This is a genomic window from Holophagales bacterium (genome assembly GCA_016719485.1).
Classification (GTDB): domain Bacteria; phylum Acidobacteriota; class Thermoanaerobaculia; order UBA5066; family UBA5066; genus UBA5066.
In genome coordinates this window covers 1-43,486 of record JADJZB010000027.1, presented here as the reverse complement: position 1 = coordinate 43,486, position 43,486 = coordinate 1, and the positions used below count along the sequence as shown (strand labels likewise).

Genomic DNA, 43,486 nt, shown 5'->3' with positions numbered 1-43,486 from the left:
GTCTGGCCGGAGGGTCGAAGCTGAATGGGCTGGCCGTCGCCGGCGCCGGGGCGGTCCTGGCCTGCCTCCTCGCTTTCCGCGGACGTGGTCTCGGACGCGTTGGCGCGTCGACCGGCTTTGCGTCGCGGGAGCCTCGGTGCTCGTTCTGGGCTCGTGCAGCGACGTTCGTCGCCTTCAACCCGTCGCTGCACCACCGTCCATCGGCGCACCTGACAGCGATGCTGAGGCTGCGGGCGAAACAGCTGGCCGAGCAGCAGAGTGACCCGCGGTGCGGGGGCTCTCGACGCCGGGCCGCCAATCCTCTGCGTCCGTCGCGGGCCGCACGCTGAAGCAGTACACGGTCACGCGGGTCGCGACCTCAACGCCTCCTCGCGGGCCTCGGCCTCCTCTTCCTGGCCCCGGAACCCCGCGGTGGACGCAGGACGGAGCGGCACCGGCCGCCGCGGTCGTCCTGCTCGCGGTCGGGCTCTTCACCGCGGGGCCGGGGTCGCCTGATGACACCGGTGGACTGGGACCGGTACTACCTCTTCCCGGTCGTGTTCCTCACGCTCCTCATCGCGGTCGGCGCAGCCCGCGGACCCGGCGAGATCCGCCTCCTGGCGGCGAGGCCCAGCCCCGCCGTGAACCGCCTCTCCGCCCTCCTCGCGCTCTTCGCCACGTGATCCTGTTCAAGCTCGCGCTGATGTCGTCCTCTACGGCCGACTCCTACCCGGACGTGATCGGCGCCGTGAACCTCGGAAGGACGTGCTCGGAGGCGTCGAAGGCTACCGGATCACGAGCAAGACGTTCGTGGGGCCCGTCCTCTGGTACGGCGTCTACCACCTGGCGGGGCCTGGGGCTGAAGCTCGTCAATCTCGCGCTCTTCGCGGGGCTCGTCGTGCACGCACGCGTCGGCCGGACGCTCTTCGGTGCGGAGACGGTCGTCCTCGCCTCGGTCCTCTTCGCTTCGCTCTACCCTGACGAACCTCAACGTGGCGGTCGGCGAGCAGGACGATCTCGCGACCCCTCCTCTTTCGCCCCCTCGGCATCTGGCGCTTCGTGTCGCGGCGCGACGCGTTCGTCCCGGGCCTCCTCGTCGGTATCGCGTTTCTCTTCAAGTTCTCTGCGGCCGTTTCGCCTCGGGTTCGTCATCTACCTTCTCGTCCGGCGGCAGCCCTCGCGCTGCGGCCGTGACGGTCCTCGGGATGGCCCCTCCCCCTTCGTCCTCCTCAACGCCCCTCGACGGCCTCTCGAGCGCGAGGAACCTCGTCTACGCCGCCGGGATCCAGCAGGGGTTCTCCAGCTGGCGGGGCGTCGGGTTCAAGCTCCTGAGCACCGGCCTCCTCCCGGCGGTGGCGCTCTCGTGGTGGGTGTGGTGGAAGAGGAGGAACGACGCGCACCTCCTCTTCACGCTGATCCCGACGGCCTACCTCGCGTATGTCATCCTGAACCGGGATGCGTGGGCGGCAGGGTTCGTGATGATGCAGGGGCTCTTCTTCGCGTCGTTCCCGCTCGCCCGGCTCCTCGCGGACCGCGAGCTCGACACGCCGTGGACCGGGCGAAAGGCGCTCGTCGGGGGCGCGCTCGCGGCCTACCTCCTGGTCGCGACCTCGATCACGCTCGTCAACGCGATCCAGGACACCGAGCTCGCGTCGGAGCGGAAGGGCCCGTGGGTCCTCTGCGAATGAAGGCGGTCTGGCGTGGCACCGCGTCGCAGCGCGGAGGGGGGTTCTTCGCCGACGTCCTGCCCCTGCTCTACCGCGCGCTCCCGCTCTGGCGGCTGGGGGAGCGGATGCGGGGCGGCGACTGCCTCGCCCTCTCGGCCGACCCGCTGATCCTCTACGTTCCCGACTGGGTGCTCGACGACGTGCCCGGCGCTCTCCTGCCGGTCTTCCGGCAGTACCGTCACGACCCGGTCACCCTGCTCGTGGAGCTCTCGTGGGCCCACGACGACGCCTCGCAGCTCGACAGGCTCGCGCGGTGGAAGGCGCAGCACGGGCTGCGCCACCCGCGCCACCGGATGCTCTTTCTCGCCAACACCGAGGCCGAGCACCGCATGATGACGGCCCGCGGGCTCGGCTCGGCCTGGGTGAGCCGCAACGTCTTCGCGGACCCCGGGACCTACCGGCCCCTGCCCGTGTCCGGGAAGCCCTTCGACGCCGTCTACGACGCACGGGTCTGCCCGTTCAAGCGGCACGCTCTCGCCGCCGGGATCGAGCGTCTCGCGCTCGTCGCGGTCCGGGTCGAGGATCACCACGACGAGTCCTACGTCCGCTCGGTGAAGGAGGCTCTCCCGCAGGCGCACTGGTTCAACGACCCGCTCGCACCGGACTACCGCAGCCTCGACGGGGCGGAGATTGCCGGAGCGATCAACCAGGCGCGGGTCGGCCTCTGCCTCTCCGCCGTCGAGGGCGCCATGCTCGCGAGCATCCAGTACCTGCTGGCGGGCCTCCCCGTGGTCTCGACCGAGAGCCGCGGTGGACGGGACGCGTTCTTCGACCCCGACTACGTCCGGATCGTCGCCGACGACCCCGCGTCCGTCGCGGCGGGCGTGAGGGAGATGGCCTCGTGCCCGGTGCCCGCCGAGGAGATCCGGCGCCGGACGCTCGAGAGGATCGAGCCGCACAAGACCCGGCTGTTCGAGCTCCTCGACGTGATCTGCGCCACCGAGGGGAGGCCCGCGATTCCACGGTCCCGGTGGTCCTCCTGGATGTCGCCCCAGCTCACCCGGATGGTCGCGCCGGCCGGGATCCGGACGCGTATCGAGGACGCCCGGAGGTCCTCCGGCGATGCCTGAGGGGCGCCTCCGCACGCTCGTCTCCAGCTCGGCCTGGGCCCTTCGCAGGACCTGGCGCGTCCACAGGGGGCTGACGTCGACGCTCGTCGCGGCCGCGTTCGTCAGGAGCCTCGTCCCGGCCGGAGTCGTCCTCGCCGCGCGCGGACTGATCAACGCCGTCTCCGCTGGCCTCGGCGGCGGGACGGGCGGACTGCCGGCCCTCGTCCCGTGGCTCCTCCTCGGCGTCGGCTGCACGGTGCTCGAGGCCCTGGCCCGGGCGGTCCACGATTTCGCGAGCCAGCGCCTCCAGGGCGAGCTCACGGTGTCGCTGACCGACGAGATCCTCGGCCACGCGGCCCGCCTCGAGCCGGCGCACTTCGAGGACCCCCGCTTCCAGGACCTCCTCGAGCAGGCGCGGCGGGACACGGCGGGGAGCTTCGGGAAGTTCCTCCAGGGCGCCCTCGGGGCCTGTGCGGAGGGCGTCCGGATCGTGTCGCTGACGGCCGTCCTCGTCTACATCGAGCCGCTCGTCGCCTTCGCGCTGCTCCTGGTCGGCGTCCCGTTCCTCCTCGCCAAGTGGCGCTTCGCCCGGATGCGATACGAGGAGGAGCAGCAGAGGACGACGAGCCGCCGCTGGATCTCCTACTTCGTCTCCCTCCTCGTCGACGCGCGCACCGTTCCGGAGGTCCGCATCCTCGGCATCGGACCTCACCTCGTCGGGCGGTTCCGCACGATCGCGGAGGGCTTCCGCTCGCGCGACGCCCGGCTGCACCGTCTCGTCCTCGCGGGAGACTCGGTCTTCATCGCCGTGTCGGTCACCGCCTTCTGGGCCGCGTTCGTCTGGGTCGCGGTCGGCGCCCTCCGCGGGACGGAGACGATCGGCGACGTCGCCGTCTTCGGGGGCGTGACCGCGAGGATGAGCTTCGCCATCGAGGCAGGCCGTGGCCGCCTTCACCGGCGCCCTCGAGAGCACCCTCTTCATCTCCAACCTCCTGGCGTTCCTGAGGCTCGAGCCGCCGCGCGGCGCCGGAAGTGACCGCAAAGATCGCGGCCCCGCCGTCCTCGAGGCGACGGGGCTCGCCTTCGCCTACCCGGGGGCGCCGCGCGAGGTCCTGTCGGGCCTCTCGCTGTCGGTCGCCGCCGGGGAGATCGTCGCCCTCGCCGGCGGGAACGGCGCCGGGAAGACGACGCTCGCCAAGCTCCTCGCGCGCCTCTACGAGCCCGCGAAGGGAACGATCCTGCTGGGAGGTGTCGACCTGACCGCCGCGCCGCCCGGGCGGGCCCACGCGAGCGTCGCCTTCCTCTTCCAGGAAGCCGCCCGGTTCGAAGCGACGCTCTCCGAGAACGTGGCCTACGGCGACTGGGAGAGCCTGAGCCGCACGCCGGAGCGCATCGAGGGCGTCGGCCGGCGGGCCGGCCTCGACGCGCTGGTCACGGGGATGCCGCAGGGCTACGCCACGCTCCTCGGGAGGATGTTCGGCGACTACACGCCGTCCGGCGGCGAGTGGCAGCGGATCGCCCTGGCCCGGACGCTCGCCCGTGACGCGGCGCTCCTCGTCCTCGACGAGCCGACGCTCCACCTCGACCAGCAGGCGGAGCGGTTCTTCATCGAGAACCTGAGGGCCCTCTCCGCGGGCCGGACGGTCGTCCTCATCACCCACCATCCGCCTCTCCTCTCGGCCGCCGATCGCGTCGTCTTCCTCTCGGGAGGGCACGTCGCCGAAGAGGGGCGCCACGAAGAGCTCCTCGCGCGCCGCGGGGCCTACGCGGCGCTCTTCGGAAAGGCCCCTGAAACGCTCCCGTCCCCGGAAAGGGGTGCCGCCTGAACCCTCTGCAGAAGCTCGTCATCCTCCTCGACGTCCCGCCGTTCTCGGCGCTCTTCGCCGCCCTCTACCGGCTGGGGCTCGGGCAGCTCCTCGCACGGCTCGGACGGCTCGAGTGCGTCCACGCCGTCTACGGCAGCGGCTCGTACTTCGAGGGGCGTCCGGTCCACGGCCTTTCCGACGTCGACCTCGTCATCGTCGTCGCCGAGCGGTTCTCGCGCCTCGACCTGGAGCCGCAGGAGGTGATCCGGGCGTACGGGCGCGTGCGGCGCTTCTTCCCGTTCCTCGGAAAGTGGGACGAAAAGGCGGAGAACCTCGTCTTCCTCTCGGAGGTGGCGCTCGGGTTTCCCCTTCCCGAGTCGCTGTGCCTGCGCGCGAAGCTCGGCCGCCTTCGCCGGCTGATCGGTCCCGAGGACGCGGACTGGTTGCCCCGGGGCCCGGTGACCGCCTGCGAGGCGAGCGCCGAGATCGCGACGCTCCTCCGCCTGCCGCTGACGAAGGGTCCGGTCCACGCGAGCAACCTGCGCTTCTGGCAGAAGCTGTTCCTCAAGATGCTCGACCTCGCCGAGATCTCGGGCTGCGGCGACGAGGCCCGAAACCTGCGCGCGCGGCCCGGGCTGGAGTTCCTGGGCCGGGGCGAGCGGCGTCTCTTCTTCACGCGGAGCCGTCCCGAGGAGCTGTACGCCCTGCTGCTCGCGTCGGCCGCTGCGATCCTGGCGAAAATAGGAAGCGCGCTCCCGGCCGTGACGCTCGATCCGCCGCCCGTAGCCGCAGCCCGGGAGCCGGCAGACACGCCGGCGCTGGAGCGCCTGCGGCCCAGCGCCGCCGCCTCGGTCCGGCGACATCCTTCCTTCCTCCTCGGCTGGACACCGCGCCTCAACTACTTTCCCGCGAGCGACGGGGTGCCCGTCGTCACGGTCGAGGGCTCCGCGTGGCGGGGCCTTCGCACCGTCCTCGAGGCGCTGCACGCCGCGGGGCGGCCCGGCGAGAGCTGGCTCGTCCGGGCCGGGGGGATCCTGTTCGTCGTGACCCACCAGGTAGGGTTCACCGACGTCGTCACCCTCGACCCCCTCGCGAACGCACCGGCCTACGTGGCCACCGATCCTGCGCGTGCCCCGCGGAGCGTACCGGCCGCGGTCGTCGAGGAGCAGCACGCGGCGGCGGAGGGGATCTTCCGGGCGTTCTCGACGCTCTACCGGCGCAACGCGGGGCACGTCCCGCGGCTCCCGTTCCCCTGCGTCTACCTCGAGGACGACCTCGTCGTGATGCGCGACGCGTTCCACCGGATGCGCGTCCGGCTCTTCCTCGACGAGGGGAGGGACTACGCCGATCGGGATGAGCTGATCGGACGGCTCGCCACGCTCCATCCGGAGGCGCGCCCGTTCCTAGCAGCGCTGAAGGCGCAGACGGAAGCGCTCGAGGGCGGCTCGGAGCTCCCGGAGGACGGGGGCAACGTCTTCCGGGTCCTGCACGAGTTCCTGGCGCAGCTCCTCGCCGGGGTCGCGCCGATGGTCCTCGACGACCCCCACGCCCGCCTCGGGATCACCGTCGGGATCATCACGAGGAACCGCGCCTCCGACCTGACGGAGTGCCTCGAGTCGCTCACGCGGCAGGTGCGGCGGCCCGACGAGGTCCTCGTCGTCGACAACGGCTCGACGGACCGCACGTCGGCGGTGATCGACACCTTCCGGGAGCGTCTCCCGCTGACGGTGGAGTTCCTCGCGCAGGCCGGGATCCCGTCGGCGCGCAACAAGGTGCTCGAGCGCGCCCGACACGAGGTCATCGCCTTCACCGACGACGACTGCGTCCTGGAGCCGGGGTGGCTCCAGGCGGTGGAGCGCGGGTTCCTCCGCGCCGACAACATCGGCATGGTCGGGGGATGGGTCTGCCACGAGCACACCCCGAGCCCGTCGGCCATCGACACCTACTATGCGACCTTCCACCACAACACCACCTAGGACGGGACGATGATCGTCGAGCTGCCGAGCACGACCTCGGACTACAGGGGCGGCCGCGTGCGCCGCTACCGGATGGGGTTCTTCCACTTCTCGAACAACAACCTGGCGCTCCGCGCCGCCTGCGCCCGCGACCTCGGCGGCTACGACCTCGCGGCGACCCGCTCCGAGGACGTGGAGCTCTGCCTGCGCCTCGCGCGCAATCCCGACTGGGTCGCCCTCAGGGAGCACGGCGCCGTCGTGCGGCACAAGGCGCGACGCACGTTCCGCGGTTTCGTGAAGCAGCTCTGGGGATGGGGGACGCACCTCGGCTACGCGTACCGCAAGACCGGCCTCAAGGGGTTCCACCTCTACCGGGTACGGACGGACGACCACCAGATCGGCTTCGCGTACGAGGCGCCGCGGCTTCCCTTCCTCGCCTGCGTCTTCGTCACCGACTTCCATCTCTTCCACGTCTGGCTTCTCCTCCTCGCCCTCGCGGCGGCCGCCGGCCTCTGGCCCGCCGCGGGCGCTGCGGCGGCGGTCGCGATCTGGTACTTCTGGCGCGCGCTCGCGGACGAGCGCCGGGCGGGGCTTCCCCCGGGTGAGACGGCCGCGCTCGCCTTCCACCACTGGATCGCCAACGTCACCTTCGTCACGTCCGGCGTGCTGAGCGGCCTGCGGCACGGGTTGCTCCTCGTCCCGGCCTCGATCTTCCGCCCCTCGACGCCCTCGGCGGCGGCGGAGCGGGCGCTGCGGCTCGCGCGCCTGCCGGCCGGGGGGAGCGGGAGAGAGCCCGCCCCCCGATCGAGCGGCGTCCCCGGATTCGGGAGACCGGCCCGTTGAGCTTCCTGCGGGGGCGCGCGCGCGGCATCCTTCGCCGGGAAAGGAGCCACGGGGTCGACGACCTTCTCGGCCCCTACCGTGGGAGCCACGTCCGCCTCGAGGCCTCCAGCCGATGCCAGCTGAAGTGCCCGCTCTGTCCGACCGCGGCGGGGACCGCCCGGAATGGTTCCGTGGGTTGGGGCGTCCTCGCTCTCGAGGACTTCGTCCGGTTTCTGGCCCGGAACCCGGCGGTCCGCCACGTCGAGCTGTCGAACTACGGAGAGATCTTCCTCAATCCCCAGCTGGTCGCGATCCTCGCCCACGCGCAGGCCATAGGTGTCGCCGTGGAGGCGTACAACGGCGCAAACCTGAACGACGCGAGGGAGGAACAGCTGGAGGCCCTGGTCCGCTACGGTCTCCGCCGTCTCGTCGTCTCGATCGATGGGGCCTCGCAGGAAACCTACGGCGTCTACCGTTCCGGCGGCACGCTCGCCGGCGTCCTCGAGAACGTGCGGCGTCTCAACGAGTGGAAGGTGCGTCTCGGCTCGACCCGCCCGCAGCTGTTCTGGCAGTTCGTCATCTTCGGGCACAACGAGCACGAGCTCCCGGCGGCGCGGCGCCTGGCCGCGGAGCTCGGAATGGGCTTTCGCGCGAAGCTCAGCTGGGACGGACGGTACTCTCCGGTACGCGATCCCGAGTTCGTCCGGCGAGAGACGGGGCTCGAGGCCTTCACGCACGCGGAGTTCGCGAAGAAGACGGGCGGGCGTTATTTCCTCGGTTGTCGCGACCTGTGGGCCGGGCCACAGGTGAACTGGGACGGGCGCCTGCTGGGCTGCTGCGTGAACTTCTGGGGGGACTTCGGAAACGCGTTCGCCCAGGACCTGGAGACCTGCACGGGCGGCGCGGCGTACCAGAACGCGAAGCGCGTCCTCCTCGGCCTGGAGGAGCCCCGTCCGGGCCTGCCATGCCTGGATTGCGGTACCTACCTCGACGACGTCCGCAACCGGCCGCTGACCAGGGCCGACATTCTGGAGCCGGACCACCTGGCTCGCGTGAAGGACGAGGGGGAAGTGAACCGGTGAGTACGATGGAATTCTCCTTCTACGGCGCGACGGTCTCCGTGGAGACCGGAGACGAGGAGCTCCTGCGCCGGGTGTCCGACGACTTCAGCGTCTTCGCCGCCGAGGCACCGACGCGCGGGCGAGAGCACCTGTCGATCCGGGCGAGCCTCCGGCGTCCCGACTACGACGCGCTGCCGCCTCTCACGGCCACCGTCTACACCCCCCGGAACATCTGCTATTCCGAGGGAGACGTCACCTACATCGACTACTTCGGGCGGGCGCTCGCCCTCTACGACCGCAGGCTCCGATCGCTCGACGTCTCGTGCGAAGACCTCGACCTCCTCCACGAGATCGTCTACCTGACGATCCTCTCCCGCGTCTCCGAGACGCTCGAACGCGACGGGCTCCACCGGATTCACGCCTTCGGCCTCCAGTCCGGGGGCGAGGCGGCGCTCTTCCTGATGCCCTCGGGCGGCGGGAAGACGACCCTCACGCTCGGCTTCCTGGGGCTCGGAGCCCCCTGGCGTCTGATCTCGGAGGACAGCCCGTTCGTCGACCGGAAGGGGCGCGTCCACCCGTTTCCGCTCCGGATCGGCGTTCTCGGCACCCAGCCGCCTCCTTTCCCGGCAGAGCACGTCACCTTCATCCGGCGGATGGAGTTCGAGCCGAAGCACCTCGTCTCCCTCGCCGCCTTCGGGGACTGCCTGGCCACCGGGGCCTCCGCGCCGCGCTTCCTCTTCGTCGGAAAGCGAAGCCTCGGTCGGGGCTGCACCATCCGCGCCGTCGGGAAGCGGACGGGCTGGAAGGCCCTCGTCGAGGCGATGATCGTCGGGGTGGGCCTCTACCAGGGAGTCGAGTTTCTCCTCAGGACGTCGGTCCTGGATCTCTTCGCCCTGGCCGGCATAGGCCTCTCCCGTGTCCGCGCCGCATGGGCGCTCCTGCGTCGCTCCGAGGTCCACGTCGTGGAGCTCGGGAGGGACGGAGCGGTCAACGTCGAAACCGTCCGGGCGTTCCTCGCCGCGAAGGGCTTCGGCGCGCAGGAACCGGGAACCGTCGCACGGAAGTGATGCCGGGCGCCCCCGCCACCGCCCCCGACGAACGCGCGGCGCGCTGGGCGCTGGCCGGCCTGCTCGCGTTCGCGGCGCTGCTGCGGCTCGCCTCCCTCGGGGTCACCCAGGTCGAGTGGTGGGATTCCACGATCTACCTGACGGAGGCCCGGAGGATCGCTTCGGGCATCGCGTGGGCCCCTCCCTACGAGAGGCACCGCGCGCCCCTCCTCCCGTGGATCGGCGCGCTCTCCTACGGCGCCGGCCTCGACGAGGCCGGGATCTACCTCGCGAACGTCATCTTCTCGGTCGGCACGGTCTGGCTCGTGTTCAGGGCCGGGGAGCTCCTCTTCGGGAGGCGTGCCGGCCTCGTCTCGGGCTTCCTGATGGCGGTCTCCTGGGAATCGCTCTTCTTCACGCAGCGGGTGCTCACGGAGACGCCGGCCCTCTTCTTCTGGACGCTGTCGATCGTCGTCTATGCCGAGGCCGTCGTGCGCCGCCGGACGGCCTGGCTCCCGCTCCTCGGGCCGTCCGTCGCGCTCGCCTTCCTCGCGCACTTCCGCGCCGCCGCGATCGTTCTCGCCCTCGCGCCCCACTTCGTCGTCGCAGGGGCGTGGAGGCGGCTGAGGCAGCGGGAGGTCCTCGCCTCGATCGCCCTCGGGCTCCTGGGCCTCGCGTCGTACGTCGCCTTCTCGGCGCGAAGGTGGGGGGCGCCGCTCGAGCTCCTCCGGTCGTACCAGGTGGAGCGCCTCGGCTCGATCGGGACGGCGCAGCTCGGCGTCTTCGCGCGATACCTCGACTACATCCCCTCCTACCTCGGCGGCTTCCTCTTCGCGCTTCTCCTCGGCGCCCTCGCGTTCGCTCTCGGCGGCGCGCTCGTGTCCCTCGCACGGCGGCGCGGCCCGCGATCGGCGCCGCTCCACCGGGGAGTCCTCCTGGCAGGGCTCGTTCTCGTGCCGCTCGCCGTGCCGGGTTTCTTCGAGAAGTTCCACCACCGTCTCGGGGTCCTCTGCCTCCCCGGGCTCTTCCTCGTGCTCGGCGCTGCGGCAGCCCGGATCGAGGCCTGGATGCGCGTGCGGAGCGTCGCGGTCTCGCGCGCGTTCGTCGCCGCCGTCCTCGCCATCGGCGCCACGCAGCAGCTCGCGACGGCGGACGAGTGGCTCCGCGCGGAGGGGACGTCGTACCTCTCGGTGAAGGACGCCGGGCTCTGGGTCGGCGAGCGGGCGGCCGCGGGGGCCGTCATCGTGACGACGTCCTGGCCCCAGGTGAACTTCTACGCCGAGCGCCCGGCCGCCGACGTGCCGGGCACGGCCGAGGAGTTCGAGACGCTGGTGCAGAGCAGGCGTGCGCCCTTCCTCGTCCTCTCCGACTACGAGCGGATGCCCGCCTGGGTGGACCCCTACCTCGGGGCGAACGCCGTCCGGCTGCCCCTCGTCTTCGCCTCCGGAGACCTCAAGGGGCTCCGGACACGCGTCTACGACCTCTCACGGCTCACCAGCGATTCGGGCGGGCGCGAGCTCGGGCGTCTCGTCGCGCGCGTCGCCGAAGGGCGCCGGCCCCGCGCTCGCGGCGACGTGGCGGGCCTCCCGTAACACGGACGAGCGCCCCGCGGTCAGCGCGTGCCGGGCGAGCCCGGCGCCGAACCCCAGCGCGCCGCAGAGGTAGTGCAGACCGTGCAGGGGAATCGCGGCGACGAGGAAGGCCGGCCCGCGGAGCGTGACGAGGCGCCGGTAGAACGGGATGTTCGCCGCGAGAAGCGCCAGTAGACCGGGGACGGCCAGGAGCAGCCCGGGAAGCGGCCAGAACGGGATGGCGGCGAGCCCGGCGACGAGTGTCAGGGCGGCGGCGGTACTGACCCGGTGGCCGGGCCGCAGGTTCAGGTCGCGGGGAAGACGGCGCTCGCGAAGGATCAGCTCCGTCCACGGGAGAGCGCGGTCGCGCACGTCCGTCACGACCATGCCCCCGAGGCTCCAGCGCTTGTGGTGCTTCACCTGGAGGGACCGGTCGAGGCGGATGCGACGGCCGGCGCGGACGAGCCGGGAGCCGAGCTCGATGTCCTCGACCGAGGGACGGCCATAGCGCTCGTCGAAACCTCCGCTCGCCCCGAGCACGCTCGTCCTGAGGGCGCCGCAACCCGACCAGAACGACGATGCCTCCGGCCGGCTCGTCTGGTGGACGTGGTGATGCAGCAGGTTCCGGAAGACCGAGACGACGCCGGGGGCCGCGGGAGCGGCGTCGTACGAACCGAAGATGCCGTCGAGCCGCGGGTCCTGGTCGAAAGCCGCGGCCACGCGGCCCACCAGGTCCGCAGGTACGACGACGTCGGCGTCGAGGAAGAGGACCACCCCGCCGGCCGCCTCCCGGGCGCCCCGGTTCCGCGCGACCGCGGGTCCCTCGCCGCCGTTCGTTGCGAGCACCCTCGCTCCCGCCGCGGCGGCGAGGGCCGTGCACCCCGGCACCTCGCCGTCGACGACGACGATCACCTCGCCCGCCGGAGGCCGGCAGGCGGCCACGGAGGCGAGGCAGGCGCGGAAGCCCTCGTCGGCACGGTGGGCGGGGATGACGACGCTGACGGCAGCGGCACTCACGCACGGGTCCTGCAGAACACCCTCCGTCACGGCCTCAATGGTAGCCCGTCCCGCCGAAACCCGGGGTCTGCGGCGAGGAGCCGGGGAGCCCCTCAGCCGCCCCCGGCGGCCCGCTCCTCGTGGTGGTCGCTCTCCGTGTTGATGTCCCAGACGTTCGACGTGTCCGTCCGGCCCGCAAGGATGTTGTCGACGGCGGTCATCGCCGTGAGCATCGAGTGGTCCTGGTTGTTGTAGCGATGCATACCGTTCCGGCCCAGGACCCAGAGGTTCGGAATGCCGTCGAGGAACGCGCGCAGGCGCGGAAGGCGATCGTAGCTGCCGAGGTAGGTCGGGTAGGCTTTCGGCACACGGATGACGACCCCGTCCCTCACCTTCAGCGGGTCGACGATGCCGATCCGCTCCATCTCGGACACCGCGAGCGCGATCATCGCCTCGTCGTCGAGACGCCAGACCTCGTCCCCGGCGTTGCAGAAGTACTCCAGCCCGATCCAGGCCTTGCTCCGGTCGGCGACCATGCCGGGGCTCCAGTTGTTGAAGACCTGCATCCGGCCGACGAGGACGTCCGGCTCCTGGATGTAGATCCAGTTGTCCTGGATCAGGCCGCCCCCCTCCTGTTCGACCTCGAGCCGGTCGACGAGGAGCCCCACGGTGATGAAGTCCCGGTAGACGAGGCCGGCGGCGACCTCTGCGGCCTCGGGAGGCGCCGGCGGGTCGAGCGACCGGACGAGGTGCCGTAGCGGCATCGTCGAGAGGACGACGTCGGCGGGCACCGTGTGGCGGCGCCCCTCCCCGTCGGTGTACGAGACGGAGGCGAGGCGCTCGCCTTCGCGGGTCAGCCCGTCGACCCGGCAGCCGAGCCGGACCTCGCCGCCCCGCGCCTCGACGCGCCGCGCGACCTCCTCCCACAGCTGTCCCGGGCCGAGCCTGGGGTAGAGGAACCTCTCGATGAGCGAGGTTTCGACCGCTTTCTGTGAGAGGTCTCCGGCTTCGCCGCGCACCAGTCCCTGCAGACGATGGCGGATCGCCTTCGCGACCGAGAGGCCCCTGATCCTCTGTGCTCCCCACTCGGCGCTGATGCTCCCGCACGGGACCCCCCAGACCTTCTCGGTGTAGTCGCGAAAGAAAGTCCGGTAGAGCTCGCGCCCGAAACGGTTGACGAGGAAGTCCTCGAGGTTTCTCTCGGGCGCGACGGGCCGCACGACGGCCCGGAGGTAGCTGGCGCCGATCCGGACGGACCGGACGAGGCCGAGGTTGCGGAAGGTCGAGAGGCTCAGGCGGATCGGGTAGTCGAAGAAGCGCCGGCGGTGGTAGATCCGGGAGCGCCTCTCCCTGAGGAGCATGACGAGATCGGCGTCGTCCGTCGCCGTTCGGACGTGATCCTCCCCGATCGACCGTGCCTTTCCCTGGTAGGCGATCGCCGCTCCGGCTCCACCTCGCTCGAGGGGCAGGATCGAGAGCCACCAGTCCATCACCCGGTCGGACTTGGAGAAGAAACGGTGTCCGCCGAGGTCGATCCGGTTGCCGTTGTGGGTGACGGTGCGGGCGATGCCGCCGACGAGCCCGCTCCTCTCGAGGACGACGGGCTTGACGTCGGAACGCGTCGCGAGCTCATACGCCGCAGTGAGCCCGGCGGGCCCGGCACCCACGATGACGGCGGTACGTTGCTGGCTCATGGAGGTACGGGCTCGATGGGCCGCGGAGGTGGGCGGCGCGAGTGGCCGCCCGCCGTCGCGGGACACCGAGCGCGGATGCTACCGCGACGCTCCGTCGCCGAGCAGATCGAGCATCGACTGTATGTCGGCGATCTTGTCGCGCGGGGCCCCGCGAAGGGCGCCGCGCGCGACCTCCACCTCGTCGAGACGCTTCCAGTCCGAGAAGGCGACGACCGGCACCCCGCGCCCGGAGAGTCGCGCGTTCATCTCCTCGCGCGGCGGCAGGTCGCGCGGGGCGGCCGTCCCGGCTCGCCAGTCGTCGAGCATCCGGGCGACCACCTCCGCCGATCCCGTCCGGTGCGAGCCGATGAGGCCCTTCGCGCCGGTGCGCGCCCAGCCGACGACGTACTCGTTCGGGACGATCCGGCCCGTCGAAGGGTCGAAGACCCGCCCATCCCGGTTCGAGACGGTCCGCGCGGCATCGTCGAAGGGAACGCCGGGGATCTGGTCGGCGGCGAAGCCGACCGCGGTGAGGGCGAGGCCCGCCTCGAGGGATTCGGTCTCGCCGGTCGGCCGGGCGACGACCGTGCCGTCCGGGCCCGCCTCGAGACGGTTGCGTTCGAGCGTCAGCCCGGAGAGGCGGCCGGAGGCTTCGGCCACGAAGGCCGAGGGGGAGACGCAGAACCGCAGGTGCAGGATGCGCGCCTTGCCCGTCGGCCCGCGGACGGCGGCGTCCCGAAGGATGGCGAGGTTCTTCTGCCGCTGCGGCGAGCCGGCGACCTCCGCCTCGCTGGCGGGGTCGAGCACGAGCTCGGCCGGATCGACGCAGAGGTCCGTGTCGGCCAGCTCCGCCAGCTCCCCGAGCTCTTGCGGCGTGAAGGCGGCCTGTGCGGGCCCCCGCCGCCCGAGCAGCCAGATCTCGCGTACGCGGCTCGCCGCGAGCGCCTCCCGCACGGTGACGGGCATGTCCGTCGACGCCAGCTCCCCGGAGGTCCGGAGGAGGATCCGCGCCGCGTCGACGGCGACGTTGCCGTTGCCGATGATGGCGGCCCGCCCGGCATCCAGGCGGATCTGCGCCAGGCGGTAGTCGGGGTGCCCGTTGTACCAGCCGACGAAGACGGTCGCCGGCGTCGAGCCGGGAACGCCCTCGCCGGGAATTCCGAGCCGCCGGTCGGCCTCGTTTCCCGTCGCGTAGACGATCTGGTGGTAGTGGTCGCGCAGGTCCTCGACCTGGACATCGCGGCCGAGCCTCACGTTCCCGAGGAAACGGAAGGCCGGCCGTTCCGCCGTCCGCTCCAGGACCCGGGCGACGCTCTTGATCTTCGGGTGGTCGGGGGCCACGCCCCCCCGTACGAGGCCGTAGGGCGTCGGAAGGCGATCGAAGACGTCGACCTCGACGGCCACCTCCGTGCCGCGCAGCAGCGCCTCGGCGGCATAGAAGCCGGCCGGGCCGGAGCCGACGACGGCGACGCGCAGGGGGGAGGGTCGGCCTGCGGTGAGGCTCATGGCGACGGGGGGCAGGCTATCCCACGCCGGGACCTTCGGTGCGTCAGGCCTTCCTGCGGAACAGGCGGGCTCCCGCCTTCACGAGGGCGACCGTCAGGCCTCCGGCGACGACACCGGCGAGGGCCCCGACGAGCGCCGGACCCAGGGTCGCCACGAATCCGCCCCTGGCCGCAAGGCCCTCGGCGAGGTGGTGCAGGGGCGGGATACCGTGCACCAGGATCCCGCCGCCGACGAGGAACATCGCCGCCGTGCCGGCGATCGACAGGACCCGCATCAGGACGGGCGCGGCCTTGAGGATCCCGCTGCCGAAGGACCGCCGGAGCCGCGCGAGGGCGGACGCGCCCTCGCTCCGCCCCAGGTAGAGGCCGAGGTCGTCGAGCTTGACGATGGCCGCGACGAGACCGTAGACGCCGACGGTCATCACGAGCGCGATGGCGGAGAGGACGGAGAGCCGCGTCACGAAGGGGGCCGCGGCCACGGTGCCGAGCGAGATCGTGACGATCTCGGCCGAGAGGACGAAGTCGGTCCTCACCGCTCCCTTGATCTTCTCTTTCTCGACCTTTGCGAGGTCGACGTCCGGGCGGAGGAGCGCGGCGGTCAGCTTCGCGCGGTGGGCCTCGTCCTCGTCCTTCCCGTGCAGCAGCTTGTGGGCGACCTTCTCGAAGCCCTCGAAGCAGAGGAACAGCCCGCCGATCATCAGCAGTGGTGTGACCGCCCACGGCGCGACCGCGCTGATGACGAGCGCGGCCGGCACGAGGATCACCTTGTTGACCATCGAGCCCTTGAAGACGGCCCAGACGACCGGCAGCTCGCGGTCCGCGCGCACGCCCGTCACCTGCTCGGCGTTGAGCGCGAGGTCGTCCCCGAGAACGCCGGCCGTCTTCTTCGCGGCGGCCTGCGAGAGGACGGCCACGTCGTCCGCGACCATCGAAGCCTTCTTCGCGGCGACCTTCGTCAGGATCGCGACGTCGTCGAGGATGGTGGCGATGTCGTCCAGGAGGGCGAGGAAGCCGGAAGCGGGCATGGACGCGGGATGCTAGCAGGCCGCCCGTCGCGAGGGCATGCCCTCGCGACGGGATTGACGGCCCTGCGCCTCGTCAGTCCGACAGGACCTTCAGCTTCCCGGTCTCCCCCTCGACGGCGACGTGGAAGACCTCCTTGTAGTCGTCCCCGGAGTAGGAGACGTGCCAGAGGGTCGTCCCTGGCTTCACCGCGCTCGCGACGATCCCGAGCGTCACCTTCGCCCCCTTGGCGCGGTGGGCCGCGCCCCCCGCCTCGTCGGCCATCTGCACGAGCTTCTTCGAGTCGAAGAGCGTCTCCGGCTTCACGGGGATGCCGCGCCCTCCGGTTCCGTCCATCTCGAAGGTCGTCAGCACGCCGTCGTTGACGCTCATCATGTTCATCTTCCCGGCGGACTTCGACGACCACTTGAGGTTCCAGGCCGTCGAGCGTCCCTCGGCGTCCACGGGGCCCGTGGAGAGGTTGCCGAAGCCGAAGAGCTCGGCGTCGGCCTGCCACTTCACTGCGGCGGCCTTCGCCTTGTCGTACGCCGTCTTCGCGTCGACCGCGACGGACTTGCCGGCGCCTTTCGGCTGGGCTGCGGCCGGGATCGCAGCAGCAAGGAGGAGTGCGGCGAGCGCGGGGAGGACGAGAGGTCGTCGATGCGTCATCTTGGTGGCCTCCGTCAGAACAGCTTGAAGTTCAGGCCGATCGTGCCCGCCCAGAAGTCGCCGTTGTAGTCGGCCACGGCGCTCTCGAAGGCCTCGTCGACGCTGTCCGCGTTGAGGAAGACGTAACGGACGTCGCCGTTCAGCGAGATGGTCTTGCTGAGGTGGATGTCGAGTCCGGCGCCGGCGTGCGCGGACCACTTCGAGTCCGTCACCTCGCCCATCCCCACCACGTCCGACCCGTTCACCTTCAGGCTGCTGTAGGTGCCTCCGCCGAGGATGTAGAGACCGACCTTCGGGAGCTTGATCAGGTAGAGCATCCCGGAGATCTGGACCGGGACGTTCTCGATGTCGACCGAGCCGAGCTGGCCGAGGTCGTAGCTGTCGCTGTAGTACGACGCCCGGGCTTCGGCCCCGATGATCCAGAAGAGGTGGAAGCGCGCCTGCGCGCCGCCGACGAAGCTGCTCCCGTTGCCCCCGTCCGTCCCGACGACACCGCCGTGAATGCCGAGATCCATGCCGAAACCGTCGGCCGACACGGGCGGGGCGACGAGAATGAGCGCGAGCAGGGCGAGAACCGACAGAGTCATGGACTTCTTCATTCGCGAAGCCCTCCTTCGATTGGCAGTGACGGGAGGTTACACGGGGCAGTGAGTGCCCGCCACCGCAGCCGGGCGCTCTGCGTGGGAATCGGCCTCGCGGTCGGCGTGATGTGAAAACCGTGCCGCCGCCGGACGACGGGACTAAAATCGCGCATCGTAGAACCGTAGAAGGAACAGATGTTTCCCCGTCTCGTGATCGTCGCGGGACCGTCCCGGGGCGCCCAGGTCGCCCTCGATGCGGAAGAAGTCGTGCTGGGCCGCGACTCGGCGTGCGGGGTCTGCCTTCCGGATGCCACTCTGTCCCGGCGTCACGCGGCCCTCGCGCAGACACCGGACGGGTGGCGGCTCCGTGACCTCGGAAGCCTCAACGGCCTGAGGGTCAACGGCCTGTCCACGGCAGAGCACCTCCTCGCAGAGGGAGACCGGATAGAGCTGGGTTCGAGCGTCCTCGTCTTTCGGACCGAGCCCCCTGCGATCGGGGAGGACGGCGCACGGGGACACCCGGAGGCGGAAGTCCTTTCCACGATCCGCCTTCCCGTCTCGCAGGCGATCTTCGCGGGAGGGGCCGCGGCCTCGGCCCCCCGGAAGATCGAGAGGAGCCTCGGGCTCCTCCTTTCCGCGGGTCGCCGATTCGCCGTCGCGAGGACGGAAGAAGGGCTCGCCAGGGCGCTCCTGGAGTCGGCCCTCGACGCGGCCGGAGGGCTGGCTGGAGCGGTCCTCCTCTGCAACGAGGGGAACGGGCTGAGCGAGGCCGCCGTATTCGTCGGGAGCCCTTCTTCCTCCCGCCTTCCCCCGGGGGCTGCCGCAGAGGCCCTCGAGCGCCGGGAGGCGGTTGCGTTCCGCGTCGACGGACACAATGCCGCGGCCGTCCCGATCCTGAGGGGGGAGGAGGGCCTCGGCGTTCTCTGGCTCCTCGGAAGCGACGCCCCGCTCCCCGAGGACGATCTCCAGCTCCTCTTCGGCCTTTGCGCCTCCGCCGGGACCTCGCTCGCTCTCGTGAGACACCTCGTCTGGCTGGAAGGAGAACGCCGCCGCCTGGAGGCCTCGACCGAAGGCGAGGAGCTCCGAGGGAGCTCGCCCGCGATCGCCCGCGTGCGAGCCCTCCTCGCCCGCGCCGCCGGGAGCGAGGCGAGCGTCCTGCTCGCGGGCGAGAGCGGTACGGGCAAGGAGCTCGCAGCCCGGGCCCTCCACGCCCGGAGCGCCCGGCGCGACGGCCCGTTCGTGGCGGTCAACGCGGCCGCGCTCGTCGACTCGCTCGTCGAGAGCGAGCTCTTCGGCCACGAAAGGGGCGCGTTCACGGGGGCGGTGGCACGCCGGCGCGGCCGGCTCGAGCGCGCACCGCGGGACGCTCTTCCTCGACGAGGTGGGCGAGATGGCGCCCGCGACCCAGGCGAAGCTCCTCCGCGTCCTCGAGACACGCTCCTTCGAGCGGGTCGGCGGGACGGAGAGCGTCAAGGTCGACGTCCGCGTGATCGCGGCGACGAACCGCGATCTCCCGACGGAGGTTCGCGAGAAGCGTTTCCGTGAGGATCTCTACTACCGCCTCGCGGTCGTGACGATCACCCTGCCGCCGCTCCGGGAGAGGCGCGAGGACATCCCCGGCCTCGCCTCCTTCTTCCTCGCGCGCCACGGTCAGAGGCTCGGCCGGCGGCTCGACGGGTTCTCGCCCGCCGCGCTCGGCAGGCTCGTGGCGTACGACTGGCCGGGAAACGTCCGCGAGCTCTCCAACGCCGTCGAGCGGGCGGCGGTCCTTTCCGCCGGACCTCTCGTGAGGCCCGAAGACCTGCCCGAGGCCCTCGTCGAAGGGCCGGTGTCCCACGACGGCGAGGCCCTGCCGCCCTACCACGAAGCGGTGAACCGGGCGAAGCAGCAGGCGGTCTCCGCCGCGCTCGCCCAGAGCCGCGGAAACGTCACCGAGGCGGCCGGGCTCCTCGGGCTCCACCCGAACTACCTGCACCGGCTCCTCAACCAGCTCGGGCTCCGGGAGGGCTGCAGGGCGTGACCGCCGAGCCGAGCGGCGTCCACCCTGGACGGCACCTCGGGCCATACGAGGTGTCGAGCTGATCGGGCGGGGAGCGCGGGGCGAGGTCTGGCGCGCCCACGATCCGAGGCTCGGACGGAACGTCGCGGTCAAGCTTCTCCTCGACGCGCGCTCCTCCCCGGACGCGCTGCGGGAGCTCGCGAAGGAAGCTCGGACGGCCTCGGCGCTCTCGCACCCGAACATCGTCGCCGTCCACGACGTCGCGCTCGACTCCGACCCGCCCTTCCTCGTCCTCGAGCTCGTCCCGGGGCGGACACTCGCCGCGCTCGTCTCTGCCGGGCCGCTCCCCGTCCCGCGCGCCCTCGACCTCGCGGCGCAGATCGCGGGGGGCCTCGCGGCCGCGCACGAGGCGGGACTCGTCCACCGGGACGTCAAGCCCGCGAACGTCCTCGTCACTCGCGAGGGGCTCGCGAAGATCCTCGACTTCGGCCTCGCGCTTCTCTCGGCCCCGGCCGTCTCGTCCCCGAGCGACGCGACGATCCCGGGCTCCGCCGGGACCTCTCCGGGTGTCGCCGTCGGCACGCCCGCCTACATGGCTCCGGAGCAGGCCGAAGGGCACCACGTCGACTTCCGGGCCGACCAGTTCGCTCTCGGGGCGGTCCTCCACGAGCTCCTGACGGGACGGCGGACCTTCGCGCGCGCATCGGTCGTCGAGACGCTCGCCGCCATCGTCCGCGACGAGCCCGAACCGATCCCGGCCCTGCCGGAGCCCCTCGACGGGCCGGTGAGACGCATCCTGGCGCGCTGCCTGGCGAAAGACCCCGAGGAGCGCTACGCCGCCACGCGCGACCTGGCCCGGGACCTCCGCGATCTCGCCACGCTCGCGAGCAGCCGGGGTCCCGCGCCCGCCGCAGCGTCGGGCCCCCCGGGGGCGCCCAGCCGGCGGACCGTGGTGGCGGGACTGGTCCTGGCCGCGGCCGCCGTCGCGCTCGTCCTCGCGGGAACCGGGGCCGGGCTCCTCTCCCGCCCCGCCGCGCTTCCCTCGTTCCGGCAGCTCACCTTCCGCCGCGGAACCGTCTGGACCGCGCGGTTCACGCCGGGTGGCGAGGAGGTCGTCTACGGCGCCTCGTGGGACGGCGACCCACCCCACCTCTTTTCCACGCGGATCGAGGGTGGCCCATCGGTCCCGCTCGGCCAGGGCGACGCAAGCCTCCTCGCCGTCTCTGCACCCGGCGAGCTTCTCGTCTCCCTCGACGCGCGAGGTTGGCTGCCTTTCCTTTCGATCGGCACGGCCTCCCGAATGCCGCTCGTCGCCGGCGCGCCCCGCCCGCTCCTCGAGGGCGTGGCCTCCGCCGACTACGTCGCCGGCTCCTCGGACATCGTCGTCGTTCGCCGACAGGATGGATTCACGCGGCTCGAGGTTCGAGGCCGGAGCACGCTTTTCGAGACTTCGGGCTGGATCAGCCACGCCCGATGCTCCCGGGACGGCCGGTTCGTCGCTTTCCTCCACCACCTGGTGATCCCGGACGACAGAGGGGACGTCATGCTCGTCGGGCTGGCCGGGGAAGCGCCGCGGATCCTTTCCGCTGGGTGGATCAGCCTCACCGGGCTCGCGTGGGGTGCGTCCGGCGAGGAGGTCTGGTTCACGGCGACCGGAGAGTCCGGATCGAGAACGCTGCGCGCCGTGTCCCGGGAGGGCAGGGCCCGCGAGGTCTACCGGATGCCGGGGAACCTCACGCTTCACGACGTCTCGAGGACGGGCCTCATCCTCCTGGCGCACGACACGATGCGGATCGGCGCGAGCGTGTTGCCTCAGGAAGGCGGGGAGCGCGACGTCTCCTGGCTCGAACAGACGCTCCTGACGGACCTCTCTCCCGACGGAAGAACGCTCCTCTTCACCGAGTTCGGCGAAGGGGGCGGCCCCCGCTACTCGGCTTCCCTGAGGCCTGCCGACGGGGGGCCTGCGGTCACACTCGGGAGCGGGTTCGCGACGGCGCTCGCCGTCGACGGAAAGCACGTCCTCTCGTTCGGGCCGAGCGCTTCGGTCGGCCTCGGCCTCGTCCCGACGGGGACGGGGCCGACGACGCCGGTGGAGATAGGTCCCGTCGTCGCGCCTTCCTGGGCCGGCTTCGTGCCAGGCGGGAAGTCCTTCCTCGTCGCCGGCGCGGATGAGGGCCAGGGCGTCCGCCTCTGGCACGTGCCCACGGCGAACGGTCCGGCGCACGCCATCTCCCCTCCAGGGGTGGACGCCCGATTCTCCGCCGGCGTGCCGTCACCCGACGGGCGAACGGTCGCGGTTGCGATGGACGACGGAGACCTCCTCTTCTGCTCCGTCGACGGCGGCGAGCCGCGGCGCCTCGCGACGTCTCCTCGCGCCCTGGTCCCGATCGCCTGGATCGACGAGGGCCGGCATCTCCTCGCCTATGCGCGCAGCGGCCCGGCCGCGGACGTCGTGCGCCTCGATCCCGGCACGGGGATCTCCGTCCCGGTCCGAAAGCTCCAGCCGTCCGATCCGGCGGGCGTCATCGGGATCCCCACCGTCCGCGTCACGCCCGACGGCCGGACGTGGGCCTGGTCGTACGCGCGCATCCTCTCCGAGCTCTACGTCGCCGAGGGGCTGAGATGACCGGCCCGGCGCCTTCACCTCCCTCACCGATCGGATAGAGCCCCTCGCCTCGAAGCGGGATCGGAGCATCGTCCGCCCGCCTTCCGGAAGAGCCGGCGATCGCTCAAGTCCGCTCGTTCCAGCGAGATCTCGAAATCACTGTGCTCTGCCATCCCCCCCGGCTCGCGCCTTGCTCACTACCAGGCGAGGCCCGGCAGAACGAGCCCCGGACCGGGAGGACGAGATGAGCGCCACAGCACCGAGCCCCGCACCCGTTCCGGCATCCATCGCCGGGTTCCGCAAGGACCGGTCGGTCGACCTCCTCGAGCGCTGCCGCGAGTTCTCGTCGATGCTCGACTCCCTGCGCGCCGAGGGCGACTACCCGACGCAGTACCGTCTCGAGCTCCTCTCCCCGCTCGACCACGAGATCGTCGTCCGCGACCCTCTCACGTCGCACCCAAGCGGCTCGTCTGTTTCGACTCGAACAGCTATCTCGGCCTCCACCTCCACCCGCGCGTCACGGCCGCCGCCCGCAAGGCCCTCGACGAAGCGGGCGCGGGAACGCCGAGCGCCCCGCTCCTCTCGGGGACGAGCCGGTGGCTCCGCGAGCTCGAGGAGGTCGTGGCCGCCTTCCACGGCCGGGAAGCGGCGCTCGTCTTTCCCTCGGGCTATGCCGCGAACATCGGCATCCTGACCGGGCTCCTGCGGCCCGGCGACTTCGCCGTCCGCGACCGGTACTCCCACGCGAGCCTCCACGACGGCTGCCGCTATTCGGGTGCCCGCGGCAGCGTCTACGCCCATGGCGATCCGGCCTCCGCCGCGCGCTCCTTCGCGCGCGACGACGGCCGGGGCGGAAAGCTCCTCGTCACCGACGGCGTCTTCAGCATGCACGGAAGCGTCGCTCCGCTCCCGGGCTCGCCGCGGTGGCCAAGGGCGCCGGGGCCCTCCTGATGGTCGACGAGGCGCACGCGACGGGCGTCGTCGGCGGGACCGGGCGAGGCAGCGAGGAGCTCTTCGGCCTCCCGGGCCGGATCGACGTCCTGATGGGGACCTTCTCGAAAGCTGCGGGCGCCGCCGGCGGCTACGTCGTCGGGCCGCGCGACCTCGTCGACTACCTCCGCTTCTTCGCGCGGTCCGCCGTCTTCACCGCCTCGCTTCCCGCCTCGGTCTTCGCGGCGGTCGCCGAGGCGTTCCGGCTGATGGACGAGGACCCCGCCCCCCGCGAGCGCCTCCACGAGAACGCCCGCCGCTTCACCGACGCGCTCGAGGCGCTGGGCGTTGCGCCCCTCGCCTCCGGGACCCCGATCGTCGCCGTCCGCGTCGGACCGCAGTCGACGCTCCTCCGCGCCGGGCGCGCGCTCTACGACGCCGGCGTCCGCTGCGGGAGCGTCTCCTACCCAGCTGTCCCCGCCGATGGGTGCCTCCTGCGCTTCACCGTCAACGCCCGTCACACGAACGAAGAGCTCGACAGGACGGCGGAGACGCTCGCGCGCGTCGCCGCGCGCCACGGATTCCTCGGGGCGAGCGGTCCCGCGGACGATCGCGACCCGGTGGATGGAGCGCCGTCGTGATCGCCGCGGCTTCCGCCGCTCCCGTGGCTCATTCCGGTCCCGCTCCCACCGGGCCGGCCGCTCGTCCTTCCGACCTCCGGTTCTGGGCCGCGTTCCTCGTGACGACGCGCCCGTATCTCATGCCGGTCTCGGGGGCCGCGGGCCTCGTCGGCCTCGCGATCGCCCCGCCGGAGAGCCTCGCGGCGGGCGCCCTCGCCTTCGCCGCGCTCTTCCTTTCGTACGGCCTCGGGCAGGCGCTGACCGACGTCTTCCAGACCGACACCGACGCCCGCTCGGCGCCGTACCGGCCGCTCGTCCGCGGCCTCGTCGCAAGGCGCGACGTCTTCGTCGTCAGCCTCGCGGGGCTCCTCGCCTGCGGGGTCGCCCTCGCCCTCGCGAATCCCTGGAATCTCCTCCTCGCGCTCCTCGCCGTCCTCGGGCTCCTCGCCTACTCGCCGCTCAAGCGGAGGTTCTGGGCCGGTCCGCCGTGCAACAGCGCCGTCGTCGCGCTCCTCCCGGCGATGGGCCTCCTCTGCGGGGAGCCGTCGCCCGTCCGCGCTCTCGAGAACCCGCTGCTCCTCCCGGCGATGGCGAGCGCCTTCTTCTCGTACGCCGTCTTCGTGCTTCTCGGCTACCTCAAGGACGTCGAGGCGGATCGCCCCACGGGCTACGTCACGCTCCCCGTCCGGTTCGGTCGCCGGGCCACCGTTCTCGTCAGCCTCGTCCACGCCTTCGTCGCGATCGCGTCCTCCTCGCTCCTCGTCGCCCGCGGCGGTGCCGCGGACGCGAGCCTCGTCCTCCTCGTCCTCTGGGCGACCGGGGCAGCAGGACTCCTCGCGTCCCACGCCCTCGCGTGGAACGTCCGCCGCGACGCGGACGCGAGCCCCGCCATCACGGCTTCGGTCGTTTCGTTCGTCGCCCTCCATCTCGCAGAGGCCGCGCTCCTCCTGCCCGCGCTCGAGCGCCTCGTTCTGCCCGTCCTCGCATTCGTCGTCGTCGCCCTCCTCGCCCGCCCCTGCCGGGAGCAGGTGTGAGCCGTCCCGCCGCCTTCGTCCTCCTGAACCCGGCAGCGGGCCGCGCCACCGACGTTCGCAGACTCGCCTTCGCGAGACGGGAGATCGAGGCGCGGTTCGAGGCGGTGGAGGTGACGATGGACAGCGCCGGACGCTGGAAGGACGCCGTCTCCCCAGCCCTCGCCCGCGGCGTGAGGACCTTCATCGCCGCCGGCGGCGACGGGACGGTCCACGCGCTCCTGGCGGCGCTCGTCGAGACGGTGGGGACCGAGCCGCTCGAGGAGCTCACGCTGGGCGTCGCCGCGCTCGGGTCGAGCAACGACTTCGTCAAGCCGCTCCGGCGGGGCGATCCCGTCGTTCCCCTGCGCCTCGACGCGGCCCACGCGGTCCCGCGCGACCTCGTCCGCGTCCGCGCGATCGACCCGGCGGGCAGGGAGATCACCAGCCTTCTCGCGGTCAGCGCCTCGGCCGGCGTCGTTGCCGAAGGGAACGCCCTCTTCAACTCCGCCCGCCGCCCGAGACGGTGGACCGCTCCGGCGATCGCCTGCGCGGCGCTCCGCGCCGTCCGGCGGCACCGCGATTTCACGTGCCGCCTGACGCACGACGGGAGAGAAGAGGAGGTTCTTCTCTCCTCCCTCTCGGTCCTGAAGAGCCCGTGGCTCTCGGGCGCGCTCCGATACGACCTGCCCGTCGAGCCGGACGAAGGCCTCTTCGGTGTGGCCGTCTGCGCCGGAATGGGGCGCGTCCGGCTCCTCGCGACGCTGGCCGGTCTCCTCTTCGGCCGCTTTCGGAACCGGCCCGGGACGAAGTCCTTCCTCACGACGGCGCTCCACGTCTCCGCCGACGCGCCATTCCCCCTCGAGGTCGACGGCGAGGTCGAGCGCGTCGTGGAAGCGACCTTCGACCTCCTCGCGTGGAGGGTGCGCGTATGCGCCTGAACGACGACGTCGCCGAGAACCGGCGGCTCACGCGGTGGGCCGACCTCCTCCCGCGCGCGCCCGGGCAGCGTGGCGCCATTCACGAGACCGACGCCGAGCTCGTCGAGCTGGGCGACGGACGGCTCCTCGCTCTCACCGTCGACACGGTCTGCGAGGAGATCCGGCTCGGCCTCTATCGCGATCCGCGAACCGCGGGCCGTCTCGCGGCGGCAGCCGCGCTCTCGGATCTCGCCGCCGTCGGCGCCGAGCCGCTCGGCCTCCTCCTCTCCGTGACGCTCCCCCCTGTCGACGTCGACGCCGTCCAGGAGGCCGTCGCGCGGGGCGTCGCCGAGACCGTCGCCGCCGCGGGGACCTTCGTCCTCGGAGGCGACACGAACGAGGGCGATGACCTCTCGGTCGGCTGCACGGCGGCCGGAACGGTTCCCTGCGGCTCCCAGCTTCGCCGGGTCGGGATCTCGCCCGGCGACCTCCTCTTCTCGGCAGGTCCGCTCGGTCTCGGCGCCGCGGTGGCCGCTTCCACGCTTTTCGCCGGCGGAACGCTGCTGCCGGAGTCGGCGCTGGCGCCCCCATGCCGGATTGCGCACGGCATCGCTCTCCGCGGCATCGCCTCGGCGGCGATGGACACGAGCGACGGTCTCGTCGCCACCCTCGACCAGCTCGCGCGGCTCAACGGCGTCGCGCTGCACCTCACGCGCCCGCCCGAAGAGCTCCTCGACCCGCGCGCCCTCGACGTCGCGCGCCGCCTCGGCCTGCCGCTTCTCGCTCTCCTCGCGGCGGCGCAGGGCGAGCAGGAGCTCGTCTTCGCCGTACCGCCGCAGGGGCTCCCGGCCCTCGAGGTTGCCGCGGCACGGCTCGGGTGGACGCCGGCTCCCGTGGGCCGAGCGGAGTCCGGGCACGGGATCGTCGTGAACGGCGCTCTCTTCGACGGCGCGCGCGCCCGCAACCTTCTCGGTTCCTCCGGCGGAGACCTGCGCGCCTACGCGGCCGCCCTCGTGGCGCTGACGAGGTGACAGCGCCGGCCACTGCCCGTCAGAATTCCCGCGTCACCGAGACGAAGAAGCCCGAGCGGCCCTTCTCGACGCGGCCGTCGACCGTGTTCTCGAGGCCGAAGTTCCACGAACCGGAGAGCTCCATCGAGAGGTTCCACGGCAGACCCGTCGTGAACCCGGCGGAGACGGCCGGAAAGGAGCCCGTGCGCGTCTCGACCCCCGTTCCTCCCCGCACCGGGACGTCCGCCCAGGCGAGCGTCCCGCGCAGCTGGAGGGCCAGAAAGAAAATCGGCTCGAAGCGGTACTCGAGATCGACGGTCGCGTAGCGCGCGGTCGCGATCTCGTCGACGCCCGCCGAAGGGAGGACGACGCGGGAGAGCGTCTCGAAGTCGCCCCACGTCGATCCGCTCCCGAGACGAAACGCGGAGAAGCGGTCGAGGTCGGAGCCGGTCCCGGCGTGCGCGGAGCCGACGAGCGAGTGCCGCTCCGAGAGCCCCGGGATCCCCGTGGCGACGTACGCGAAGGTGCTCGCCGCGAGCCAGCTGCCGCCTCCCGTCTCGAGCCCGTCGGCCGGCAGCCCCCACGGCTCCCACTTCGTCCGGCGGCCCCAGACGCCGTCGGCTCCTGCCGACCACCCGCGATGCGGCAGCTCCAGGGTGTTCCGCACGAGGGCGTCGGCCCGGACCCGCAGGTGGCCTCTCGCCTCGAACGTCTTCGTCGGCAGGACGAAGGTCGGGTCGGTCCGGTCGCCCTCGTCGAACCAGAGGTTTCCCGTCTCCAGCGTCAGTGCGACGTCGAGCGCGTTGTCGATCGCTCCCGGTCCGATGCGCGCGTGCGCGGCGAGGCCGAGCCCCAGACGCGCCTGGTACCACTCGAGCTCCTCCGCGCGCTGCCGCTCTCCCTGGACGTACTCGGAGCGCGCCCACGGCGGCGTCAGGCTGTCGAACGACGTGACGACCGCGACCACCTTGTTCTCCGACAGCGTGAGGTCCCAGCGGAGCTCGTTGGCGATCCCCGCGACGATGGCGCGGAGGCGGCCTTCTCCCTCCTCCGGGGCGCGCCAGAAGTAGGCCCCGCCGGCAGGCCCGAAATCGAGACCGGCGGGACCCTCAGGCAGAAGGACAGCTCCCAGGTTGAGGTACGTGATCCGGCCCCGGTCCCGCTTCGGCGCGCGCACCTCCCGGCCGAAGATCGTTCCGACAGCGACCTGCCCGGCGCGAGGCGTCTTGTAGTCGTCCGCGCGGGTCGGCAGGGCCCAGGCGAGGACGGAGAGAGCAAAGAGCCTGGCGACGGAGCGGAGCGAGGTGGACATGGCGTCCTCCGCGGTCGGGACCTGCCTTCCAGGGAATGACGGTGCGATCATCGTACGCCTCGCGATCAGAACCGGCCGCCGATTCCGATCGCGACGAAAGTGTGTGAGACCGAGACGCTCGTGGCCGGGAACTCGACCTGGGCACCCCTGTAGGTCGTGGCTTCCCACGGCCCCGCGGTGGCGTTCCCCACCCAGCGGTACTGCGCGAGTGCGGCGAAGAAGACCGGGGTGTCGACCGGCACGGTGAGGGCGACCTCGACGACGAAGCCGGGCTTCCATTTCCGGAACTGGACGGTGCCGGCCCCATAGGTCTGCCCCAGCTCGAGATCGACACGGTGGAACGCGGGCCCTGCCCCGAGCCGAAGGGCCGGGACCGGCTGGAACCACGCCATCGGCGCCAAGGTCAGGATCCGGCAGTCCGCGCTGACGAAGACGCTGGCGTAGAGGCCGTCGACGCGCTCCCGGTAGCCCTCGACGCTTCCGAAATCGGTCGGTCCGCCTCCGATGCCGACGTGCCACGGTCCATGGCCGAGCCTCCTCCGAACCGCTCCCCAATAGGAGAAGCGGTCCGTCTCGTCGTCGTACGTCTGGGGATAGGTGGTCGTTCCCCCGCCGAACCAGCCTCCAGACATGCTGTCGTCGAACCCCGCCAGGCGCATCGCCGCCTCGAGGTCGTCGGCAGGCCCGCCGAAGGACGGGCCAGAGACGGCCTCGAAGGACCAGAGGCGGACGCGAGGGGAGTCCGGAGACGCGCCGTCCTGCGCGCAGACGGGGAGCGCGGAGAGGAGGAGCGCCGGGAGCGCAACGAGGGCCAGGAGGGACGGACCCGAGCAGCCGGACCGGTGCGGGAGACGGACATGGCGCACCTCCTCTACGTCGTGTCAGGGTTCAGCGGGAGAGTCCGGAGAGACGCCCGATCCCCGGGCGACCGTGAACGGGTGCGAGATCCCTCACGCGCCCATCGGCTCGCGGGTTTACGATCCCGCCCATTCCCTCGACCTGGCCCAGGAGCGCCGTGTACTCGAAGACGCCGGGGATCGGCGCCACGTTCGACAGGGGAACGCCGAGCATGTCGACGAGGAACATCGCGACCGCGGCGTTCGTCGTGAGGGTGTAGGTCCGGCTCGGGTCGAGCGCCTCGTCACCGACCCGGATGCTCTGGAACGAGACCCTCTCCCCGGGAGTCCGGCGAGAGTCGTAGGCGAACCGGATTCCGGAGACGTGTGGGAAGAAGGCGCCCTCGGGGCCCGCGCCTGCGACGCCGATCTCGAGCACCATGACGAGCGCCTCCGCGCTCAGCTCGCTCGTCACGAGACCGAAGCCGAATCCCGTCTCGGGGTCGAGGCCGTAGCTGACGACGCGGAAGAGATCGGCCGGGACGAGGGGCCCCTTCGAGATCCCTTCCGAAAGGAAGCCGGTGCTCGTGAAGGCGAAATCGGTCTGGCCGGCGGTGCGGAACGCGTCCGTCACGAGGTTCCCGGTGGGCGTGTCCTTCCACGGGCTCCGTTCACGGGGCAGGATCGGAAGGTCGCGCCGCGCCACCCCGACCTCGCGCGAGAAGACCGGTCCGAGCGACTCCTCGATTCCCGCCTTCAGCTGTGAGACGAGAGCTTCGACCCCGGGGTCGGGCCGGACGCGATCGTCGACGGGAATGAGGTCGTAGCTGGCGAGGTGGACCCTTCCTCCCCGAAGAGCGAGCCGCAGGCGCCCGACGTTCGCGAAATGGGGACCCGCCTGGACAATCAGGACGTTGCGCCCCGAGGGCGTTCGGACCTCGACGGGCTCCTCGAGCAGGATGTGGTCGTGGCCGCCGACGATCACGTCGATCCCCTCCACCCCCTCGGCGACGGCCGTGTCGGACGAGAGGCCGAGGTGAGAGAGGAGGACGACGATCTCGGCGCCAGAGGCCCTGAGCGCTGCCACCTGGCGACTCGCCACGGCCACGACGTCCGGGTCGAGCGTGACGGACCCGTTCTGGCTCATTGGGTCGTCGGGGACGGTGAGCCCGAAAATGCCGACCTTCACGCCGCTCGCAGTCCTGAGGATCGAGGGGGAGATGAACGGAGTGAGCTCCCGAGGTTCCCGGCGTTCGCCGAGAGGAGCGGAACGGAGCCCGAGGCGAATCCCTGCGCGAGGATTCCGGCGAGGTACTCGGGACCCGGGTCGAATTCGTGGTTGCCGACGGCCATCGCGTCGAAGCGCATCGCCGCCATCCACTGCAGCTCGGGCACGCCCAGATAGAAGTTGAAGAAGAAGTCTCCCTGGAGAACGTCCCCGGCGTGGAGGAGAAGAGCCTCCGGGTCCTTCGCGCGCGCCGCGGCGATGACGGTCGTCGCCTTCGCAATTCCGCCGACCGTCCCTTCGAGGCTCCGGTCGCGGGAGCCGGTGGCGTCGAGGTGGGAGTGCGTGTCGCAGACGTGGAGGATCGTGACGGTGCGGTCGGCGGCCGGGAGCGGAGAAGCGAGAAGGAGGCTGACGATCAGGGCGAGGGTCGGGAGGACGAAGCGTTTCATCGGAGTGCTCCTTTCGGCGCCTCGGCGAGGCGCACGGGGTCGAGGCGGAGGACGAGTTCCTTGCGGGGAAGCGGATGGGTACGGCGCGAAGCGGAATCGATCGCGAATCCGGCGAGCGAGACGACCGCGGCGGTGACGCCCGTGGCGGTGGCGGCCTCGCTGCATTCCGGCCAGTTGATCGACTCGCACTGCTCCACGGCCCAGGCCGCGGCGGCGGTCAGGCCGAAGCCGACGCCCCACGGGCGCAGGGGCACGCTGTGGTTCCGGGCGATCTGGATCTCGCGCGGCTCGTAGCCCTCCATCTCCACCCGGACCATCACGGCGGGCGACTTCTCCCGGGGGATCCGAAGGGTGCCTGGCGTGACCGTCGTGGCGTTGCCGCAGGTCGCGATCGCCCCCGGCGGGTCCGTGACGACCTGCAGGTCGTCGTGGGAGGGGAGGCTCATCGACGCGCAGGCGGTAGAGAGGAGGGCTGCGGCGAGGAGGGGGGCGAACCGGAGCGGGGCGTCGTTCATGTCGGCCTCCTTCAGAGCTTTCGCCCCGTGGAAGCGCAACCCCGGTGCCGGGCCGGCCCGCTCCGGTCCGCCCACGGCCACCGCCGTCCAAGTCTCTCCGTTACTGGGAGATCGAAACGTGAGGGCCCCGGAACGGATTTCTCCGATCCGGGGCCCGTCTCACCTTTCGGCGAGACCTCCTCGCCGGGAGGCGAGGGGCCGGGTCGAACTCCCGGCCGCGCGGAACGCTCAGCAGCCCTTCATCATCTCCGCCATCCGCTTCTGCATCTCCTCGGGGGAGACGTCCTCGACGTGGGTGGCGAACGCCCACTGGTGCCCGAACGGGTCCGTGACCTTGGCGAAGCGGTCGCCCCAGAACTCGTCCTTCGGTTCCTGGGTCGACGCACAGCCGGCTTCGACGGCCCGCTTGTACGCCGCGTCGCAGTCCTCGACGTAGAGCATCATCGTGCAGGTCGTGCCGCCCCTCGAGATCGGTCCGAGCTGGCCCCAGTCGGGGAACTCGTCCGACACCATGACGATCGAGCTGCCGATCTTCACCTCGGCGTGCATCACCATGTCGCCCGGTCCCGGCATACGGAAGAGCTCCTCGGCGCCGAGCGCCTTCTTCCAGAGCTCGATCGCCGCCGCGGCCCCCTTGACGCAGAGGTAGGGGGTGACGCTGCCATACCCCTCGGGAATCGGGTTCACCTCTCCAGCCATCGTCGTCTCCTTTCGTCCCGCCCCGGAAGGGGCACGCTTCCCGGCCACGGGCTCTCCCCGCGGACGGTGTTCTCCCGGTGTGTCGTTCCGTCGTTCTACGCGACGCGGCCTTCCGGGTTTCGTGCCGGGCCGCCTTTTCCGTACCGCGCCGTCACGTATCCGGTGACGAGACCGACCAGTGCGCCGGGAAGCATCAGCTCGAAGTAGTACTTGCCCATCTGCGCGGCCACGAGGTAGGCGAAGAAGCCGCTCACCAGGACGCCGAAGACGATCGTCGCCGGGATCGAGGCGACCTTCTTCGAGAAGAAACCGATGAGGAGACCCGCGACGAGCCCCTTGAACGTCGACCCCATCACGATCCCGAGGATGTCCTTGCGGACCTCGGGCGTGAACCACGCCGTGAGCCCGTCGAGAACACCGAGACCTCCTCCGAGAAGCAGGCCAAGAAGCACCTTGTTCATCGTCGATCTCCCTTCATCCCACCTGTTCAACGGCTTCGCCGGTTTCATTAACGCCCGGTCACGAGGAGGATCGCCGCCCGCGCCGAGAGGTAGGCCGCCACGAGGAGGAGCGCCACGCGGTGCCGGGCGGCAAACCGCGCGGCTCTCTCCCAGGGACGCTCGCGATAGGCCGTGACCGGTTCCCCGTCCAGGAGGCGGGTCACGTCCGCGGCGGGGGACGCAACGTCGGGGTACCTCTCGTCCGGCCGGGCGGCCGTCGCCCGGGCGACGATCGCCGCGAGGCGGCGGCTCGCGGGAACCGTCTCCCCGACGAGTGCGGCGAGCAGCGCGCCGAGGGCGAAGACGTCGGCGCGGTGGTCGACCCCGTCCTCGCCCCGGGCCTGCTCCGGGGCCATGAAGCCGGGCGTCCCGAGGACCGACCCGGCGGCAGTCCCCGCCGCGGGAGGGGCCGTCTGTGCCGTCTCGCCTGCCGGCTCCGCCCCTCTGCGGCCGGAGCGCTCCAGGCCCGCATCCGAGAGCACGCGCGCGATCCCCCAGTCGAGGACGAGGACCTCTCCGAACGGCCCGACCATGACGTTGTCGGGCTTGAGGTCGCGGTGGACGACACCCCGCGCGTGGGCGAAGGCGACCGGCTCGCAGACGCGCAGGAAGAGCCGGAGCTTCTCGGGGAGCGTCGCGAGGCGCGCGGCGGCCGCGTCGAGCCGTTCGCCGCGAACGAGCTTCATCGCGTAGAAGGGGCGCCCGTCGGGGAGGCTCCCGACGTCGTGGACCGGGACGATCCCGGGGTGCTCGAGCCGCGCCAGGACGCGGGCCTCGAGGCGCAGGCGGGCGGCGAGATCCCCGGAATCGTCGGGGAGGTCGAGGACCTTCAGGGCGACGCTCCGCTGCAGGTCGGGGTCCTCGGCCTCCCAGACGCTCCCCATCCCTCCCCGGCCGATCTCCCGGAGGAGGACGAATCGGGTCCCCGAGAGGTCGGGGGCTCGAAGCGCCCGGGCGACGCGCCCGACGTCCTCCCCCGCCAGCGGCCTCATGGCCCGTCCACCCCGAGGAGGGCCCGCGCCTCGAGCCGGAACTCCTCGTCGCTCCCCGTCATCTCGCCCAGGAGGCCGAGGACGATCTTGCGGAGCTCGCGCCGCGCCAGCGAGAGGCCGTTCGTGACGTCGGAGACGGAGACGCCGAAGCGCTCGGCGAGGGCGGCATAGGGGGAGGAGGCTCTCCTCCGCCCCCAGGTCGTAGATCTCGAAGAGGCGCGCCGCGATCCCCTTGCCCCTTCCGGCGAGGGCGATCTCGAGCCGCGCGAGGCCGAGCTCGAGGACGCTCCGCGCCCACTCCTTCTCGAACTCGCGCTCGGGCGACTCCCCGGGAGCGGCCAGCGCGTGCTCCAGCTCCTCGCGGGCCCCCTCGAAATCGAGGGACAGGAGAGGCACCCCGCCCCCCCGCTTCAGCCGCCCCGCCGCCTTCTCCGCGTTGGCGACGAGGCCGTCGACGCAGACCCGGAGGTACGTGCGGAGCTTCGCCTTCGACGGATCGAAGCGGGCGAGGAGATCCCGCTCGAGCAGCTCCGCGAAGAAGTCCTGGGTCAGGTCGGCGGCTTCCTCGTGCTCCTTTCCCCACTTCCGGCGGACGTGCCGGTAGACGGGCCGCCAGTAAGCCGCGACGAGAGTCTCAGCGCGCGCCGGCCGCTCCCGGCGTCCGCGCTTCGCGCCGCTTCGACGACCGAGGCCCGCGTCGGCGGGAAGAAGCCTTCGCTCATCCCTTCGGACGAAGCCTCTTCAGGACCTGTACCTGCCCGCAGTGGTAGAGGTCGTGCGCCGCCACGCCCCGCAAGAGGTGGAGCGCCTTCGCGCGGGCGGCGCCCGAGAGCCCCGGGAGCTTCCGGGCGACGGCGGCCACGAGCGCGCCGTGCTCGGCGGCGAGGAGGGCGAGATCGGCCTTCCACGCGGCCTCGTCGGGCTCGCCCTCCGGGCGCCGGAACCAGTTGCTCCCCTCGAGGGCGAAGGACCCTCGCTTCTCCCCGGTCAGCTTCCGCCTCACGGCGTACTTCCAGTAGGCGGCGTGAAGGGCCAGCTCCCAGGCGTTCGGCCGCCCCTCTCCGGGGCGCCACGCCGCCTCGGCCGCCGTCATCCCGCGGAACGAGCCGCGCAGGTTCGTGCCGTGCCACGACTTCCTCTCGAACGCCTCGGCCAGGAGGTCGAGAAGGAGGGACGTCTCGGGATCGCGCGGGGCCTCGGCCCAGGCTCCCACGCCCTCCTCTGCATGGCCGCCGCCGCCTGGGGCTCGGCCGGCGCCGAGGTCGTCACCGCCGACCCGACCTACCCGGGCCTCGGGCTCTATGCCGAGGCCCTCGGCGGAAAGGTCGTCCGCGTCCCCCACGACCCCGCGTTCCGGACCGACCTCGCCGCGATGGAGGCGCGCGTCGGGCCGGCGACGCGCCTCGTCTACGTCTGCAACCCCGCGAACCCGACGGGTACCGTCGTCGATCCCGCCGCGCTGCGCTCCTTCTGCGAGCGGGTGTCGGCGAAGGCGGTCGTCGTCGTCGACGAGGCCTACCGCGACTACCCCGACGCCGCGCGGTTCGCCTCGATGCTCCCGCTCGTGAAGAGGGGGCTGAACGTCGTCGTGACGTACACGTTCTCCAAGCTCCACGGCCTCGCAGGGCTCCGCGTCGGCACTGCGATGACGACTCCCGCACTCTCCGGCGCGCTCCGGAAGGTGCGGATGGGGGGCGCGCCGCTCGCCGTCTCCAACGTCGCCGTCGCGGCCGCGTCGGCGAGCCTCGACGACACGGCGTTCCTCGAGTCCTGCCGCCGCCGCACCGTCGCCGGGCGCGAGGCGCTCGCGGCATTCCTGCGCGAGGAGGGGCTCCCGACGCCGCCGTCGGAGACGAACTTCGTCTTCGTCCCGATGCCCTCGGGCGCCCCGGAGCTCGCGCGCGCCCTGGAGGAGCGCGGCGTCCGCGTCTCCCCGCGCGACCCGAAGCTCGGCCTGCGGGTCACCGTCGGGACGGAGGAGGATATGGTCCGCTTCCGCGCGGCGTTCCGCGAGGCGCGGGCGGCGCTCGCCTCCGCCTGACCCCTACAGCCCCCCGTCGAACGCGACCTTTCCGCCGACGATCGTCGCGAGGACGCGCGTCGAAGGGATCTCCGCGTCCGGAATCGTCGAGAGGTCCTTCGAGAGGACGACGACATCGGCGAGCTTGCCGGGCGTCAGCGTTCCCTTGAGGTCCTCCTCGAATCCGCCGTACGCATTCGCGACGGTGTAGGAGCGAAGGGCCTCCAGCCGCGTCATCCGCTGCTCGGGAAAGAAGGCGGGCCTCTTCGCCGGCTGGCGCGTCACGGAAGCGTGGAACGAGGCGATCGGGTCGACGTCCTCGACGGGGGCGTCGGTCCCGTTGCCGATCCGCGCCCCGGCGTCGAGGACCCGGCGCCAGGCGTAGGCCCCTTCCCTCGCGCGCTTCTCGCCGAGGCGGGCGGCGACGAACGGGGCGTCGGACGGGCAGTGGATCCCCTGCATCATCGCGAGGACCGGGAGCCTGGCGAAGCGGGGGACGTCGGCCGGGTCGAGGTGCTGCGCGTGCTCGATCCGGAAGCGCAGGTCCTTCTTCCGGGTGGCGCGCGAGGACGCGCTCGTAGACGTCGAGGACCTCCCGGTTCGCCCGGTCGCCGATCGCGTGGACGCCCAGCTGGAAGCCGTTCGTCACGGCGATCTCGGCCGTCCGCTCGAGGTCCTTCATGGCGTAGGTGTTCAGCCCGGTGCTCCCGGCGCGTCGGCGTAGGGCGCGAGGAGCCACGCGCCGCGTGAGCCGAGGGCGCCGTCGGCGAGCCGCTTGATGGCCCTCACCGTGAGGTGGTTCCGTCCCGCGCCGACGACCCTCGCCTTCGCGGCGCTCTTCTCGAGCTCCTCGTTCGAGGCGGAGAGCATCGCGTAGACGCGGATGCCGAGCGTTCCCGCCTCGGCACGCTGCCGATACCGCTCGACGACGTCGAAGGAGACCCCCGCGTCGTGGAGGGTCGTGACTCTTTGCGGAGGCACTCCTCGACGGCGAGGTCGATCCGCCGGTCGAGATCGGCCGTCACCTCGGCCGGAGTCCTCTTCGCGAGGTCGGCCTTCAGCGCCGCGTCGACGAGGTCCTCCGCCGTCTCGCGCAGAAGGCCCGTCGGCTCGCCCGAGGCGTCCTTCAGGATGTCGCCTCCCGCGGGCGATTTCGTGTCGCGCCCGACGCCGCGCCGCGCACGAGCGCCGCGGCGTTCACGAAGGCCGCGTGCCCGCTGGCGTGAGAGAGAAGGACCGGGTTCGACGGGGAGGCCGCGCTGAGACTGGCGTGGAGCGGAAACCCCTCGACGTTCGGCTCGGGGGGCGAGCTCCACTCCTTCTGGTGCCAGCCGCGCCCCAGGATCCACTCGCCGGGGCGGGCCTTCTTGACGGCTGCGGCGACGCGTGGCCACGAGCGCACCTCCGAGAAGGACCGCCAGGCCACCGCCGAGTCTCTTCACGACGTCACCTCCGCAGCGCCGCATTCTGCCCCTTCCGCTCGTCGGCGGAATCGACCGCTCGTCGGCCGGCCGCGCCGTTCGCCGGCTTCCGCGTGACGCCCCGGCCCCGGCGGATCAGATTTCCTGCATGATCAGCGCACCCGGACCGAATCCCACGACCCGCGCGGACGCGAAGGCCCTGCTGGCCCTCCTGGAGGTCGTCGTGAAGAGAGCGCTCGTCCTGCTCGCCGCCATCGTTCTCCTCGCCCTTCTCCTCGTGCCTCTCCTGGCGACGGCGGCCCCTCCGGAAGAGGCCGACGCGGCGGTCCGGGCGCCGGTCGAGGCCTACCTGCGCGGTCACGCGACGGGCGACGGCGAGGAGTGGCGGAAGGCCTTCCACCCTTCGGCCATGGTCACGGGCGTGAGGGACGGCAAGCTCGTCTCGATGACCGCGCCCGACTTCGTGTCGCGGGCCGCCGGAAAGCCGCCCGCCGACGAGGCGCAGCGCAAACGCCGGATCGTCTCGATCGACGTGGCGGGCGACGCGGCCCTCGCGAAGGTGGAGCTCGACTACCCGAAAGTCTTCTTCGTCGACTACCTCTCACTCCTGAGGATCGACGGCGAGTGGAAGATCGCCCAGAAGACCTACACCGGCACCTCGAAGAAGGCGCCGTGACGCCGCGTCGGCGGCCCCCGACCGGAACCGCACCGTGAAGCTCCCCGGCCGCCCCTTCTGGATCGCGCAGGTCGCCGGCTGGAGCGGGTATCTCCTCGTCCTCTGGCTCTCGGGCCTCGTCTACCTTCTCGGAGCCGTCCTTCGCCGCCCTCCTCGAGAACTTCCACTTCAAGGCGGTCGCGGCGGCGGGGGGATTCCTCACGAGCCTCGGTCTCTGGGCCGTCTACCAGCGGCTCCTCCCCGAGAGACCGAAGACCGGGAGGATCGTCCTCGTCGCCGTGACCTTCTCCTTCCTCCTCGGCCTCGTCTGGTCGGCGGCGGCCACGCGGGTCCTCTGGCCCGAGAAACCTCTCTGGCCCGGTGCCTTCAAGAGCGCCACGAACTCCGGCATCACGCTCTGGCCTGGAGCGCGCTCTACCTCGCTTCACCACCTATCGCGCCCGGCTCGACGCCGAGACGGAGCGCGCCCTGCGCGCCGACGCCCTCGCGAGCCAGGCGCCTCGAGATGCTCCGCTACCAGGTGAACCCCAGCCTTCCTCTTCAACGCGCTCAACTCCATCCGTGCGCTCATCGAGGAGGACCGGGACAAGGTGCGGCCTCATGGTGACCGAGCTGTCGGAGTTCTTCCGCTACTCGCTCCTCCACGCCCGCTCGGGCGAGATCCCTCTCGAGGCCGAGCTGGAGGCCATCCGCAGCTACCTCGCCATACAGAAGATCCGCTTCGAGGAGCGGCTCGAGGTGACCTGGGAGGTCTCCGCGGAGGCGTCGGCCGCCCGCCTTCCCGGGTTCCTGGTCCACCCGCTCGTCGAGAACGCGGTGAAGCACGGCATGGAGACGAGCCCGATGCCGCTCCGGATCGGGATCGCGGCACGCCTGTCCGGGCGCCGCCTCGTCGTGGAGGTGACGAACAGCGGGAGGCTCGCGCCGAACGGGACGTGCGAGGGGACCGGCACCGGCCTCGCGAACGTCCGCGAGCGGCTCGCGCACCACTTCCCCGGCCGGCACGCCTTCACGATCGCCGAAGAGAAGGACCTCGTCGTGGCCCGGCTCGAGCTCGACACGGAGGCGCCGTGAAGGCCCGCCTGACGGCACTCATCGTCGACGACGAGCGTCTCGCCCGCGCCGAGCTCCGCCGGCTGCTCGCCGTCCACCCGGAGATCGAGGTCGCCGGAGAGGCGGGGCGACGTCGCCGAGGCCGAGGCCGAGATCGCCCGGCTCTCTCCCCCGACGGTCGTCTTCCTCGACATCCGGATGCCGGGCGCGAGCGGCTTCGACCTCGTCGAGAAGATCCCCTCCGGGACCCGCGTCGTCTTCGTGACCGCCTACAGCGAGTACGCGCTCCGCGCCTTCGAGGCGAACGCCTCGACTACCTGATGAAGCCGGTCCCGCCCGAAACGCTCGCCGCCGCCGTCCGCAAGCTCCTCGACGGAACGCCGCCCGCGGCGACGCGCCGGCCCCTCCACCTCGACGACCCGCTCATCGTCCTCCGCCGGGACGCACTACCGGGTCGTCCGGGTGCGGCAGACTCGTCTGCCTGCGGGCCGCGCGCGACTCCTCCGAGGCGGTCACCGCCGACGGCCGGACGACGCTCGTCGGGCGAAGCCTCGCGAGTGGGAGAGGAGCTCCTCCCGCCCCCGCCACTTCCTGAGGGTCCACCGGTCGACGATCGTGAACGTCGATCACGTGGAGCGGATCGAGCCTGGGTTCAAGGCGGGTTCCGGGTGAGGCCTGCGCGGCCTGGAGGAGCTGGTCGAGGTGAGCCGGCGACACGCGGCGCTCCTCCGGGAGCGGCTCGTCTGAGCGTGCGGGTCTCGCCTCGGTTAGCATCCGCGCCACAAATCATGAGAGCGCTCCTCCCCGGCGTCGGCACGGCCGCCCTCGGCGTCGCCGTCCTCCTGACGTTCGCCTCGCCCTGACGACGAAGCTTCACGCTCCCGGCCCCGGGCGGGCCCGACGCGATGGGGCTCGTCGTCGTCTTCTTCCTTCCATCGGCGGCGTGGCCCTCGTCCTCTTCGGAGCCCTCGTCTGCGTCGCGCGCGGGGGATTGACTGGGTGAGCTGTTCACCGGGCATCCTGACGCTCGCCGTCCTGGGCACCGTCGTCGGACTGGGCATCCTCTCCGTCGGGGCGGCAGTCTTCTCGCTCGAGGTCCGCTACGCGTCGCGGACCGTCGCCGGCCTCGCCGGCGGCCTTCTCCTCCCACTCCTGGTGATCGGCGTCCTCGGGTTCCTTCTCTGGTCCGAGCCCGGTTCCGTCCCGGCGCGAGGGATGGCCGCCCCGCCGGGGCGGTCCTCGCCGGGCTCGCGGTCCCTCGCTTCGCCGGAGCTGGCTCGCTTCCTTCAAGGGCTCCGCGGAGGACGCCAGGAGGGCCGAAGAAGGGCGCGTCGCCGACGAGGCGCGGTAGGCGGAAGTGCGGCAGGAGGATGAAGCGCGGCGCGAGGGGCCGCCGCCGAGCTCGCGGCGCTCCCCGACGACACCCCGCTCGGAGACGTTCCTCACGCACCTCTTCATCGACAAGAGGCGAGGAGCACCACCGGAAGGCCATCGAGCGCATCCGGGCGCTCCTGACCTGACGGAGATGGCGGCGCGCGACTCGAGCACCCTGAGCCGCTCCAGCGAGTACGTCCTGAATTTCGCGAAGATGGCCGGGCGCCCGACCCGGCGTGGAGCCGCTCGTGCGCCAGGCGATCGTCCGTCTCGCGGCCGATTACGCGGAGGCGAAGGACCTCTCCTCGGCCGGATCACGCACGTGAAGGGCTGTCGTGGGGGCGCCCTCCTCGCCGCGCAGACGTTCGGGCCGGACCGCTCGAAGCGGAGGCCCGGAGCCTCAGGGAGGCCGTCGCCCTGTGGCCGAACGAGGAGCCATGGAACGACGCGCTCGCGGTCATCGACCTCTACCTGCAGGCGGGGCTCCCGAATAGCGGGCGCCCGCCGTCAGTCAGCGGCATCAGCCCCAGCGCCTTCGGCCAGGTCCCCGTCGGTCTTCAGGCTGCGGGTGAAGCACCCGCTCGACGAGGAACTCGGCCATTTCGGCCACGATCCAGCGGAAGGTCTCCTCGCCGACCGAGTTGAGGTCGGCGTCGGGGCGCAGTTCATGAAGTCGATGGCGTAGGGGACGCGTCCTGACGGCGAGAACTCGACGGTGTTCATGTCGTAGCCGAGCGCATCGCAGAGGGCGAGGGCGTCCTTCGTCACGCGCAGCGCCATGTCGTCCGGGACGACCTGCCCGGCGACCGCCGAATAGCGCGACTCGTGGGGCTCCTTCGGGGCGTACGGATGATCTTCACCTTCCGCCGGCCCGCGACCCAGCAGCGGTAGTCGGTGAACTCGATCGCCTCCTGGGCCATCATCGTCGGGGTCGCGCGTCTTGTCGTACGCCTGGAAAGAACTCGCGGCTGTGGACCTTGTAGACGTCCTTCCAGCCGCCGCCGTAGGCCGGCTTCATGAAGATCGGGAAGCCGAGGTAGCGGAAGACCTCGTCCCAGTCGACGAGCCTCATGTTCCTTAACGACTTCTCGGTCGTTCGGGGGTGCTCAGTGCGGCAGGAGAACCGTCCGCACGGCGACCCCAACGGCCCTCGCGACGACGTTGTCGAAGAACTTGTCGTCGGCCGACCACCAGAACGGGTTGTTGACGACCTGCACGCCGCGCGCGGCCGCACTTGAGGAGCGTCCTGTAGAACGGCACCTCGTGGCTGATCCGGTCGAGGATCACGTCGTAGGCAAACGCCTGCTCCCTCTGAGACGTGCCCGACCTGGACGGGCTCGCCGCGGCGCGGCGACGCCGGGCCAGCTCGTTGATCTCGTGGCAGAGGGCCCACGGGAACGTGTGTCCTCCATGCCGAACAGGACCTGATCGTCTTCACGCTCCCTTCGGCCCCTCCACGGATCCGGGTTCTTCCGCGTCCGGGATCGTATCGGACCCCCGGCGCCCAAAGCTCCGCGCCCGATAGACTCCCGCTTGGCAGAGGCGCGAACACCACCCTGGGTCAACACCACCTCGGCCGGACGATGGAGTTCCTCCTGTTCGGGACCGGGGCTACCCTGTGTCATCTTCCCCACCTCGATGGGCGCTTCTGGCAGGCAGAGGACTACAGGGCTCACCGGCGCTCTCGCCGACAAGGTGGATGCTGGCTACATCCAGCTCGTCTGCGTCGACCCATCGACACCGAGAGCTGGTACAACAAGAACGCGCCTCCCGCCTATCGCGTGAGGCGGCACGCCGACTACGACCGTACCTCCGGAACGAGCTCGTCCCCTACATCCAGCACCGCCCGGCTGCGGCGACCTCGGCGGTCTATGGCGCCTCCTTCGGCGCTACCACGCCGCGAGCTTCGCCGGGCGCTACCCGGCCTCGTCACGCAGGCGGTCCTCCCTCTCGGCCTCTACCTCGGGGCAGTTCCTGGACGGCTACTGGGACGACCTCTGCTACTACCACTGCCCCAGAGGCCTTGTTCGTGAACGCCGACGAGGGGCTCGTCCAGCGCCTCCTCCCAGGTCGACTGGTTCGTCGCACCGGCGAGCACGACGCGCTCATCGGCGAGAACCGGCACTTCGCCGGCCTCCTGCAGGGCAAGGGGATCCCCGTCCACGCCGAGTTCTCCAGCCCGGGGTCTGCTGCACGACTCGCCGTTCTGGCGCGACGCGGTCCGGCGATTCCTCTGAGAACCGGTAAGGAGGGACCACCCGGGCTGTCCCGCCCGGCGCGGAACGAATCCGCAAACCGTTCTCACGAAACGACATGACATCGCCGAGGAAAACCCCCGGCGCGTCGCCTGCGCGTAAACTTCCACAAGGTGAGGTGTCCATGACCATCCGCAGCCAGGTCCTCGTCGCCGCCGCCAGTCTTGCGGTCCTTCTCGGAGGCCCCGCCGCGGCCAGGGAAGTCAAAGCCGAGGAGCACGTCCTCCCGAACGGGATGAAGCTCCTCCTCGTCCAACGTCTGACGGACGAGCCGTCCGTGTCCGGCCGGTCGCGAAGGTCGGCAGCGCCAACGCGCGCGTCGGCATGACCGGCATCAGCCACCTCTTCGAGCACATGATGTTCAAGGGGACGACGACGCTCGGCTCGAAGAACCCAGCGGGACCTCGAGATCATCGGCGAGCAGGAGAAGCTCCGCGACGAGATGCGGCCGAGGAGTCGCAGATGCGCACCGGCCTGGCGGCGGCGAGGTCGACGACCTCACGGAGCCGGAGAGCAAGACCCCCCGCTACAAGGAGCTCGAGGTGAAGTTCGACGCCTGGTCGAGGAGCAGCGCGATTCCGTTGAAGAATCGAGTCGACCGGATCTTACACGACGAACGGCGCCCTCGGGGATGAACCCCTTCACCACGAACGACCTGACGGCGTACTTCATCACCGTCCCGAAGAACAAGCTGGAGCTCTGGTTCTGATGGAGTCCGACCGGCTGAAGGACCCTTGTCTTCCGCGAGTTCTACGCGAGCGGGACGTCGTCTACGAGCGCCGGCTCCGCGTCGAGTCGACCCCGACCGGGAAGCGCTCGATTATGCGTTCGGAGTCGATCTTCTGGCACTCGACGCCGTACACTTGGCCCGTCATCGGCTACGCCTCCGACGTCGCGAACATCATTAAGGCGGAGGCCGACGACTACTTCGGCGACCCACTACGCCCCGAACAACCTGACCGCCGTTCTCGTCGGCGCCTTCGGACAGGGCCGAGGCGCTGAGGTCGCGGGCGAGTACTTCGGCCGGATCCGCGCGGAAAGGTCGCCCCCCCGAGGTCGCCACGCTCCCGACGAAGTGGCAGTACGACCCGCGTCTGCTGGCGAGGCCGACACGAACCCCACCGCCGAGATCCGCTGGTACACCGTGCTCTTCCAGCACAAGGGACTCGTACGCTCTTCCGTCCTCGCCGAGCTCCTGAACGGCCGGACGGGGCGCCTTATAAGTCCATGGTCCTCCCCGATGCCGTCGCGACCCGTGCGAGCGCGCCTCGCACAACTCTGCCGGCGCCCCGGGCAGTACGCCGGTCCTTCCACGTTCGGCGCTGAGGTCAAGGGGAAGGAAGACGCCGGCCGAGGCCGCGGGTAAAGGCTCCTCGGCGAGATCGAGTGCCTGGAAGAAGGAGCCTCCGTCCCCGTCGACGAGCTCCAGAAGGTGTGAAGAAACAACATCGCGGCGGTTCGTTCTGCCGGGTCTCCCTCGGACTTCCTGATCCTCGTCCAGCTGATGGTCAACGAGGGCTGGCGGCGACTGGCAGGAGATGGACCTCGGGCCGAAGAAGCTCCGAGGCCGTCACGGCCGCCGAGTCCAGCGGGTCGCCCAGACCTATCTCGTGAAGGAGAA

General features: G+C 71.5%; 44 protein-coding genes and 3 pseudogenes. 26 read left to right on the top strand and 21 right to left on the bottom strand.

Going from position 1 to position 43,486, the window contains the following annotated elements; translation table 11 throughout:
* The first annotated feature begins 494 nt into the window (after window positions 1–494).
* The 10 genes from IPN03_18835 (at window position 495) to IPN03_18790 (ending at window position 11,036) form a co-directional block, all read left to right on the top strand.
* Window positions 495–662, top strand: a complete 168-nt coding sequence (locus IPN03_18835; GenBank protein MBK9375713.1) for a hypothetical protein — start codon at window positions 495–497, stop codon at window positions 660–662.
* Between the two features lie 522 nt (window positions 663–1,184).
* Window positions 1,185–1,667, top strand: coding sequence for a hypothetical protein (locus tag IPN03_18830; protein MBK9375712.1), 483 nt, complete (start codon window positions 1,185–1,187; stop codon window positions 1,665–1,667).
* The gene (locus IPN03_18825) at window positions 1,649–2,776 is read left to right on the top strand and encodes a glycosyltransferase (protein MBK9375711.1); all 1,128 of its coding nucleotides are present in this window, start codon (window positions 1,649–1,651) and stop codon (window positions 2,774–2,776) included. The genes IPN03_18830 and IPN03_18825 overlap by 19 nt, the downstream gene beginning before the upstream one ends.
* Window positions 2,769–3,791: an ABC transporter ATP-binding protein gene (locus IPN03_18820; protein ID MBK9375710.1), complete on the top strand. Its 1,023-nt coding sequence runs from the start codon at window positions 2,769–2,771 to the stop codon at window positions 3,789–3,791. The genes IPN03_18825 and IPN03_18820 overlap by 8 nt, the downstream gene beginning before the upstream one ends.
* Window positions 3,697–4,581 carry an ABC transporter ATP-binding protein gene (locus IPN03_18815; protein ID MBK9375709.1) on the top strand — a complete coding sequence of 295 codons (885 nt, stop codon included), beginning with the start codon at window positions 3,697–3,699 and terminating at the stop codon, window positions 4,579–4,581. The genes IPN03_18820 and IPN03_18815 overlap by 95 nt, the downstream gene beginning before the upstream one ends.
* 239 nt (window positions 4,582–4,820) lie before the next feature.
* Window positions 4,821–6,536 (top strand): glycosyltransferase family 2 protein, encoded by a 1,716-nt coding sequence (locus IPN03_18810; protein ID MBK9375708.1) that lies wholly within the window; start codon window positions 4,821–4,823, stop codon window positions 6,534–6,536.
* Window positions 6,537–6,545: 9 nt separating this feature from the next.
* Window positions 6,546–7,358, top strand: coding sequence for a hypothetical protein (locus IPN03_18805; GenBank protein ID MBK9375707.1), 813 nt, complete (start codon window positions 6,546–6,548; stop codon window positions 7,356–7,358).
* Window positions 7,355–8,419, top strand: a complete 1,065-nt coding sequence (locus IPN03_18800; GenBank protein ID MBK9375706.1) for a radical SAM protein — start codon at window positions 7,355–7,357, stop codon at window positions 8,417–8,419. The genes IPN03_18805 and IPN03_18800 overlap by 4 nt, the downstream gene beginning before the upstream one ends.
* On the top strand, window positions 8,416–9,465 hold the full coding sequence (locus IPN03_18795; protein MBK9375705.1) for a hypothetical protein: 1,050 nt from the start codon (window positions 8,416–8,418) through the stop codon (window positions 9,463–9,465). Before IPN03_18800 ends, IPN03_18795 begins: the two co-directional genes overlap by 4 nt.
* On the top strand, window positions 9,465–11,036 hold the full coding sequence (locus IPN03_18790; GenBank protein MBK9375704.1) for a glycosyltransferase family 39 protein: 1,572 nt from the start codon (window positions 9,465–9,467) through the stop codon (window positions 11,034–11,036). Before IPN03_18795 ends, IPN03_18790 begins: the two co-directional genes overlap by 1 nt.
* On the opposite strand, the gene IPN03_18785 is transcribed toward IPN03_18790, so the two are convergent.
* The 6 genes from IPN03_18785 to IPN03_18760 form a co-directional block, all read right to left on the bottom strand.
* A complete protein-coding gene (locus tag IPN03_18785; GenBank protein MBK9375703.1) occupies window positions 10,929–12,062 on the bottom strand; it encodes a glycosyltransferase family 2 protein in 1,134 nt (377 codons plus the stop codon). The two genes, IPN03_18790 and IPN03_18785, sit on opposite strands and share 108 nt — an antisense overlap.
* A gap of 62 nt (window positions 12,063–12,124) precedes the next feature.
* Window positions 12,125–13,705 (bottom strand): NAD(P)/FAD-dependent oxidoreductase, encoded by a 1,581-nt coding sequence (locus IPN03_18780; protein MBK9375702.1) that lies wholly within the window; start codon window positions 13,703–13,705, stop codon window positions 12,125–12,127.
* A 78-nt stretch (window positions 13,706–13,783) separates the two neighbouring features.
* Window positions 13,784–15,160, bottom strand: coding sequence for an FAD-dependent oxidoreductase (locus tag IPN03_18775; protein ID MBK9375701.1), 1,377 nt, complete (start codon window positions 15,158–15,160; stop codon window positions 13,784–13,786).
* A 73-nt stretch (window positions 15,161–15,233) separates the two neighbouring features.
* Window positions 15,234–16,214, bottom strand: a complete 981-nt coding sequence (locus tag IPN03_18770) for a DUF808 domain-containing protein (protein ID MBK9375700.1) — start codon at window positions 16,212–16,214, stop codon at window positions 15,234–15,236.
* A 73-nt stretch (window positions 16,215–16,287) separates the two neighbouring features.
* Window positions 16,288–16,860, bottom strand: coding sequence for a hypothetical protein (locus IPN03_18765; protein MBK9375699.1), 573 nt, complete (start codon window positions 16,858–16,860; stop codon window positions 16,288–16,290).
* Between the two features lie 14 nt (window positions 16,861–16,874).
* Complete coding sequence (locus IPN03_18760; GenBank protein ID MBK9375698.1) at window positions 16,875–17,459, bottom strand: outer membrane beta-barrel protein; 585 nt, start codon at window positions 17,457–17,459, stop codon at window positions 16,875–16,877.
* Between the two features lie 372 nt (window positions 17,460–17,831).
* Between IPN03_18760 and IPN03_18755 the strand changes: the two are divergent.
* From IPN03_18755 to IPN03_18725, 7 genes and pseudogenes are all read left to right on the top strand, one after another.
* Window positions 17,832–19,245: pseudogene (locus tag IPN03_18755) on the top strand (sigma-54-dependent Fis family transcriptional regulator).
* Between the two features lie 259 nt (window positions 19,246–19,504).
* The gene (locus IPN03_18750; protein ID MBK9375697.1) at window positions 19,505–22,066 is read left to right on the top strand and encodes a serine/threonine protein kinase; all 2,562 of its coding nucleotides are present in this window, start codon (window positions 19,505–19,507) and stop codon (window positions 22,064–22,066) included.
* A gap of 309 nt (window positions 22,067–22,375) precedes the next feature.
* Window positions 22,376–22,996 carry an aminotransferase class I/II-fold pyridoxal phosphate-dependent enzyme gene (locus IPN03_18745; protein ID MBK9375696.1) on the top strand — a complete coding sequence of 207 codons (621 nt, stop codon included), beginning with the start codon at window positions 22,376–22,378 and terminating at the stop codon, window positions 22,994–22,996.
* Window positions 22,969–23,616, top strand: a complete 648-nt coding sequence (locus IPN03_18740) for an aminotransferase class I/II-fold pyridoxal phosphate-dependent enzyme (protein ID MBK9375695.1) — start codon at window positions 22,969–22,971, stop codon at window positions 23,614–23,616. Before IPN03_18745 ends, IPN03_18740 begins: the two co-directional genes overlap by 28 nt.
* Window positions 23,613–24,629, top strand: a complete 1,017-nt coding sequence (locus IPN03_18735; protein ID MBK9375694.1) for a UbiA family prenyltransferase — start codon at window positions 23,613–23,615, stop codon at window positions 24,627–24,629. Before IPN03_18740 ends, IPN03_18735 begins: the two co-directional genes overlap by 4 nt.
* Window positions 24,626–25,546: a hypothetical protein gene (locus IPN03_18730; protein MBK9375693.1), complete on the top strand. Its 921-nt coding sequence runs from the start codon at window positions 24,626–24,628 to the stop codon at window positions 25,544–25,546. Before IPN03_18735 ends, IPN03_18730 begins: the two co-directional genes overlap by 4 nt.
* Window positions 25,537–26,556 (top strand): hypothetical protein, encoded by a 1,020-nt coding sequence (locus tag IPN03_18725; GenBank protein ID MBK9375692.1) that lies wholly within the window; start codon window positions 25,537–25,539, stop codon window positions 26,554–26,556. The genes IPN03_18730 and IPN03_18725 overlap by 10 nt, the downstream gene beginning before the upstream one ends.
* Window positions 26,557–26,575: 19 nt before the next feature.
* On the opposite strand, the gene IPN03_18720 is transcribed toward IPN03_18725, so the two are convergent.
* The 10 genes and pseudogenes from IPN03_18720 to IPN03_18675 form a co-directional block, all read right to left on the bottom strand.
* Entirely contained in the window at window positions 26,576–27,847 is a 1,272-nt protein-coding gene (locus IPN03_18720; GenBank protein MBK9375691.1) for a hypothetical protein, read from the bottom strand.
* Between the two features lie 65 nt (window positions 27,848–27,912).
* Window positions 27,913–28,713, bottom strand: a complete 801-nt coding sequence (locus IPN03_18715) for a hypothetical protein (GenBank protein ID MBK9375690.1) — start codon at window positions 28,711–28,713, stop codon at window positions 27,913–27,915.
* A 22-nt stretch (window positions 28,714–28,735) separates the two neighbouring features.
* Window positions 28,736–29,872 carry a 5'-nucleotidase C-terminal domain-containing protein gene (locus tag IPN03_18710; GenBank protein ID MBK9375689.1) on the bottom strand — a complete coding sequence of 379 codons (1,137 nt, stop codon included), beginning with the start codon at window positions 29,870–29,872 and terminating at the stop codon, window positions 28,736–28,738.
* Complete coding sequence (locus tag IPN03_18705; GenBank protein ID MBK9375688.1) at window positions 29,869–30,360, bottom strand: metallophosphoesterase; 492 nt, start codon at window positions 30,358–30,360, stop codon at window positions 29,869–29,871. Before IPN03_18705 ends, IPN03_18710 begins: the two co-directional genes overlap by 4 nt.
* Entirely contained in the window at window positions 30,357–30,875 is a 519-nt protein-coding gene (locus IPN03_18700; protein ID MBK9375687.1) for a hypothetical protein, read from the bottom strand. Before IPN03_18700 ends, IPN03_18705 begins: the two co-directional genes overlap by 4 nt.
* A 228-nt stretch (window positions 30,876–31,103) precedes the next feature.
* Window positions 31,104–31,574, bottom strand: coding sequence for a VOC family protein (locus IPN03_18695; GenBank protein ID MBK9375686.1), 471 nt, complete (start codon window positions 31,572–31,574; stop codon window positions 31,104–31,106).
* Between the two features lie 95 nt (window positions 31,575–31,669).
* On the bottom strand, window positions 31,670–32,035 hold the full coding sequence (locus IPN03_18690) for a hypothetical protein (protein ID MBK9375685.1): 366 nt from the start codon (window positions 32,033–32,035) through the stop codon (window positions 31,670–31,672).
* Between the two features lie 47 nt (window positions 32,036–32,082).
* Window positions 32,083–33,066 carry a serine/threonine protein kinase gene (locus IPN03_18685; protein MBK9375684.1) on the bottom strand — a complete coding sequence of 328 codons (984 nt, stop codon included), beginning with the start codon at window positions 33,064–33,066 and terminating at the stop codon, window positions 32,083–32,085.
* Window positions 33,067–33,498: 432 nt separating this feature from the next.
* Window positions 33,499–33,696 (bottom strand): annotated as a pseudogene (locus IPN03_18680) (RNA polymerase subunit sigma-24).
* 88 nt (window positions 33,697–33,784) lie between these two features.
* On the bottom strand, window positions 33,785–34,279 hold the full coding sequence (locus tag IPN03_18675) for a DinB family protein (protein ID MBK9375683.1): 495 nt from the start codon (window positions 34,277–34,279) through the stop codon (window positions 33,785–33,787).
* 12 nt (window positions 34,280–34,291) lie between these two features.
* Here IPN03_18675 and IPN03_18670 point away from each other — a divergent pair, with 12 nt between their 5' ends.
* Window positions 34,292–35,107 carry a histidinol-phosphate aminotransferase family protein gene (locus IPN03_18670; GenBank protein ID MBK9375682.1) on the top strand — a complete coding sequence of 272 codons (816 nt, stop codon included), beginning with the start codon at window positions 34,292–34,294 and terminating at the stop codon, window positions 35,105–35,107.
* 3 nt (window positions 35,108–35,110) lie between these two features.
* Here IPN03_18670 and IPN03_18665 read toward each other — a convergent pair whose 3' ends face one another.
* From IPN03_18665 to IPN03_18655, 3 genes are all read right to left on the bottom strand, one after another.
* The gene (locus IPN03_18665) at window positions 35,111–35,629 is read right to left on the bottom strand and encodes an amidohydrolase family protein (GenBank protein ID MBK9375681.1); all 519 of its coding nucleotides are present in this window, start codon (window positions 35,627–35,629) and stop codon (window positions 35,111–35,113) included.
* Window positions 35,630–35,779: 150 nt separating this feature from the next.
* Complete coding sequence (locus tag IPN03_18660) at window positions 35,780–36,067, bottom strand: hypothetical protein (GenBank protein MBK9375680.1); 288 nt, start codon at window positions 36,065–36,067, stop codon at window positions 35,780–35,782.
* 145 nt (window positions 36,068–36,212) lie between these two features.
* Window positions 36,213–36,512: an amidohydrolase family protein gene (locus IPN03_18655; protein MBK9375679.1), complete on the bottom strand. Its 300-nt coding sequence runs from the start codon at window positions 36,510–36,512 to the stop codon at window positions 36,213–36,215.
* A gap of 143 nt (window positions 36,513–36,655) precedes the next feature.
* Here IPN03_18655 and IPN03_18650 point away from each other — a divergent pair, with 143 nt between their 5' ends.
* Complete coding sequence (locus IPN03_18650; protein ID MBK9375678.1) at window positions 36,656–37,183, top strand: nuclear transport factor 2 family protein; 528 nt, start codon at window positions 36,656–36,658, stop codon at window positions 37,181–37,183.
* Between the two features lie 223 nt (window positions 37,184–37,406).
* Here IPN03_18650 and IPN03_18645 read toward each other — a convergent pair whose 3' ends face one another.
* A complete protein-coding gene (locus IPN03_18645; GenBank protein MBK9375677.1) occupies window positions 37,407–37,574 on the bottom strand; it encodes a hypothetical protein in 168 nt (55 codons plus the stop codon).
* A 209-nt stretch (window positions 37,575–37,783) separates the two neighbouring features.
* Here IPN03_18645 and IPN03_18640 point away from each other — a divergent pair, with 209 nt between their 5' ends.
* The 4 genes from IPN03_18640 to IPN03_18625 all read left to right on the top strand — a co-directional run bounded on the left by IPN03_18640 (window position 37,784) and on the right by IPN03_18625 (window position 39,610).
* On the top strand, window positions 37,784–38,257 hold the full coding sequence (locus IPN03_18640; protein MBK9375676.1) for a histidine kinase: 474 nt from the start codon (window positions 37,784–37,786) through the stop codon (window positions 38,255–38,257).
* A gap of 132 nt (window positions 38,258–38,389) precedes the next feature.
* Entirely contained in the window at window positions 38,390–38,557 is a 168-nt protein-coding gene (locus tag IPN03_18635) for a response regulator (GenBank protein MBK9375675.1), read from the top strand.
* 141 nt (window positions 38,558–38,698) lie between these two features.
* Window positions 38,699–38,908: a LytTR family transcriptional regulator gene (locus tag IPN03_18630; protein ID MBK9375674.1), complete on the top strand. Its 210-nt coding sequence runs from the start codon at window positions 38,699–38,701 to the stop codon at window positions 38,906–38,908.
* A gap of 327 nt (window positions 38,909–39,235) precedes the next feature.
* Complete coding sequence (locus IPN03_18625) at window positions 39,236–39,610, top strand: hypothetical protein (GenBank protein ID MBK9375673.1); 375 nt, start codon at window positions 39,236–39,238, stop codon at window positions 39,608–39,610.
* A gap of 919 nt (window positions 39,611–40,529) precedes the next feature.
* On the opposite strand, the gene IPN03_18620 is transcribed toward IPN03_18625, so the two are convergent.
* The gene (locus tag IPN03_18620) at window positions 40,530–40,682 is read right to left on the bottom strand and encodes a hypothetical protein (protein ID MBK9375672.1); all 153 of its coding nucleotides are present in this window, start codon (window positions 40,680–40,682) and stop codon (window positions 40,530–40,532) included.
* Window positions 40,683–41,989: 1,307 nt separating this feature from the next.
* On the opposite strand from IPN03_18620, the gene IPN03_18615 reads away from it, so the two are divergent.
* From IPN03_18615 to IPN03_18605, 3 genes and pseudogenes are all read left to right on the top strand, one after another.
* Window positions 41,990–42,193 (top strand): hypothetical protein, encoded by a 204-nt coding sequence (locus IPN03_18615; protein ID MBK9375671.1) that lies wholly within the window; start codon window positions 41,990–41,992, stop codon window positions 42,191–42,193.
* Window positions 42,136–42,411 (top strand): annotated as a pseudogene (locus tag IPN03_18610) (insulinase family protein). The gene IPN03_18615 and the pseudogene IPN03_18610 overlap by 58 nt, the downstream one beginning before the upstream one ends.
* A 162-nt stretch (window positions 42,412–42,573) precedes the next feature.
* The gene (locus IPN03_18605; protein MBK9375670.1) at window positions 42,574–42,867 is read left to right on the top strand and encodes a hypothetical protein; all 294 of its coding nucleotides are present in this window, start codon (window positions 42,574–42,576) and stop codon (window positions 42,865–42,867) included.
* Window positions 42,868–43,486 lie beyond the last annotated feature (619 nt).

What these genes read in the sequence shown, in the direction of transcription:
- IPN03_18705 (MBK9375688.1), bottom strand. Translation starts at nt 30,360, where the DNA reads ATGAAACGCTTCGTCCTCCCGACCCTCGCCCTGATCGTCAGCCTCCTT.
- IPN03_18620 (MBK9375672.1), bottom strand. Translation starts at nt 40,682, where the DNA reads ATGAGGCTCGTCGACTGGGACGAGGTCTTCCGCTACCTCGGCTTCCCG.
- IPN03_18830 (MBK9375712.1), top strand. Translation starts at nt 1,185, where the DNA reads ATGGCCCCTCCCCCTTCGTCCTCCTCAACGCCCCTCGACGGCCTCTCG.
- IPN03_18650 (MBK9375678.1), top strand. Translation starts at nt 36,656, where the DNA reads ATGATCAGCGCACCCGGACCGAATCCCACGACCCGCGCGGACGCGAAG.
- IPN03_18605 (MBK9375670.1), top strand. Translation starts at nt 42,574, where the DNA reads ATGGAGTCCGACCGGCTGAAGGACCCTTGTCTTCCGCGAGTTCTACGC.
- IPN03_18790 (MBK9375704.1), top strand. Translation starts at nt 9,465, where the DNA reads ATGCCGGGCGCCCCCGCCACCGCCCCCGACGAACGCGCGGCGCGCTGG.
- IPN03_18770 (MBK9375700.1), bottom strand. Translation starts at nt 16,214, where the DNA reads ATGCCCGCTTCCGGCTTCCTCGCCCTCCTGGACGACATCGCCACCATC.
- IPN03_18640 (MBK9375676.1), top strand. Translation starts at nt 37,784, where the DNA reads ATGGTGACCGAGCTGTCGGAGTTCTTCCGCTACTCGCTCCTCCACGCC.
- IPN03_18720 (MBK9375691.1), bottom strand. Translation starts at nt 27,847, where the DNA reads ATGTCCACCTCGCTCCGCTCCGTCGCCAGGCTCTTTGCTCTCTCCGTC.
- IPN03_18615 (MBK9375671.1), top strand. Translation starts at nt 41,990, where the DNA reads ATGACCATCCGCAGCCAGGTCCTCGTCGCCGCCGCCAGTCTTGCGGTC.
- IPN03_18685 (MBK9375684.1), bottom strand. Translation starts at nt 33,066, where the DNA reads ATGAGGCCGCTGGCGGGGGAGGACGTCGGGCGCGTCGCCCGGGCGCTT.
- IPN03_18695 (MBK9375686.1), bottom strand. Translation starts at nt 31,574, where the DNA reads ATGGCTGGAGAGGTGAACCCGATTCCCGAGGGGTATGGCAGCGTCACC.
- IPN03_18765 (MBK9375699.1), bottom strand. Translation starts at nt 16,860, where the DNA reads ATGACGCATCGACGACCTCTCGTCCTCCCCGCGCTCGCCGCACTCCTC.
- IPN03_18700 (MBK9375687.1), bottom strand. Translation starts at nt 30,875, where the DNA reads ATGAACGACGCCCCGCTCCGGTTCGCCCCCCTCCTCGCCGCAGCCCTC.
- IPN03_18780 (MBK9375702.1), bottom strand. Translation starts at nt 13,705, where the DNA reads ATGAGCCAGCAACGTACCGCCGTCATCGTGGGTGCCGGGCCCGCCGGG.
- IPN03_18670 (MBK9375682.1), top strand. Translation starts at nt 34,292, where the DNA reads ATGGCCGCCGCCGCCTGGGGCTCGGCCGGCGCCGAGGTCGTCACCGCC.
- IPN03_18820 (MBK9375710.1), top strand. Translation starts at nt 2,769, where the DNA reads ATGCCTGAGGGGCGCCTCCGCACGCTCGTCTCCAGCTCGGCCTGGGCC.
- IPN03_18835 (MBK9375713.1), top strand. Translation starts at nt 495, where the DNA reads ATGACACCGGTGGACTGGGACCGGTACTACCTCTTCCCGGTCGTGTTC.
- IPN03_18760 (MBK9375698.1), bottom strand. Translation starts at nt 17,459, where the DNA reads ATGAAGAAGTCCATGACTCTGTCGGTTCTCGCCCTGCTCGCGCTCATT.
- IPN03_18805 (MBK9375707.1), top strand. Translation starts at nt 6,546, where the DNA reads ATGATCGTCGAGCTGCCGAGCACGACCTCGGACTACAGGGGCGGCCGC.
- IPN03_18725 (MBK9375692.1), top strand. Translation starts at nt 25,537, where the DNA reads ATGCGCCTGAACGACGACGTCGCCGAGAACCGGCGGCTCACGCGGTGG.
- IPN03_18690 (MBK9375685.1), bottom strand. Translation starts at nt 32,035, where the DNA reads ATGAACAAGGTGCTTCTTGGCCTGCTTCTCGGAGGAGGTCTCGGTGTT.
- IPN03_18645 (MBK9375677.1), bottom strand. Translation starts at nt 37,574, where the DNA reads ATGCCGGAGTTCGTGGCGCTCTTGAAGGCACCGGGCCAGAGAGGTTTC.